This window comes from Streptomyces sp. NPDC002176 (genome assembly GCF_044903645.1).
Classification (GTDB): domain Bacteria; phylum Actinomycetota; class Actinomycetes; order Streptomycetales; family Streptomycetaceae; genus Streptomyces.
Genome location: NZ_JBJDQW010000003.1, coordinates 675,765 through 729,694 on the forward strand (window position 1 = coordinate 675,765; position 53,930 = coordinate 729,694).

Annotated in this window: 56 protein-coding genes and 2 pseudogenes (2 of these 58 cut by a window edge); 24 read left to right on the forward strand and 34 right to left on the reverse strand. The window is 72.0% G+C overall.

Annotated elements, in window-relative coordinates; all coding sequences use genetic code 11:
• The 3 genes and pseudogenes from ACI2LY_RS16890 to ACI2LY_RS16900 all read left to right on the forward strand — a co-directional run.
• Nucleotides 1–657 (forward strand): annotated as a pseudogene (locus ACI2LY_RS16890) (MFS transporter); it begins 778 nt to the left of the window's first position.
• A 72-nt stretch (nt 658–729) separates the two neighbouring features.
• Nucleotides 730–954, forward strand: a complete 225-nt coding sequence (locus tag ACI2LY_RS16895) for a hypothetical protein (RefSeq protein ID WP_404707804.1) — start codon at nt 730–732, stop codon at nt 952–954.
• 62 nt (nt 955–1,016) lie between these two features.
• Complete coding sequence (locus ACI2LY_RS16900; RefSeq protein ID WP_404708162.1) at nt 1,017–2,168, forward strand: serine hydrolase domain-containing protein; 1,152 nt, start codon at nt 1,017–1,019, stop codon at nt 2,166–2,168.
• A 93-nt stretch (nt 2,169–2,261) separates the two neighbouring features.
• On the opposite strand, the gene ACI2LY_RS16905 is transcribed toward ACI2LY_RS16900, so the two are convergent.
• From ACI2LY_RS16905 to ACI2LY_RS16915, 3 genes are all read right to left on the reverse strand, one after another.
• A complete protein-coding gene (locus ACI2LY_RS16905; RefSeq protein ID WP_404707805.1) occupies nt 2,262–2,858 on the reverse strand; it encodes a TetR family transcriptional regulator in 597 nt (198 codons plus the stop codon).
• 39 nt (nt 2,859–2,897) lie between these two features.
• Entirely contained in the window at nt 2,898–3,908 is a 1,011-nt protein-coding gene (locus tag ACI2LY_RS16910) for an aldo/keto reductase (RefSeq protein ID WP_404707806.1), read from the reverse strand.
• Between the two features lie 147 nt (nt 3,909–4,055).
• Complete coding sequence (locus ACI2LY_RS16915) at nt 4,056–5,438, reverse strand: glycine--tRNA ligase (RefSeq protein ID WP_018545240.1); 1,383 nt, start codon at nt 5,436–5,438, stop codon at nt 4,056–4,058.
• 229 nt (nt 5,439–5,667) lie between these two features.
• Here ACI2LY_RS16915 and ACI2LY_RS16920 point away from each other — a divergent pair, with 229 nt between their 5' ends.
• From ACI2LY_RS16920 to ACI2LY_RS16935, 4 genes are all read left to right on the forward strand, one after another.
• Complete coding sequence (locus ACI2LY_RS16920; RefSeq protein WP_404707807.1) at nt 5,668–6,639, forward strand: metal ABC transporter substrate-binding protein; 972 nt, start codon at nt 5,668–5,670, stop codon at nt 6,637–6,639.
• Nucleotides 6,636–7,415: a metal ABC transporter ATP-binding protein gene (locus tag ACI2LY_RS16925; protein WP_404707808.1), complete on the forward strand. Its 780-nt coding sequence runs from the start codon at nt 6,636–6,638 to the stop codon at nt 7,413–7,415. The genes ACI2LY_RS16920 and ACI2LY_RS16925 overlap by 4 nt, the downstream gene beginning before the upstream one ends.
• Nucleotides 7,415–8,308, forward strand: coding sequence for a metal ABC transporter permease (locus ACI2LY_RS16930; RefSeq protein ID WP_404707809.1), 894 nt, complete (start codon nt 7,415–7,417; stop codon nt 8,306–8,308). Before ACI2LY_RS16925 ends, ACI2LY_RS16930 begins: the two co-directional genes overlap by 1 nt.
• Before the next feature lie 141 nt (nt 8,309–8,449).
• A complete protein-coding gene (locus ACI2LY_RS16935; protein WP_388993380.1) occupies nt 8,450–8,866 on the forward strand; it encodes a Fur family transcriptional regulator in 417 nt (138 codons plus the stop codon).
• Between the two features lie 74 nt (nt 8,867–8,940).
• Here the strand turns inward: ACI2LY_RS16935 and ACI2LY_RS16940 are convergent, their stop codons facing one another.
• The gene (locus ACI2LY_RS16940; RefSeq protein WP_404707810.1) at nt 8,941–9,789 is read right to left on the reverse strand and encodes an isoprenyl transferase; all 849 of its coding nucleotides are present in this window, start codon (nt 9,787–9,789) and stop codon (nt 8,941–8,943) included.
• A 42-nt stretch (nt 9,790–9,831) separates the two neighbouring features.
• Nucleotides 9,832–10,578, reverse strand: coding sequence for a DNA repair protein RecO (recO, locus tag ACI2LY_RS16945; protein WP_030814776.1), 747 nt, complete (start codon nt 10,576–10,578; stop codon nt 9,832–9,834).
• Nucleotides 10,579–10,733: 155 nt separating this feature from the next.
• Between recO and ACI2LY_RS16950 the strand changes: the two genes are divergently transcribed.
• Entirely contained in the window at nt 10,734–13,202 is a 2,469-nt protein-coding gene (locus ACI2LY_RS16950; protein ID WP_404707811.1) for an N-acetylmuramoyl-L-alanine amidase, read from the forward strand.
• An 81-nt stretch (nt 13,203–13,283) separates the two neighbouring features.
• Here ACI2LY_RS16950 and ACI2LY_RS16955 read toward each other — a convergent pair whose 3' ends face one another.
• Complete coding sequence (locus ACI2LY_RS16955; RefSeq protein WP_388993390.1) at nt 13,284–13,508, reverse strand: hypothetical protein; 225 nt, start codon at nt 13,506–13,508, stop codon at nt 13,284–13,286.
• On the reverse strand, nt 13,505–13,654 hold the full coding sequence (locus ACI2LY_RS16960; protein WP_388993393.1) for a hypothetical protein: 150 nt from the start codon (nt 13,652–13,654) through the stop codon (nt 13,505–13,507). Before ACI2LY_RS16960 ends, ACI2LY_RS16955 begins: the two co-directional genes overlap by 4 nt.
• 179 nt (nt 13,655–13,833) lie before the next feature.
• On the opposite strand from ACI2LY_RS16960, the gene ACI2LY_RS16965 reads away from it, so the two are divergent.
• The 5 genes and pseudogenes from ACI2LY_RS16965 (at nt 13,834) to ACI2LY_RS16985 (ending at nt 15,574) form a co-directional block, all read left to right on the forward strand.
• A complete protein-coding gene (locus tag ACI2LY_RS16965) occupies nt 13,834–14,667 on the forward strand; it encodes a Scr1 family TA system antitoxin-like transcriptional regulator (protein ID WP_404707812.1) in 834 nt (277 codons plus the stop codon).
• Nucleotides 14,649–14,870 (forward strand): DUF397 domain-containing protein, encoded by a 222-nt coding sequence (locus tag ACI2LY_RS16970; RefSeq protein ID WP_404707813.1) that lies wholly within the window; start codon nt 14,649–14,651, stop codon nt 14,868–14,870. The genes ACI2LY_RS16965 and ACI2LY_RS16970 overlap by 19 nt, the downstream gene beginning before the upstream one ends.
• Complete coding sequence (locus ACI2LY_RS16975; protein ID WP_404707814.1) at nt 14,852–15,034, forward strand: DUF397 domain-containing protein; 183 nt, start codon at nt 14,852–14,854, stop codon at nt 15,032–15,034. The genes ACI2LY_RS16970 and ACI2LY_RS16975 overlap by 19 nt, the downstream gene beginning before the upstream one ends.
• A pseudogene (locus tag ACI2LY_RS16980) lies at nt 15,015–15,363 on the forward strand (GNAT family N-acetyltransferase). The gene ACI2LY_RS16975 and the pseudogene ACI2LY_RS16980 overlap by 20 nt, the downstream one beginning before the upstream one ends.
• Nucleotides 15,338–15,574, forward strand: coding sequence for a hypothetical protein (locus tag ACI2LY_RS16985; RefSeq protein WP_404707815.1), 237 nt, complete (start codon nt 15,338–15,340; stop codon nt 15,572–15,574). Before ACI2LY_RS16980 ends, ACI2LY_RS16985 begins: the two are co-directional and overlap by 26 nt.
• Here the strand turns inward: ACI2LY_RS16985 and ACI2LY_RS16990 are convergent.
• The 3 genes from ACI2LY_RS16990 to ACI2LY_RS17000 form a co-directional block, all read right to left on the reverse strand.
• Nucleotides 15,571–16,578, reverse strand: a complete 1,008-nt coding sequence (locus tag ACI2LY_RS16990) for a questin oxidase family protein (RefSeq protein WP_404707816.1) — start codon at nt 16,576–16,578, stop codon at nt 15,571–15,573. The genes ACI2LY_RS16985 and ACI2LY_RS16990 overlap by 4 nt on opposite strands.
• Before the next feature lie 61 nt (nt 16,579–16,639).
• Nucleotides 16,640–17,386, reverse strand: coding sequence for a YqjF family protein (locus ACI2LY_RS16995; protein ID WP_404707817.1), 747 nt, complete (start codon nt 17,384–17,386; stop codon nt 16,640–16,642).
• Nucleotides 17,383–18,078, reverse strand: a complete 696-nt coding sequence (locus ACI2LY_RS17000; RefSeq protein ID WP_404707818.1) for an SDR family NAD(P)-dependent oxidoreductase — start codon at nt 18,076–18,078, stop codon at nt 17,383–17,385. Before ACI2LY_RS17000 ends, ACI2LY_RS16995 begins: the two co-directional genes overlap by 4 nt.
• Before the next feature lie 107 nt (nt 18,079–18,185).
• Here ACI2LY_RS17000 and ACI2LY_RS17005 point away from each other — a divergent pair, with 107 nt between their 5' ends.
• Nucleotides 18,186–18,611, forward strand: a complete 426-nt coding sequence (locus ACI2LY_RS17005; RefSeq protein ID WP_404707819.1) for a GNAT family N-acetyltransferase — start codon at nt 18,186–18,188, stop codon at nt 18,609–18,611.
• A 65-nt stretch (nt 18,612–18,676) separates the two neighbouring features.
• Here the strand turns inward: ACI2LY_RS17005 and ACI2LY_RS17010 are convergent, their stop codons facing one another.
• Nucleotides 18,677–19,270: a TetR/AcrR family transcriptional regulator gene (locus ACI2LY_RS17010; protein WP_404707820.1), complete on the reverse strand. Its 594-nt coding sequence runs from the start codon at nt 19,268–19,270 to the stop codon at nt 18,677–18,679.
• A gap of 129 nt (nt 19,271–19,399) precedes the next feature.
• On the opposite strand from ACI2LY_RS17010, the gene ACI2LY_RS17015 reads away from it, so the two are divergent.
• Nucleotides 19,400–19,990, forward strand: coding sequence for a hypothetical protein (locus ACI2LY_RS17015; RefSeq protein WP_404707821.1), 591 nt, complete (start codon nt 19,400–19,402; stop codon nt 19,988–19,990).
• 14 nt (nt 19,991–20,004) lie between these two features.
• On the opposite strand, the gene ACI2LY_RS17020 is transcribed toward ACI2LY_RS17015, so the two are convergent.
• Both ACI2LY_RS17020 and leuA read right to left on the reverse strand, forming a co-directional pair.
• A complete protein-coding gene (locus ACI2LY_RS17020) occupies nt 20,005–20,649 on the reverse strand; it encodes a TerB family tellurite resistance protein (RefSeq protein WP_388993417.1) in 645 nt (214 codons plus the stop codon).
• A gap of 179 nt (nt 20,650–20,828) precedes the next feature.
• Entirely contained in the window at nt 20,829–22,550 is a 1,722-nt protein-coding gene (gene leuA, locus ACI2LY_RS17025; RefSeq protein ID WP_404707822.1) for a 2-isopropylmalate synthase, read from the reverse strand.
• Between the two features lie 326 nt (nt 22,551–22,876).
• On the opposite strand from leuA, the gene ACI2LY_RS17030 reads away from it, so the two are divergent.
• Nucleotides 22,877–23,947 carry a M4 family metallopeptidase gene (locus tag ACI2LY_RS17030; protein WP_404707823.1) on the forward strand — a complete coding sequence of 357 codons (1,071 nt, stop codon included), beginning with the start codon at nt 22,877–22,879 and terminating at the stop codon, nt 23,945–23,947.
• Nucleotides 23,948–23,971: 24 nt separating this feature from the next.
• Nucleotides 23,972–24,238, forward strand: a complete 267-nt coding sequence (locus tag ACI2LY_RS17035) for a protealysin inhibitor emfourin (RefSeq protein WP_388993426.1) — start codon at nt 23,972–23,974, stop codon at nt 24,236–24,238.
• Here the strand turns inward: ACI2LY_RS17035 and ACI2LY_RS17040 are convergent.
• Nucleotides 24,235–24,996, reverse strand: coding sequence for an SDR family oxidoreductase (locus tag ACI2LY_RS17040; protein ID WP_404707824.1), 762 nt, complete (start codon nt 24,994–24,996; stop codon nt 24,235–24,237). The two genes, ACI2LY_RS17035 and ACI2LY_RS17040, sit on opposite strands and share 4 nt — an antisense overlap.
• A gap of 112 nt (nt 24,997–25,108) precedes the next feature.
• On the opposite strand from ACI2LY_RS17040, the gene ACI2LY_RS17045 reads away from it, so the two are divergent.
• Together ACI2LY_RS17045 and ACI2LY_RS17050 are read left to right on the forward strand one after the other, a co-directional pair.
• Complete coding sequence (locus tag ACI2LY_RS17045; protein WP_404708163.1) at nt 25,109–25,972, forward strand: sigma-70 family RNA polymerase sigma factor; 864 nt, start codon at nt 25,109–25,111, stop codon at nt 25,970–25,972.
• Nucleotides 25,973–26,017: 45 nt separating this feature from the next.
• Complete coding sequence (locus ACI2LY_RS17050; RefSeq protein WP_404707825.1) at nt 26,018–27,334, forward strand: GH1 family beta-glucosidase; 1,317 nt, start codon at nt 26,018–26,020, stop codon at nt 27,332–27,334.
• Between the two features lie 4 nt (nt 27,335–27,338).
• On the opposite strand, the gene era is transcribed toward ACI2LY_RS17050, so the two are convergent.
• Nucleotides 27,339–28,292, reverse strand: coding sequence for a GTPase Era (gene era / locus ACI2LY_RS17055; protein WP_404707826.1), 954 nt, complete (start codon nt 28,290–28,292; stop codon nt 27,339–27,341).
• A gap of 180 nt (nt 28,293–28,472) precedes the next feature.
• Between era and ACI2LY_RS17060 the strand changes: the two genes are divergently transcribed.
• Both ACI2LY_RS17060 and ACI2LY_RS17065 read left to right on the forward strand, forming a co-directional pair.
• The gene (locus tag ACI2LY_RS17060; protein ID WP_404707827.1) at nt 28,473–29,759 is read left to right on the forward strand and encodes an ammonium transporter; all 1,287 of its coding nucleotides are present in this window, start codon (nt 28,473–28,475) and stop codon (nt 29,757–29,759) included.
• Nucleotides 29,756–30,094, forward strand: coding sequence for a P-II family nitrogen regulator (locus ACI2LY_RS17065; protein WP_393598482.1), 339 nt, complete (start codon nt 29,756–29,758; stop codon nt 30,092–30,094). The genes ACI2LY_RS17060 and ACI2LY_RS17065 overlap by 4 nt, the downstream gene beginning before the upstream one ends.
• A gap of 21 nt (nt 30,095–30,115) precedes the next feature.
• On the opposite strand, the gene ACI2LY_RS17070 is transcribed toward ACI2LY_RS17065, so the two are convergent.
• Both ACI2LY_RS17070 and ACI2LY_RS17075 read right to left on the reverse strand, forming a co-directional pair.
• The gene (locus ACI2LY_RS17070) at nt 30,116–30,466 is read right to left on the reverse strand and encodes a cytidine deaminase (protein WP_404707828.1); all 351 of its coding nucleotides are present in this window, start codon (nt 30,464–30,466) and stop codon (nt 30,116–30,118) included.
• Nucleotides 30,463–31,278: a helix-turn-helix transcriptional regulator gene (locus ACI2LY_RS17075; RefSeq protein ID WP_404708164.1), complete on the reverse strand. Its 816-nt coding sequence runs from the start codon at nt 31,276–31,278 to the stop codon at nt 30,463–30,465. The genes ACI2LY_RS17070 and ACI2LY_RS17075 overlap by 4 nt, the downstream gene beginning before the upstream one ends.
• A 172-nt stretch (nt 31,279–31,450) precedes the next feature.
• Between ACI2LY_RS17075 and ACI2LY_RS17080 the strand changes: the two genes are divergently transcribed.
• Nucleotides 31,451–32,866 carry an MFS transporter gene (locus ACI2LY_RS17080; RefSeq protein ID WP_404707829.1) on the forward strand — a complete coding sequence of 472 codons (1,416 nt, stop codon included), beginning with the start codon at nt 31,451–31,453 and terminating at the stop codon, nt 32,864–32,866.
• Between the two features lie 2 nt (nt 32,867–32,868).
• Here the strand turns inward: ACI2LY_RS17080 and ACI2LY_RS17085 are convergent, their stop codons facing one another.
• The 8 genes from ACI2LY_RS17085 to ACI2LY_RS17120 form a co-directional block, all read right to left on the reverse strand.
• Entirely contained in the window at nt 32,869–33,888 is a 1,020-nt protein-coding gene (locus tag ACI2LY_RS17085) for a S66 peptidase family protein (protein WP_404707830.1), read from the reverse strand.
• A gap of 44 nt (nt 33,889–33,932) precedes the next feature.
• On the reverse strand, nt 33,933–34,292 hold the full coding sequence (locus tag ACI2LY_RS17090; RefSeq protein ID WP_404707831.1) for an MmcQ/YjbR family DNA-binding protein: 360 nt from the start codon (nt 34,290–34,292) through the stop codon (nt 33,933–33,935).
• Nucleotides 34,289–35,587 (reverse strand): hemolysin family protein, encoded by a 1,299-nt coding sequence (locus tag ACI2LY_RS17095; RefSeq protein ID WP_404707832.1) that lies wholly within the window; start codon nt 35,585–35,587, stop codon nt 34,289–34,291. Before ACI2LY_RS17095 ends, ACI2LY_RS17090 begins: the two co-directional genes overlap by 4 nt.
• Nucleotides 35,588–35,600: 13 nt before the next feature.
• A complete protein-coding gene (gene ybeY / locus ACI2LY_RS17100) occupies nt 35,601–36,098 on the reverse strand; it encodes an rRNA maturation RNase YbeY (protein ID WP_030814839.1) in 498 nt (165 codons plus the stop codon).
• Nucleotides 36,099–36,110: 12 nt separating this feature from the next.
• A complete protein-coding gene (locus ACI2LY_RS17105) occupies nt 36,111–37,163 on the reverse strand; it encodes a PhoH family protein (RefSeq protein ID WP_404707833.1) in 1,053 nt (350 codons plus the stop codon).
• Nucleotides 37,164–37,464: 301 nt separating this feature from the next.
• The gene (locus ACI2LY_RS17110) at nt 37,465–38,616 is read right to left on the reverse strand and encodes a carbohydrate kinase family protein (protein WP_404707834.1); all 1,152 of its coding nucleotides are present in this window, start codon (nt 38,614–38,616) and stop codon (nt 37,465–37,467) included.
• A 120-nt stretch (nt 38,617–38,736) separates the two neighbouring features.
• Nucleotides 38,737–40,017, reverse strand: a complete 1,281-nt coding sequence (locus ACI2LY_RS17115) for a glucarate dehydratase family protein (protein ID WP_404707835.1) — start codon at nt 40,015–40,017, stop codon at nt 38,737–38,739.
• A complete protein-coding gene (locus ACI2LY_RS17120) occupies nt 40,014–40,964 on the reverse strand; it encodes a 5-dehydro-4-deoxyglucarate dehydratase (RefSeq protein ID WP_404707836.1) in 951 nt (316 codons plus the stop codon). The genes ACI2LY_RS17115 and ACI2LY_RS17120 overlap by 4 nt, the downstream gene beginning before the upstream one ends.
• A 587-nt stretch (nt 40,965–41,551) precedes the next feature.
• On the opposite strand from ACI2LY_RS17120, the gene ACI2LY_RS17125 reads away from it, so the two are divergent.
• Nucleotides 41,552–42,868, forward strand: coding sequence for an MFS transporter (locus ACI2LY_RS17125; protein ID WP_404707837.1), 1,317 nt, complete (start codon nt 41,552–41,554; stop codon nt 42,866–42,868).
• Here ACI2LY_RS17125 and ACI2LY_RS17130 read toward each other — a convergent pair whose 3' ends face one another.
• The 9 genes from ACI2LY_RS17130 to hrcA all read right to left on the reverse strand — a co-directional run bounded on the left by ACI2LY_RS17130 (nt 42,869) and on the right by hrcA (nt 53,218).
• Nucleotides 42,869–43,873, reverse strand: coding sequence for an adenosine deaminase (locus ACI2LY_RS17130; protein ID WP_404707838.1), 1,005 nt, complete (start codon nt 43,871–43,873; stop codon nt 42,869–42,871).
• A gap of 29 nt (nt 43,874–43,902) precedes the next feature.
• The gene (locus ACI2LY_RS17135) at nt 43,903–44,808 is read right to left on the reverse strand and encodes a ribonuclease Z (protein WP_404707839.1); all 906 of its coding nucleotides are present in this window, start codon (nt 44,806–44,808) and stop codon (nt 43,903–43,905) included.
• Nucleotides 44,809–44,813: 5 nt separating this feature from the next.
• Complete coding sequence (locus ACI2LY_RS17140; RefSeq protein ID WP_388993477.1) at nt 44,814–45,167, reverse strand: histidine triad nucleotide-binding protein; 354 nt, start codon at nt 45,165–45,167, stop codon at nt 44,814–44,816.
• A gap of 96 nt (nt 45,168–45,263) precedes the next feature.
• Complete coding sequence (locus ACI2LY_RS17145) at nt 45,264–48,413, reverse strand: S41 family peptidase (protein WP_404708165.1); 3,150 nt, start codon at nt 48,411–48,413, stop codon at nt 45,264–45,266.
• A gap of 122 nt (nt 48,414–48,535) precedes the next feature.
• On the reverse strand, nt 48,536–49,063 hold the full coding sequence (locus ACI2LY_RS17150; RefSeq protein ID WP_404707840.1) for a hypothetical protein: 528 nt from the start codon (nt 49,061–49,063) through the stop codon (nt 48,536–48,538).
• 78 nt (nt 49,064–49,141) lie between these two features.
• Nucleotides 49,142–49,888, reverse strand: a complete 747-nt coding sequence (locus ACI2LY_RS17155) for a 16S rRNA (uracil(1498)-N(3))-methyltransferase (protein WP_404707841.1) — start codon at nt 49,886–49,888, stop codon at nt 49,142–49,144.
• Nucleotides 49,885–50,985 carry a nitronate monooxygenase gene (locus ACI2LY_RS17160; protein WP_404707842.1) on the reverse strand — a complete coding sequence of 367 codons (1,101 nt, stop codon included), beginning with the start codon at nt 50,983–50,985 and terminating at the stop codon, nt 49,885–49,887. The genes ACI2LY_RS17155 and ACI2LY_RS17160 overlap by 4 nt, the downstream gene beginning before the upstream one ends.
• A 76-nt stretch (nt 50,986–51,061) precedes the next feature.
• Nucleotides 51,062–52,201 (reverse strand): molecular chaperone DnaJ, encoded by a 1,140-nt coding sequence (dnaJ, locus tag ACI2LY_RS17165; protein ID WP_388993490.1) that lies wholly within the window; start codon nt 52,199–52,201, stop codon nt 51,062–51,064.
• Nucleotides 52,202–53,218 (reverse strand): heat-inducible transcriptional repressor HrcA, encoded by a 1,017-nt coding sequence (hrcA, locus tag ACI2LY_RS17170; RefSeq protein WP_086695084.1) that lies wholly within the window; start codon nt 53,216–53,218, stop codon nt 52,202–52,204.
• Between the two features lie 158 nt (nt 53,219–53,376).
• Between hrcA and ACI2LY_RS17175 the strand changes: the two genes are divergently transcribed.
• Nucleotides 53,377–53,930 carry the 5' portion of an MBL fold metallo-hydrolase gene (locus ACI2LY_RS17175; RefSeq protein ID WP_404707843.1) on the forward strand. 169 nt of this gene lie beyond the right edge of the window, so the window shows 554 of its 723 coding nt (coding positions 1–554); the start codon lies at nt 53,377–53,379; its stop codon lies off the right edge, out of view.

Below are 53,930 nucleotides of genomic sequence, written 5' to 3' on the forward strand. Positions count from 1 at the left end.
GGACGGTGGAGCGGCGCCTGGACCGGCTGGGCCGCACCCCGCTCCTGCCCCCGAGTCTGTTCGCCACCCTGTCGCTGCGACGGGGGCTGCTGATCGTGGTGCCGTTCTGCCTGGGATTCAGTGGGTTCATGTTCGTCATCGCGCTGAGCCTCCAACAGGGCGCGGGTCTGGGTCCGGTACGTGCGGGTCTGGCGCTGGCGCCGATGGCGGTCTCCTTCCTCCTCGTCTCGCTGGCGGGGCCCCGGCTGATCGCCCGCTTCGGAACGCGGGTGGTGGGCGCCGGGGCCGTGCTCCAGGGCGTGGGCGTGCTGCTGATCGTGCTGGCCGTGTGGCGGGACTGGCCGGACCTGGGTCTGGGCACCCTGCTGCCGGGCGCGGCCGTCGCCGGAGCCGGTCAGGCGCTCCAGCTCCCCAATCTGCTGCGGATCGTGCTCTCCGAGGTCCCGGCCGCCCGTGCCGGGGTGGGCAGCGGGGTACTGGCGACGACCCAGCAGGCGTCGTTCGCCCTGGGCGTGGCCACCCTCGGCGCCCTCTTCCTCACCCTGGTCCCGCACCTCGGTATGCGGGACGCCCTGCTGATCGCCCTGTTCACCCAGCTCACGGCGATCCTCGCCACCGGCCTGGCTGAGCCTGCGCCTGCCGCGTGAGGTGGGTTGAGCCGGACCCGTGTGAGAGTTCCCACCCGGAGTTCCGCCCCTCGCCCCGCCCCGCGTGCCGCACACTCCGGGCATGACCGACAGCAGAATCGGCACCAGCGTGCGCCGGTGGGACCGGCACGGCCGGGAACACGTCGTACGGGTGGTGCGGGCCGGACTCCAGCGGACCTTCGGCTGCGGCACCTGCGGCTGGCGCCGGGGTACCCGGCACCTGCCCTGGACGCCGACGGACGAGCACCCGGCGACGGAGCATCTGGCCGATGCCCATCAGGCGACGCTGGACCCGGCCCGGCGATGAATCCACGGCGCCGTGGGAGTCGTAACCCCATGACGACCCGCGCCGACCGGAAGGCCAGCCCCATGACCGCACTGCACGAGACCCTGCGCCGGTACGTGGACGACGGGAGCCTGCCCGGCGCGGTCGGCCTCGTCGCCCACGGGGACGACGTCGAGGCCGTGGCCGTCGGACACACGGACACCGGGCGGACCGTGCCACTGGAGCGGGACTCGCTGTTCCGGCTCGCCTCGATCACCAAGCCGGTGACCGCCGCCGCGCTGATGATGCTCGTCGACGAGGGGCTGGTCGGGCTGGACGACCCGGTGGCCCGGTGGCTGCCCGAGCTGGCCGCGCCGATGGTGGTGCGGACGCCCGAGTCGCCGGTGGACGACCTGGTACCGGCCGAGCGGCCCATCACCGTGGAGCACGTGCTCAGTTCACGGTGCGGGTGGGGGTTCCCGCCGGACTTCTCGCTGCCCGCCGTGGCCCCGCTGTTCGAGCTCCAGGGCGGCGGGTTCGCCCCGCAGGCGGTGCCCGCCCTGGACGAGCTGCTGGCCGAACTCGCCAAGGTGCCGCTCCTCCACCAGCCCGGTGAAGCCTGGCTCTACAACACCTCCTCCGATCTTCAAGGCGCCCTGATCGCACGGGCGACGGGCCGGACACTGCCGGACTTCCTGGCCGAGCGGATCTTCGAGCCACTCGGTATGAAGGACACGGGCTTCTCTGTGCCGGAACGGGACCTGCACCGGCTGCCGACGGCCTACCAGCCCGCTCCCGACGGCACCCTGAACGTGGCCGAGACCTTCGACGGCGGCTGGGACCGGCTCCCTGCCTTTCCCTCCGGCGCAGGCGGCCTGGTCTCCACCGCCGACGACTACCTGGCCTTCGCCCGGATGCTGCTGGCGGGCGGTGAAGCGGCCGGTGAGGGCGGTGGCCGCAGGCTGCTCTCGCCGGAGTCCGTCGCCCGGATGACCAGCGACCAGCTCACCCCGGCCCAGCGGAAGGGCAGTCCGCTCTTCCTGGAGGGTCAGGGCTGGGGATACGGCGGCTCGGTCGACATCGACCGCACCGAACCGTGGAACGTGCCCGGCCGCTACGGCTGGGTCGGCGGCACCGGCACCGCGGCCCATCTGGTCCCCGCCACCGGCAAGGTGACCGTGCTGCTCACCCAGGTGGCAATGACCGGTCCGACCCCACCCGCGGTGATGCGGGACTTCTGGCGGGTCACGGCCTGACGGGAACCACGACCCAACACGGATCAGCACGGCTGACGCTGGTCACGACCCGACTCGGGTCACGCCTCGACTCTGGTCACGGCCCAACGAGGCTCACGGCCTGGCGGGTGCGCCCAGCCCACGTATCAGCAGGTCCACGATCACCTTGAAATCCTCCTCGATACCGGGCTGCTGCCATTCGCGTGCGTAACAGGGGTCGTGGAAACGGGCCGTGGCCTGGAAGACCGCGCGGGCCTCGGTGGCCGGGTCCGCGGCACGGAAGGTACCGGACTCGGTCCCGGCCTCGATGATCCGGGCGAGCTGGGCGGTGAGGTCGGTGATGTGCTCGCCGACCGTCACCCCGCTCTCCTCGGCCAGCACGCTGTAGGTGGCGAACAGTTCGGGATCGTCACCCGCCTTGTGCCGCTTGGCCTCGAACAGGGTGGCGAGCCAGTCCCGCAGCCGCCGCTCGACCGGGGTCTCCTCACCGGCGATGACCGCGAGCCGCTCCGAGGTGCGGTCCAGCCAGCGCTTGGTGACCGCCTCGCGCAGCGCCGCCTTGGTGCGGAAGTGGCGGTAGACGCTGCCGTGGCTGACGCCAAGAGCGCGGGCCACGTCGACCACGGTGGCCTTGGCCGGGCCGTGGCGGCGCAGCACCTCCTCGGTCGCTTCGAGGATGCGCTCGGCGGTCAGGGTCTCGGTCGCTGCCATGCCTAGACCGTACCCGGCGCGCCGGTCACCCGTTCCGGCTCATCGCTCGCTGTCCAGCATGGCCATCTGCGCGGGCGCGTACCGCTCACCGGCGGCCGCGTCGGCCGGGACGGCCTCCTCGATGGCGGCGAGGTCGGCCGGGTCCAGGGTGATGTCCAGGGCGCCCAGTGCCTCGGACAGCCGCTCGCGGGTGCGGGAGCCGATGACCGGCACGATGTCGGAGCCCTGGGCGAGGACCCAGGCGATGGCGATCTGGGCGACCGTGGCCCCCTTCTGTTCCGCGATCTTGCGGAGGGAGTCGACCAGGCTCAGGTTGTGCCGGAAGTTGTCGCCCTGGAAGCGGGGCGAGAAGGCGCGGAAGTCGGTGGCGGCGAAGTCGCGGTCGGCGGAGATGTGGTTGGAGAGCAGGCCGCGGGAGAGCACGCCGTACGCGGTGACGCCGATGCCCAGCTCGCGCAGGGTGGGGAGGATCTCCCGCTCGATGCCGCGCGAGATCAGCGCGTACTCGATCTGGAGGTCGGAGATCGGGGCGGTGGCGGCGGCGCGGCGGATGGTGTCGGGGCCGACCTCGCTGAGGCCGATGTGTTTCACCCATCCCTTCTCCACCAGTTCCGCGACGGCGCCGACCGTCTCCTCGATGGGGACGTCCGGGTCGAGGCGGGAGGGGCGGTAGATGTCGATGTGGTCCACGCCGAGGCGCTGGAGGGAGTAGGCGGCGAAGGTCTTCACCGCCGCGGGGCGGCCGTCGAAGCCCAGCCAGGCGCCGTCCGGGTCGCGCAGGGCGCCGAACTTCACGCTCAGCACCGCGTTGTCGCGGAGGTGGGCCGGGGCGGTGCGCAGGGCCTCGCCGACCAGCATTTCGTTGTGGCCCATGGCGTAGAAGTCGCCGGTGTCGAGGAGGGTGACGCCTGCTTCCAGAGCGGCGTGCACCGTGCGGACTGCCTCCGGGCGGTCCGCTTCTCCATACATACCCGACATGCCCATGCAGCCGAGGCCGAGGGCGGACACCTGGGGTCCGGTGGTTCCGAGATTTCGCGTGGGAATCGTCATGCGTCCAGCCTGGCACGTGGACTGACAGAATTCAATATCTGTCAGCTGTTACTTGTCAGCGGATTCCGGGTAGACCCCGTCCGAACACGAAAAAGCCCACCCTCCGACCCGGGGGACCGGGCAGGAAGGTGGGCGGAAATGCGAAGGTCAGGCGCCGATCAGACGGGCGGCGAGGTAGCCCTCGATCTGGTCGAGGGAGACCCGCTCCTGCTTCATGGTGTCGCGCTCGCGCACGGTCACGGCGTTGTCCTCGAGCGTGTCGAAGTCGACGGTCACGCAGAAGGGGGTACCGATCTCGTCCTGACGGCGGTAGCGGCGGCCGATGGCACCGGCGTCGTCGAAGTCGATGTTCCAGTTCTGGCGCAGCGCCTGAGCGAGACCCTTGGCCTTCGGGGACAGCTCGGGGTTGCGGGAGAGCGGGAGCACCGCGACCTTGACCGGCGCGAGGCGGTGGTCGAGGCGCAGCACGACGCGCTTCTCCATCTTGCCCTTGGCGTTGGGCGCCTCGTCCTCGGTGTAGGCGTCGAGGAGGAAGGCCAGCATGGTGCGGCCGACACCGGCGGCGGGCTCGATGACGTAGGGGGTCCAGCGCTCGCCGGCCTCCTGGTCGAAGTAGGAGAGGTCCTGGCCGGACGCCTTGGCGTGAGCGCCGAGGTCGTAGTCCGTGCGGTTGGCGACACCCTCCAGCTCGCCCCACTCCGAGCCGCCGAACGAGAAGCGGTACTCGATGTCGGCGGTGCGCTTGGAGTAGTGGGAGAGCTTCTCCTTCGGGTGCTCGAACCAGCGCATGTTCTCCTCGCGCAGGCCGAGGCCCGTGTACCAGTTCCAGCGCTGCTGCATCCAGTACTCCTGCCACTCCTCGTCCTCGCCCGGCTTGACGAAGAACTCCATCTCCATCTGCTCGAACTCGCGGGTCCGGAAGATGAAGTTGCCGGGCGTGATCTCGTTGCGGAAGGACTTGCCCATCTGGGCGATGCCGAAGGGCGGCTTGCGGCGCGAAGTGGTCTGCACCTGGGCGAAGTTGGTGAAGATGCCCTGGGCGGTCTCGGGACGCAGGTAGGCGACGGAGCCGGAGTCCTGGGTCGGGCCGAGGTGGGTGGAGAGCAGACCGGAGAACTGCTTGGGCTCGGTGAAGGTGCCCTTGTTGCCGCAGTTCGGGCAGTTGAGGTCGGCCAGGCCGTTCGCCGGAGCGTGGCCCTTCTTCTCCTCGTACGCCTCTTCCAGGTGGTCCGCGCGGAACCGCTTGTGGCACGAGGTGCACTCGGTCAGCGGGTCCGTGAAGGTGGCGACGTGACCGGAGGCGACCCAGACCTCGGGGGCCAGGATGACGGACGAGTCGATGCCGACCACGTCCTCGCGGGACGTCACCATGTAGCGCCACCACTGACGCTTGATGTTCTCCTTGAGCTCGACACCCAGCGGTCCGTAGTCCCAGGCGGCACGCTGTCCGCCGTAGATCTCACTGCAGGGGAAAACGAAGCCACGGCGCTTGCTCAGGCTGACGATGGTGTCGATCTTGTCGGCGGCCACGGTGCTCTCTTCATTACGACGACGGGCGTTGAAGCGAGATGCTTCCAGCGAATGATTCAGGTTACCGGCGCATGCTCCCCCTCGGCCAAATCGGCCCCCGCCGACCCCCCTCCCGAAGCCCCCGAAGCCCGCCCGAACCCTTACCAAGCCGACCCGGAGAATCCGTGTCGTGAGCTCCGGCCGTCGAGCTTGTTGACAATCGTTTCCAACATTGTTGAAAATGACTGTCATGAACGTACGACGACGCCTCATATCCGGGTCCGCGATAGCGGCCGTCACCGCGCTGGGCCTGGGCACGCTGTCCGCCTGCTCGGACAGCAGCGCCGCATCGGGGAACACGGGCAAGTTCGACGTCGTCGCCTCGTTCTATCCGATGGCCTTCCTCGCCGAGCGGATCGGCGGCGACCACGTGCACGTGACCACACTGACCTCGCCGGGTCAGGAGCCGCACGACCTGGAGATCAGCCCTCGGCAGATCGGGGGCATGGAGAGCTCCGACGCCGTCCTCTACCTGAAGGGGCTCCAGCCCTCGGTGGACGAGGCGGTGGAGCAGTCGCCGGTGAAGACGAAGATCGACGCGGCCACGCTGACCACCCTGGAGAAGCACGGAACCGAGGTCGGCGGCCACGCGGCCGGGCACGAGGAGGAGCACGCGGGCCACGACCACGAGAGCGAGAACGGCAAGGACCCGCACATCTGGCTCGACCCGGTGCGGTACGCCGAGGTCGCCCAGGGTGTCGGCCGGGCCTTCGAGAAGGCCGACCCGGACCACGCGGCGGACTACAAGAGGAACACCGCGGCCCTGGTGAAGCAGCTGGACGAGCTGAACACCGACTTCAAGGACGGCCTGGCGCACACCCGCTCCAAGGTCTTCATCACGACCCACGCCGCCTTCGGTTACCTCGCCGAGCGCTACGGCCTCACCGAGGAGGCGATCAGCGGGCTCAACCCCGAGTCCGAGCCGAGCGCGGCCCGGGTGCGGGACCTCCAGCGGCTGGCCAAGGCGGACGGGGTCTCCACCGTGTTCTACGAGACGCTGGTCAGCGACAAGACCGCGAAGACGGTCGCCGGGGACGCGGGCCTGAGGACCGACGTGCTCGACCCGATCGAGGGCATCACGAAGAAGTCGCGCGGCCAGGACTACCTCGCCGTCCAGCGGGCCAACCTCAAGGCCCTCCAGAGTGCCCTGGGGGCCAAGTGACCACCGAAGAGCGGGAATCGGCGCCTGTACTCACCCTGCGGGACGTACGGGCCGAGCTGGGCGGGCGGCCGGTGCTGCGCGGCATCGACCTGACCGTCCGGCCCGGTGAGGTCGTCGCGCTGCTCGGCGCCAACGGCTCGGGCAAGTCCACGGCCGTGCGCACCGCCATCGGGCAGGTGTCCGCCACCTCCGGCGCCGTCGAGCTGTTCGGTACGCCGCTGCGCTCCTTCCGCGACTGGGCCCGCGTCGGCTACGTCCCCCAGCGCACCTCCGCCGCCGGGGGCGTACCGGCCACCGTCTCCGAGATCGTGTCCTCCGGCCGGTTGGCCCGCAGCCGCTTCGGGCGCTTCCGCAAAGCGGACCGGGAGGCCGTGGGACGCGCCCTGGAGCTGGTCGGCATGGCGGACCGCGCCAAGGACTCGGTGACCGCGCTCTCCGGGGGCCAGCACCAGCGGGTGCTGATCGCCCGCGCGCTGGTCTCCGAGCCCGAGTTGTTGATCATGGACGAGCCGATGGCCGGTGTCGACCTGGCCAGCCAGGAGGTGCTGGCGTCGACCCTGCGCGAGCAGGTCGCCGCCGGGGCCACCGTCCTGCTGGTGCTGCACGAACTGGGCCCGCTGGAGCCGTTGATCGACCGCGCGGTCGTCCTGCGCGACGGCTGTGTGCTGCACGACGGGCCGCCGCCGAAGGCCGTCGGCCAGCACGCCCTGCCCGGCCACGACCACGTGCACCCGCACGAGGGCGCCGAACCGATCCGTACGGGACTGCTGAGCTGATGGACTTCCTGAACTACGCCTTCATGCAGCGGGCACTGCTCGCGGCCGTCCTGGTCGGCGTCATCGCCCCGGCGATCGGCATCTACCTCGTCCAGCGCCGCCAGCCCCTCATGGGCGACGGCATCGGGCACGTGGCGATGACCGGCGTCGGCCTCGGCTTCCTGCTGAACTCCTCGCCGGTGTGGATGGCGACCCTCGTCTCGGTGGCGGGCTCCGTACTGATGGAGCTGATCCGCTGGTATGGCAGGACGCGCGGCGACATAGCCCTCGCCATGCTCTTCTACGGCGGCATGGCGGGCGGTGTGCTCTTCGTGAACCTCGCGCCCGGCGGCTCCAACGCCAACCTCACCTCGTATCTCTTCGGCTCGCTGTCCACCGTGGCGCCGTCCGACGTGACCGCGATCATCGTGCTGGGGGCGTGTGTGGTCGCCGTGACGCTGGGGCTGCGGCGGCAGTTGTTCGCGGTCAGCCAGGACGAGGAGTTCGCGCGGGTCACCGGGCTGCCGGTGCGGGCGCTGAACCTGCTCGTCGCGGTCACCGCGGCCGTCACCGTCACCGTGGCGATGCGGGTCGTCGGGCTGATCCTCGTCTCGGCGCTCATGGTCGTTCCCGTGGCCGCCGCGCAGCAGCTCACCCGCAGCTTCGCGGCGACGTTCGCCATATCGGTCGCGCTCGGGGTGACGGTGTCGATCGGCGGCACGATCACGTCGTTCTACGAGGACGTTCCGCCGGGCGCGACGATCGTCCTGCTGACCATCGCCGCGTTCGCCGTCATGACCGCGCTCGCCACTCCCCTGGCGCGCCGCCGAGCCCGCGCGGCCCGGCCCGCCGGAGATCCGGTGGAGTGCGCGATCCCGGCCACGCGGGCGGCGGGGGACGAGGTCGGCGTCTGACCCCGGGGGCGCCGCCCTGGCCCCGGCCGGGTGCACGCCCCCCCCGTCAGGAACCCGCCGGAGCCGCTTCCGCGTCTGACCGACCGGGGTCCGGGCTGGCACAATGGCCCGGTCAGAGGCGCAGACATGAGGAGGCACCGGGTGACGACCGCTGGACCGCCCGTGAAGGGCCGCGCGACCAAGCAGCGCGCGGCGGTGGCGGCGGCCCTCGACGAGGTCGACGAGTTCCGCAGCGCGCAGGATCTCCACGACATGCTCAAGCACAAGGGCGACTCGGTCGGGCTCACCACCGTCTACCGCACCCTCCAGTCCCTCGCCGAGGCCGGTGAGGTCGACGTGCTGCGCACCTCGGACGGCGAGTCGGTCTACCGCCGCTGCTCGACCGGCGAACACCACCACCACCTGGTCTGCCGCACCTGCGGCAAGGCGGTGGAGGTGGAAGGTCCGGCTGTGGAGAAGTGGGCCGAGGCCATCGCCTCGGAACACGGCTTCGTCAACGTGGCCCACACGGTGGAGATCTTCGGTACCTGCGCGGACTGCGCGGAAGCCAACGGCTGACCCGGAGCGTATGAAGAAGAACGCCCCCGCCGGTCCGGCGGGGGCGTTCTCGTACCCGGTCACGCTCGGGGCGGCTACGCCTCGGGGTTGCCCCTCATAGCCGCCTCCATAGCCAGCAGCTCCTCATTGGGCACCGCTCCCCCGAAGCGCCGGTCGCGGGAGGCGAATTCGACGCAGGCTCGCCACAAGTCGCGCCGGTCGAAGTCGGGCCAGAGGACGTCCTGGAAGACCATTTCCGCGTAGGCGCTCTGCCACAGCAGGTAGTTGGAGGTGCGCTGTTCGCCGGAGGGGCGGAGGAAGAGGTCGACGTCGGGCATGTCGGGGTAATACAGGTACTTCTGGATGGTCTTCTCGGTGACCTTGGCGGGGTCGAGGCGCCCGGCGCGCACGTCCTCGGCGATGGCCTGGGCCGCGTCGGCGATCTCGGCGCGGCCGCCGTAGTTCATGCAGAAGTACAGGGTGAGGAGGTCGTTGTCCTTGGTCTGCTCCTGCGCGACCTGGAGTTCCTTGGCGACCGACTTCCACAGCTTGGGCATGCGGCCCACCCACCGCACCCGGATGCCCAGCGCGTCGAGCTGGTCGCGGGACTTGCGGATGAAGTCGCGGTTGAAGTTCATGAGGAAGCGGACCTCGTCGGGCGACCGCTTCCAGTTCTCGGTGGAGAAGGCGTAGAGGGAGATGTTGCGGACGCCCGCCTCGATCGCCCCCTGGAGCACGTCGAGCACCTGCTCGGCGCCCACCTTGTGCCCCTCCGTGCGCGGCAGCCCCCGCTCCTTCGCCCAGCGGCCGTTGCCGTCCATGACGATCGCCACGTGCTCGGGGACCAGCTCACCGGGAAGCTTCGGCGCGCGGGCGCCGGACGGGTGCGGTTCCGGTGCCTGGTACTCCCGGCGCCGGCCCCCCAGAAATCCGCGTACGACCATGCTTCTCGTCTCCTCAGCCGTGCTTGCTGCTTGTTTCGCTGCTTACTTCTCTACGTACCGCAGGGAGCGCAGACCCCGCTCCAGGTGCCAGTGCAGGTAGGCGGACACCAGGCCGCTCCCCTCGCGGACGTGCCGCGCCTCGGCCGCGTCCGCGGTCTCCCAGTCTCCCGTAAGCAGCGCGCCCAGCAGCATCAGGGTCTGCGGTGAGGGGACCACGCTGCCCGGCACCCGGCAGTCGACGCACACCGAGCCGCCCGAGGCGACCGAGAAGAACCGGTTCGGCCCCGGCATCCCGCAGCGCGCGCAGTCCCCGAAGGTCGGCGCGTAGCCGTTGACGGCGAGGGAGCGGAGCAGGAAGGCGTCGAGGACGAGGTTGGAGGCGTGCTCACCGCGCGCGAGGGTGCGCAGGCCGCCGACCAGGAGCAGGTACTGCTGTACGGCGGGCTCGCCCTCGTGGTCGGTGAAGCGCTCGGCCGTCTCCAGCATGGCGGTCCCGGCGGTGTAGCGGGAGTAGTCGGTGACGATGCCGCCGCCGTACGGGGCGATCGTCTCGCTCTGGGTGCACAGCGGCAGCCCGCGCCCGACCAGCTCGCTCCCCCGCGCGAAGAACTGCACGTCGACGTGGGAGAACGGCTCCAGCCGGGCCCCGAACTTCGACTTCGTGCGCCGTACGCCGCGCGCCACCGCCCGCACCCGGCCGTGGCCACGGGTGAGCAGGGTGATGATCCGGTCCGCCTCGCCCAGCTTCTGGGTGCGCAGCACGATGCCGTCGTCGCGGAACAGACTCATGCCGTCCATTCTCGCCCACGCCCGGACCCGGGAAGCCGGGTCTCCGCTTATCCGCCCCCGGCTGTGACCGGCCCCACGCCCGGCTCTACGATCCGCTGGACGTGACGCGAGTGTGCGCACGGGCCGCCCGCGGGCGGCAAGGGGAGAGGCTGGACATGAGAACAGAGGCTGGCGGCGCGCGGGCGCCGCGGGGGAGACGGGCCAAGATATGGCTCGCGGCCGGGACCGTGCTGGTGGCGGGGACGGGCGCGGTCGTCGCCGTCCGTGCCACGTCGGGCACCGACACCGCGGCGGACGGGCCGCACGTGGTGCACACCTCGGTGAACTCGCTGGACCTGACCGGCTCGTCGGGCGAGCGCGCGCTCGCGGCCCGCTCGACCAAGGCGTTCCGGATGCTGGCGGTGAGCTGGCAGGACCCGAGCGTCCGGCTCGACGGGACGGTACGGGTACGCACCCGGTCGTCGGACACGGGCCAGTGGTCCGCGTGGCAGGCGCTGGGCGCCGGGGACGCGCAGCCGGACCCGGCCGAGCGCGACCGGGCCGGAGTGCGCGGCGGCACCGCCCCGCTGTGGGCCGGACCCTCCGACGGCGTGCAGGTGAAGGCGGACGGCAAGGCGCTCCCCAAGGGGCTGACCGTCGACCTGGTGGACCCCGGCAAGGGTGACTCCACCGCTCCCGCGATGGACCCGGCGGCCTACGCGATGCCCGGCGACGGCGAGGAGACGCCGACGGACCAGCCGACCGACCCCGACACCTCCACCCCGGAGCAGACCCCGTCGGACGACCCGGGCGAGACCACGCCCGCACCCCCCGCCCCCTCCGACTCCGCGACGGACACGCCGCCCGAGACCACGACCACGCCCCCGCCCACCCCGACCGTCGAGCCCTCGCAGAGCACGACGGCCGCGACGAGCGCCCCGGCGTCGCCCACCGCCCCGACCTCGACGGCCCCGCCGCCCAGCGCGCCCGGCTACCTTCCGTCGCTGTCGGCCGCGTACCCCTCCTGCGCGAGCGCGTCCGCCGTGCCGCAGACGATGCCCAGCCCGCTGCCCGCGCAGCCCCCGACGACGAAGGTGCCCGCTCCCCCGGTCGTCACCCGGGCGGGCTGGGGTGCGGACGAGTGCGCCCGTGACACCGGTTACCCGGACTACGGCCACACGGTGAAGGCGGTGTTCGTCCACCACACCGACACCACCAACACCTACTCCTGCGCCGACTCCCCCTCGATCGTGCGCAGCCTGTACGCCCTGCACCTGCACCAGGGCTGGCGCGACCTCGGCTACAACTTCCTGGTCGACAAGTGCGGCACGATCTTCGAGGGCCGGTTCGGCGGCATGGCCATGCCGGTGATCGGCGCGCAGACCTACGGGTTCAACACCGACTCGATGGGCATCGCCGCGATCGGCACGTTCACCGACCTCACCGGCGGTGACTCCAAGGCGAGCACCATCCCCGGTGCCACCCCGACCACGGCCATGGTGACCGCGATCTCCCGGATCGCCGCGTGGAAGCTCGGCATGTCCGGCGTCAGCCCGACCGGTACCAGCGTCCTCACCGAGGGCTCCAAGGACAGCTCCGGCTTCACGTTCGGCAAGGCGTACACCCTGAACGCCGTCTCCGGGCACCGCAACGGCTTCGCCACCGACTGCCCCGGCAACCAGCTGTACGCGAAGCTCGCCACCATCCGCTCCTACGCGGCCGGTCCCCCGGCCGGGGTCGGCGTCACCAGCGTGGACACCCCGTCCGGCGCGGTGCGCTCGGGCACCGGGTACGTCACCGGCACCACGGCCACCGTGCGCTGGACCACGTCCACGCCCACCGCGCTGCTCTCCGGCGCGGAGGTCCTCGTGGACGGCACCTCCGTGGCGAAGCTCGCGGGCACGGCCACCTCGGCAGCCGTCAAGCTGACCTCGGGCCGTCACACGGTCCAGGTGCGGGCGACCCACGTCTCGGGCACGACCGCCACCTCGGCGGCGGTCACGGTGACCGCCGACACCACGCGGCCCACCTACCCGACCGCGCCGACCGCGCAGTTGGGCAAGGGCACGGTCAACACGGCGGGCGTCCCGGTGACGGTGAACTGGAAGGCGGCCGACGACAACGGGCTGCGCTCCCAGGCCGCCACCTCGCCCACCGCGACGGCGCTGACGGCCACCTCGACGAGCTGGTCCACCACCGCCAAGTCGGCGACGGCCACCAAGTTCGGCCTGATCGCCACCGACCTGGCAGGCAACACCGCGACCGCGTCGGTCACCGGTACCGCCACCCTGGTCCAGGAGAGTTCCGCCAAGGCCACCGGCACCTGGACCAAGCGGTCCAGCAGCAGCTACCTCGGCGGCTACTCCTCCAGCTCCGGCACCAAGGGCGCCTCGCTGACCTGGACCTTCAAGGGCCGCTCGGTGGCGTGGATCGCCTCGCGCGCCAGCACCTCGGGCGCGGTCCAGATCTACGTCGACGGCACCCTGCAGACCACCGTCGACCTGAAGTCGGCCACCACGGCCTACCGCCAGGCGATGTGGACCAAGTCCTGGAGCAGCGCGGCCCAGCACACCCTGAAGATCGTGGTCGTCGGCACGTCGGGTCGTCCGACGGTCACCACCGACGGCATCGCGGTCCTCAACTGACCTGATCCCGCGCGGGCGAGCGGCCTTCTCCGGACTCCGGTCCGGGGAAGGCCGCTTTCCCTTGGGCGGGGTACCCCGCCGTCACGGCACCTCGCCTCTGCTGCGCGCGTTCGCATACGCCGTCGCCGCGCTGATCCGCTCCGCGGGGGTCGCCTCCCGCACCCGGTCCGGCGACACGTCCCACTCCCGGCCGCCACCGAGCGGTCTCAGCTGTACGTACGGCCCCTGGTGTCCCATGACCACGCCCACTCTGTTCGTGCCGGTGTCCAAGGCGTACGAGCCCAGCGGCGGCCCTACGGCACTCATCGCAGGGCCGCGGCGAGCAGCGCGGCCGTCTCCACGGAGCACCGCCCCAACTCCACCAACGGGATCGGGGCCTCGCAGGCCAACGAGATGGGATCGAGCCCGAGCGACGGCAATTTGATCCCGGCCTTCTCCAATGCGGTCCGCAATTCCTCGAGGGTTCGCTCCGCTGCCTCGACCCGGTCCGCTGAATCCTGTGTGTTCACTGTCCGCATCACTTCCCTTCCGTCACGTTCTTCACGCTTCGTGTCCTAACGGTGACGCTGCACAACTAGACTCGGAAGGGGTCTGAGCCCTACAAGCGCATGGCAGTACAAGGGGGTTGGCAGTGGCCAACGGTTCACGTCAGGCGGTCTGGGAGTTCTTCGGAACGGAACTGAAGCGTCGCCGCGAGAAGGCGGGGTTCAGTCAGGCGGGGCTGGGGGCGGCGGTTTTCGTCTCCGGCGGGTACATCGGCCAGTTCGAGCTGGCGATCAGGAAGCCGCAACTGGATGTGGCCCAGCGGATCGACCGAGTACTGCAAACCGACGGTATTTTCGAGCGGCTGTGCAGAAAGCTGATCGACGACCCCAGGTATGCGGATTACTTCGCGCAGGTGGTGGAGCTGGAGCGCCTCGCCACGCTGATCTGCGAGTTCGCTCCCACGGTGGTTCCGGGGCTGCTCCAGACGAAGGAGTACGCGCGCGCGGTCACCATCGCGGCCAACCCCTTCAAAACCGACGAGTACGTGGACGAGATCGTCACCGCCCGGTTGGAGCGCTCGCTGATCCTCAGCGACGCTACAAGGCCCGAGTATTGGGTGGCGCTGCATGAGAATGTGCTGCGCATCCCCGTGGGCGGACCGCTCGCCATGGCGGGCCAACTGGACTACATCGCAGGGATGATGCGGGACCGCACGGCCATGGTGACGGTACTGCCCCACACGACGGGTGCACACGCCGCCATGAACGGTGACCTCAGGCTCATGGAGTTCGAGGACGCGCCCCCGGTCGCCTATACAGAGACCTCGTTTTCCGGGACGCTGGTGGACGTTCCGGCCGTGGTGAAGCGAGCCCAACGCGCATACGATCTTCTCAGGGTCGCCACGCTGTCGCCGGAGGTGTCCCTGACCCTGATCGAATCGGCGGCGGAGGACTTCAGACGATGCGCCAGTACGACCTGACCAACGCCCACTGGTCCAAGAGCAGCTACAGCAACGGAGAGGGCGGCAACTGCGTCGAGGTCGCCAACGGAGTCCCCGGTGTCGTCCCAGTACGGGACAGCAAGGTCCAGCGCGGCCCCGTACTCTTCGTCGGCGCCTCCGCGTGGACCCACTTCATCAACTCGACTGGAGCGGAGACCCCCCGATGCGAGAGCACGATCTGACCAACGTCCATTGGCGTAAGAGCACATACAGCAACGGCGCGGGCGGTAGCTGCGTCGAAGTCGCCGACGGCATCCTCGTACGGGACAGCAAGGTCGAGGACAGCCCCGTACTCCGCCTCGGCGACTCCGCCTGGGCCGACTTCCTTGACGCCATCCGGCGCTGACATCCGCACCCCACGGCTCGACCTGCTACCCCTGCGGGTCGAGCACGCCGAGGAGATGGCCGGGGTGCTGGCCGACCCCGCCCTGCACCGCTTCATCGGCGGGATCTCGTACACCCCGGACGCGCTCGAACTGGGTAATCCGGCTGCGCGTGGTGGGCACGCCCTGGCAGGGGCGGGGCATCGCCAAGGAGGCGGCCGTGGCGAGGGCGGCGGGTCTCGCGCCCACCCCGGAACGCCAAGCCGGTGAGATCCGCTGGGAGTGTGCGGGCCAAGCCGGGGGCACTGGAGGCTCAGGGAGGGAACATGACGCGACGACCCAAGTCCCGTGAAGAACCGGCCTGGACGAAGCCCGGATCTCAATGGGCCTTCTGGCTGTTCCTGTCGATGCTGGTCCTCAACTTCGCCGTATTGGTCATGCGGGTCCTAGCGGGTGCGGGAGTAGACCGGATCGGCTCCTCCCTCGGCCTCTGCATCCTCTTCACCTGGTTCCTCGTGGCGAACCGAACTGCGCGGCGAAAGCGGTCGACGCCCACGCACTAGACCAGTGGATCACTCAGCTCGATCGCCCGCAGCACCGCCGCGAAGGCACGCTCGTCGCCGATGTCCAGCGCGGTGTCCGTCAGTTTGATGACGTGCTCGTCGCCGTGGGCGAGGGCTCGTTCGGAGAGTTCCTCGGGGGCGAGGGGGCCGGACGGGGCGTAGGGGACGGGCTCGTCGGGGGCGTACATCGCCGTGACCGCCGCCGAGGCCGTCCAGGCGGCGCGCAGACTCGGGGCCCACAGGTCTCTCGGGAGCGCGGGCAGGGTGCGGAGTACCGCGTTGGGGGCCGTCGCCGCGTGCACCAGCATGGTCGGCTCGCCGTGGGCGTGGGTGGCGTAGCGGTGGGTGGCGGCCCGGACGAGGTCGGTGAGGCGGCGGTGGGCCTCGGCCGGGTCGGTGACGTCCGCCGCCCAGACGGGCAGGCTCGTGACGCGGTCCAGCCGGGCGGGGAAGCCGCCGTCCCGTACGGCGATGGGACGTACCGCGTCCAGCGCGGCGGCGGCGCTGTCGGCGCCGGGCAGCGGGGTGAGACCGGCGACGGGGCGGTGCCGGGCGGCCCAGTAACCGAGCCCGTGCGCAAGCTCGTTGATCCGTGGCGCGGTCTCCCCCGCGAGCAGCGTCCGTACCGCGTGCCCGACCCGGATCACCGGATGCGTGGAGCCGCCGTACATGCCGGGCAGCAGCCGGGGCCACCACTCGGCCAGCACCTGCCGCCAGCCGCGCTCGCCCACCTCGCCCTGGAGGTACCCGATCCAGTCGGCGACCCGCCGCGAATCCCCCAGCGCTGCGGCCCAGTTGGCGTCGGTCACCCGCTCCACCCCGGTCGGGAACTCCTCCAGCTTGCGCGCGTACAGGTCGACCCACCGGTGCACGCCCGCCGCCTGCCCCCGCGCGGCCAACGCCTCCACGGCCATGGGCGCGTGATTGGTGAGCCGCCCCATCCGCTCCGGCCCGGCCCCGTGCAACCGCTCCAACGCCTCGTCCAGAACTCCGCTCTCGTCCATGCCGGGGACGGTAGAGCGGTGCGCGGGGGCGGCGTAACGGCCGTAAGACCTAGGCCGGGACCTAGGGCTGCCGGAGTGGTGGGCCGAAGCGGACGGGGACGCCGGGTGCGTAGAGCACGCTGGCGGGGTCGCCGGGCGGGGTGGAGAGCCCGGCCGCCGCGACGGCGGTTTCGTCGTACGAGGTCAGCTCGCACCGGCTGAACGTCCACCGGGGGTGGGTGTTCGGCAAGTAGTAAGTGCGGCCCCGGAGTTGAGCATGGAGTCCCCATCGGCAGGTGAGGAACTCCTCCAGGGCGTTCGCCTCGTACGGCGCGGGGAGGATCTCGGCCCGGACGCGCGCGCCCGCTCCGGAACCGTCGCGCCGGAGGCTGTCGTAGGAGATCCCGGTGCCGGTGCGGCGGGTGTGGATGCGGGCCCAGCGGTAGGGCAGGCCGAATGCCGCCCGGGCCGTCAGCACGGGGAGCAGGCGGTCGCAGTCCAGGGAGCGGAACACCACTCCGCGCCGCCCGAGGGCGTCCCTGCTGTACAGGCGGACGTTCACCTCGCCGAAGCTGCCCAGGTAGGGAAGCGCGGGCCCCCGGCCGAGGGCCAGGTCGTCCATGCGGAAGAAGACGAGGCCGACGTAGGTGCGGCCCAGGTGGAGGTCGGGGTACGTGCCCGGCGGCAGCAGGCGCGCCACCTCGTCGGGGTCGGCGGCCCAGTGCAGGAAGACCAGTTCGCGCCACCACTGCCGGAACAGGACGTGCGACAGGGGGCGTGGCGGCAGGGGCGTGACGTCCTCCACGTGGACGGAAGTGCCTGCCGTCACGACGTGACCCGCTTCGCCCCGACGCCGTCCACGACACGCGCGTCCGTACGCATGCCTTCCACGATGGCCTCGACGGCCTCCGCCACCGTGATGCCCGGTGGCAGGGCCGGAGCGGTGCCGGTCACCGCGCGCCCCGCGAAGCCGGACTCGACGTGGGGCAGGCAGATCTCCAGCACCCCCACCCCGGCGCGCCGCAGCTCCCGGCGAGCCGCCGTCAGCCAGGTGGCCAGGGCGGCCTTCGCCGCCGCGTAGTCCGCCATGCCGGCCGGTACCGAACGGGCGACGGTCCCCGTGACGGCGGCGAGCAGGCCGCCCGAGGACACGTGGGTCGCCGCGGAACGCAGGATCGCCATGGGCGCCAGCGCGTTCACCGCCATCACGTGCTCCGCGACCGCCTCGCCGATCTCACCGACCGGCCCGAACGCGGCGACCCCCACGCAGACGACCACGGCGTCGAGCCCGCCCAGTTCCCGTGCCGCCCAGGCGGCCGTGCCCTCGGCGCCATCGAGGTCCCAAGCATCGAAGGTCCGGGAGGGGCCGGGACCGCACCGCTCGCGCACCTCGGCGAGCCGTCCCGCGTCCCGCCCCGCGAGCGCGGTCACCGCCCCGAGCCCGGCCAGCCGCTCGGCCAGCGCCGACCCGATGTCACCGGTCGCCCCGGCGACCAGAATGCGTGCGCCCCGGATCTCCACACCGCGCCTCCCGTCCCACGTCTTGGAAGGACTTCGCCCGGTGACGGCCGGACGGATGCGGCGGGGCGGCGTTGCGTTCCTCCTGCCCGATCCGTAGCGTGTAGTAGGTGAAACAGGATATTGACTATTACGAGGTACGGGCCGACGTGCCCTCCGTGGAGACCTATCTCCGACTGCGTTCCGAATCGGGGCTGAGCGCCAAGACGCCCGAGGCCGCGCGCATCGGCCTGCCGAACTCATGGCACGCCGTGACCGTCTTCCGCGAGGGGCGGCCGGTCGGGATGGGGCGCGTCATCGGGGACGGCGGCTGCTTCTTCCAGATCGTCGACATCTGCGTCCTGCCCGAGCACCAGGGCCAGGGGCTGGGCAAACGCATCATGGCCGAGCTGGTGGAGGAGCTGGAGCGCCGGGCGCCGCAGGGCACGTACGCGTCCCTGATCGCCGACGGGGACGCGCGGTTCCTGTACGAGAAGTTCGGCTTCGAGCCGACGGCACCCGCCTCCGTGGGCATGCACCGCTTCTTCCACCGGTGACCACCTGGGCAGTTCCCCGCGGAGCGCCCCCGCAGGACCGCCGCTGAACCCCGGCGGCGGACCGCTCAGGCGGCCGGTGCCGGGCTCGTGTTCAGGATGCCCTCGACGCCGTCCAGGAACGTCGCGCAGATCAGGGTCGGGTCGAAGAGGCACCCGGCTGCCATGGCGCCGTCCCGCAGCATGACGAAGTGGCGGCCGGTCACGTCGGCGGGAGAGCAGCCGGCTTCTTCCATGAGCTGCGTGGCGGTTTCCAGGAACCATTGCCGGTGGGCCAGTACGGCCTGATGGACGGGGTGCGCGGGGTCGGGATACTCGGCCGCCGCGTTCAGGAAGGCGCAACCACGGAAGCCCGGGGACCGGATGCCCTCGGCGATGAACCTGCCCACGGCCCGGACCGTCCCGGCCGCCAGAAGGCCCTGGGCCCGGATGGCGTCCACCTGTCCCCGGATGCCGTGATCAGCCTGCTGGAGGTAGGCGAGGATCAGCTCGTCCTTGCCCTTGAAGTGCCGGTACAGGGTGGCGCGGGTCACCTGGGCCTCCGCGATGATCCGGTCGACCCCTACGGAGTGAATCCCCTCCGCGTAGAAGATCCGGGTCGCCGTGTCGAGCAGCCGCGCCCGGGCCTCGGACGTGCTCTTGCCTGCTGTGCCCGTGCTCATGGCGGCCACGGTAGCAGGCGAGCGAGGGAGAACGTTCGGTCTTGACAGGTGAGGGAGGAGGTCCCTTGAATGGAGGAGGGAGACCGAACGTTCTCCCTCCTCTTCGATTCCCTGCGGAAAGGGCATCTCATGGACTCGTCCATCACCGCCCCTGCTCCCTCCCGGACCGACACCGCGACGCTGCGCCGCCTGTACGTCCTGCGCTTCGCGTTCGCCGCAGTGTGGGCCGTCCTGGTCTTCGCCACGGCCCGCACGCTGAGCCCCCTCAGCGCGACACTGCTGGTGCTGTACCCCCTGTTCGACGTGGCGTGCGCGGTCGTCGACCTCAGGTCCGCCAAGGCCGACCAGGGCCCGGTGCGCGGTCTCTACGCGAACGCCGCGCTCAGCACCCTCACCGCCGCGGGACTCGTCGCCGCGGCCGCGTCAGGCATCCCCGCGGTCCTGCGCGTCTGGGGCGCGTGGGCGGTCGTCGCCGGTGCCGTCCAACTGGTCGTCGGCGCCCTGCGACGCCGACGCGGCCTGGCAGGGCAGTGGCCCATGATCCTCAGCGGGACCATCTCCACCTTCGCCGGAGCCTCCTTCGTCGCCCAGGCCGCCGAGGCGAACGCCTCCTTGGGCTCGCTGGCGGGGTACGCCTTCCTGGGCGGGGTCTTCTTCCTGATCTCCGCACTCCGCCTGGGGCGGCCCGGCAGGACCGACCGAGTCCCCTCACACACCTAGGGCGTTGGAAACGGTCAGGACGGCATCCGCGCCGTCGTCAGCACCCGCTCCACCACCTCGGACGGGAGCAGCAGTGCCTCGCCCGCGACGGTGAGGGCGGTGTGTTCGGTGGGGGTGTAGGGGCCGTCCGCGAGGGCGATGAGGGCGGCGTCCAGGAGGAGGGACTCGCGGCCCGGTGCGGCCAGGTGGGGGGCGAGGGCGGTCAGGGGGGTGCGGGGGTCGCCGCCGTCGAGGGTCATGGCGAGACGTTCCGCCGCGTCCTCCTCGCAGCCCGCCGCCCGCACGGTCTCGGCCGCCGCCTCCAGCGCGGCCCGCGAGCCCGTGCCCCCGGCCACCAGCACCGAGACGGCCACCGCGTGGACCGCGTCGCGCAGCAGGACGGAGAGGCGGCGGGTGGTGGGGTGGTCGAGGGTGTCGACGCCGAAGCGGTGCAGGCAGGAGGCGCACTCCACGACCGGCTCGGTCACCCCGCGCGCGAGAACGGGCACCCCGAGCACGGTGAGGCGCTCGCGGCCGGTGAGGCGCTGGTAGTTGCGGTCGCCGCCGCAGCCGGGGCAGAAGAACTCCCCGTCGCCCTGGGGCGTCCAGGCGGTGCGGGAGCCCAGGATGCGCCGGACGAACCCGGTGGCTCGGCCGTCTCGTCCCCGTACTGGCAGCACGTCGCACCTCCGCACGTCACCACGCGGCAACGTCGCCGCGCTGGCGTGATGTTAGCCACATCACGGAGCCCGAGTCAGCACCCTGGGCGAGACCGGTCCGTGACCTGCGGCGTTCCGCGGCCGGAAGACGACGGTGCCCCGACCGCCGTACACAGCGGCCGGGGCACCGAAGGGCGGGGTCAGCGGGTCGCGCGGTTCACCGCGGAGACGACCGCCTTCAGCGAGGCACGCGTCGTGTTCGCGTCGATACCGATGCCCCACAGCACCTTGTCGCCGATCGCGCACTCGATGTAGGAGGCGGCCTGCGCGGACGCGCCCTCGCTCATCGTGTGCTCCTGGTAGTCCAGCAGGCGTACGTCGACGCCGACCGACTGGAGCGCGTCGAAGAAGGCCGAGATCGGACCGTTGCCCGTACCGGTCAGTACCGTGTCCACGCCGTCCACCGTCGCCTCGACGGTCAGCGTGTCGACGCCGTCGGTGTCGGTGGTCGACTGACCGGCGCGGACCTGGACGCGGCCCCAGGGGTTCTCCGGGTTCGGCAGGTACTCGTCCTGGAAGGCCGCCCAGATGTCGCGCGGGGTGATCTCGCCGCCCTCGGCGTCCGTCCGCGCCTGGATGATCTTCGAGAACTCGATCTGCATCCGGCGCGGCAGTTCCAGCTTGTGGTCGTTCTTCAGGACGTACGACACACCGCCCTTGCCGGACTGCGAGTTGACCCGGATCACGGCCTCATAGGAGCGGCCGACGTCCTTGGGGTCGATGGGCAGGTACGGCACCGCCCACTCCAGCTCGCCCACGGCGACACCCTGGGCGGCCGCGTCGGCCTCCATCGCGTCGAAGCCCTTCTTGATGGCGTCCTGGTGGGAGCCGGAGAAGGACGTGTAGACCAGGTCGCCCACGTACGGGTGGCGCGGGTGGACCTCCATCTGGTTGCAGTACTCCCACACCCGGCGGATCTCGTCGATGTCGGAGAAGTCGATCTGCGGGTCGACGCCCTGCGAGAACAGGTTCACGCCCAGGGTGACCAGGTCGACGTTGCCGGTGCGCTCGCCCTGCCCGAACAGGCAGCCCTCGACGCGGTCGGCCCCGGCCATCAGGGCCAGTTCGGCGGCGGCTACGGCGGTGCCCCGGTCGTTGTGCGGGTGCACGGACAGGACGACGTGCTCGCGGCGGGAGAGGTTGCGGTGCATCCACTCGAACCGGTCGGCGTGCGTGGACGGGGTCGAACGCTCCACCGTGGCGGGCAGGTTGAGGATGATCTCGCGGCCGGGACCGGGCTGGTAGACGTCCATCACCGCCTCGCAGACCTCCAGGGCGAAGTCCAGCTCGGTGTCGGTGAAGATCTCCGGGCTGTACTGGTACCCGAATTCGGTCTCCGGACCCAGCAGCTTCTCCGCGTACTCCACGACCAGCCGGGTGCCGTCGACGGCGATCTGCTTGATGTCCTCCTTGGAGCCCCGGAAGACCACCCGGCGGAAGACGGGCGCGGTGGCGTTGTACAGGTGGACGGTGGCGCGGCGGGCGCCCTTCAGGGACTCCACGGTCCGCTCGATCAGGTCCTCGCGGGCCTGGGTGAGGACGGAGATCGTCACGTCCTCGGGGATCGCGCCCTCTTCCTCGATGATGGAGCGCACGAAGTCGAAGTCGGTCTGGCCGGAGGCGGGGAAGCCGACCTCGATCTCCTTGTAGCCCATCTTGACCAGCTGGTCGAACATCCGGCGCTTGCGCTCGGGGGACATCGGGTCGATCAGCGCCTGGTTGCCGTCGCGCAGGTCGGTGGAGAGCCAGCGGGGGGCCGCGGTGACACGCTGGCCGGGCCAGGTGCGGTCGGGGATGTCGACCTGGTCGTACTGGCCGTAGCGCTGGAACGGCATGTGGCTGGGCTGCTGGCGGTTCGCCATGATCGCGTGGGCTCCTCGGAAAGTCCTTGGGACGGCCGACGACGCAACGCCAATAGCACCGCGGGGAGGGAGTCGGCCTTGCTTACAGGCCCTCGCCGCGGCAGCTAAGGAGAAGCAGCCCGAAACGCATGATGCTCCGCAGCCTAGCCGAGGCCCGCCGGGCACGCCGGGGCGTATCAGCATGCGGAACCGGGACGGGTGACGCGGGCCCGTGGTGAGGGTCCATACCACTCAGTGACGCGGAGTGACGAGAGATATCACCGTATTTCATCAATCACGGTTACAGCTAGTGACTTTGACATCGCTCGGTGCGACCATTTATTGGTATGACGACCAACGGGGGCCATGAGCCCGTCTTCTGCACGATCGTGCCGCCGCACCTCCTCGACAAGCTCGCGCGCGACTCCGACCCGGCGCTGTCGGGCCCGGCCCGCCGCTCCCTGGAGCGGGACGCGTTCGAGCGCACCCGCCGTCGGCTGACCACCGTGATCGGCGCGCAGGCCGCTGCCGCCGCCGCGCCCGCCGACGGGGACCAGCCGGACCGCACCATCTTCGACGCCGAGCACACCCAGAACCTCCCCGGCAAGAAGGTCCGCGAAGAGGGCTCCGAGCCGGGCTCCGACGCCACGGTCAACCGGGCCTACGCGGGCCTGGGCGCCACCTTCGAGCTGTATCTGAAGGTGTACGGCCGCCGCTCCATCGACGGCGAGGGCCTCCCGCTCCAGGCCACGGTCCACTTCGACAAGGACTACGACAACGCCTTCTGGAACGGCGAACAGATGGTGTTCGGCGACGGGGACGGCGAGATCTTCCTCGACTTCACCATCCCGGTCGACGTCATCGGCCACGAACTCACCCACGGCGTCACGCAGTACACCGCGAACCTGGCCTACTTCGGCCAGTCCGGCGCGCTCAACGAGTCGCTGTCCGACGTGTTCGGCTCGCTGATCAAGCAGTACACGCTCCGCCAGACCGCCGCCGACGCGGACTGGCTGATCGGCGCGGGCCTCCTCGCCCCCCGCGTCCAGGGCCAGGCCCTGCGCTCGATGAAGGCACCGGGCACCGCGTACGACGACGACGTGCTCGGCAAGGACCCCCAGCCCGCCGACATGCAGCACTACGTCCACACCGGCCGGGACAACGGCGGCGTGCACATCAACTCCGGCATCCCGAACCACGCCTTCTACATCGCGGCCACCGCGATCGGCGGCTACGCCTGGGAGAAGACGGGGCAGATCTGGTACGACGTGCTGACCGGCGGCAAGCTCAAGGAGGACGCCCAGTTCGCCGACTTCGCCACCCTGACCGTGAAGGCCGCCCGCGAGCGGTTCGGCGCGGGCGGCGAACTCCAGGCCGTGGAGAAGGCGTGGGAGGAAGTGGGGGTGCAGACGCTGTAGGCGCCGGTGCCGGACACTGGGGCCATGCGTATCCAAGTACGGCGCACGGGCGGCTTCGCGGGCATCGAGCGGCAGGCCGAGGTGGACACCTCGGATCGCGCGGACGCCCCGGAGTGGCGCACCCTGGCCGACCGCGCCCTGGCCGCCGCGCCGGACACCCCGGTACCGGGTGTCCCGGACGGCTTCCACTACGAGATCACGGTGGACGGCCACACCGTCCACGCGGCCGACCCCCGGCTGACCGAGGCCCAGCGGGAGCTGGTGTCAAGGGTGTTGAAGGAGGGTGCCTAGGCAGGCTGTTCGGCGAGGAACTCCTCCCAGGTGCGCTTGCCGGTGTCCGCGCCGGTGAGCGTCAGGTTGTCGCCCGCGCGGTAGGCACGGCCCGCCTTGCCGGGGATGCGGACCGGCAGCATCGGGCGGCGCCTGCCGTGCGCCTGGAGGTAGCTCCGGCCCAGCTCGTCGAGGCCGTACACCCGGGGTCCGGCGAGGTCGGGGACGAGTCCGGCCGGGGTGCCGAGGGTGAGGTCGGTGAGGCGGGCGGCCACGTCGCGGGAGTCGACCGGCTGGAGGCGCAGTCCGCCCGGTACCGGGAAGACGGGCAGCTTGGCCATCGACTGGACCATCTTCAGGGTGAGTTCATGGAACTGGGCCGCCCGCAGCGTGGTCCACGGCAGCCCGGAATCCGCGATGGCCTGCTCGGCGGCCAGCTTCGACCTGAGCCAGGCGAGCGGTACGCGGTCGGCGCCGATGACGGAGATGTACACCAGGTGCCGGACCCCGGCTTCTCGCGCGGCGCGGACCAGGTTGCCGGTGGCGGTGTCGTCGCCCTTGGGGCCGCCCGCGAGGTGGAGCACGGTGCCGATGCCGTCCAGGGCGGCATCGAGTCCGGTGCCGGTGCGGAGGTCGACGCTCACCTGGTCCGGGCCGTCCCCGCCCGTGCGGCTGAGGACGCGTACCTCGCGGCCCGCCTCCCGCAGCAGGGGGACGACATGGCGGCCGAGCGTGCCGGTGCCACCGGTGACCAGGACGGCTGAGGTGCTGGAGGTCATGACTGCTCCCAGTTTCACGGGAACCGGAAAGCTTGCGTCCGGGTCCCCTCGGCGGGTGTTCTACCTCCGTGACACCACGCGCGGAGGGAATGTGACACCGGTGGGCGACGCCATGTGGTCGGCGGAGATGTTCGAGGGGCACCGGGCGCGGCTGCGGGCGGTGGCGTACCGGATGCTGGGCTCGGCGAGCGAGGCCGACGACGCCGTGCAGGAGACCTGGCTGCGGGCCGACCGGGCGGGTGCCGACGGGGTGGAGAACATCGCCGGGTGGCTGACCACCATCGTCGGGCGGGTGTGCCTGAACCTGCTGCGCACCCGTGAGCGTCGGCGCGAGGACCCGCTGGAGTCCCGGCCAGCCGATCCGGTCACCGACGCTGTCCCGGAGGACGAGACGGTGCTGGCCGACTCCGTCGGGGTGGCGCTGCTGGTGGTGCTGGACCGGCTCTCCCCGGCGGAGCGGCTGGCGTTCGTGCTGCACGACCTGTTCGCGGTGCCGTTCGACGAGATCGCCCCGCTGCTGGAGCATTCCCCGGCCGCCGTAAGGCAGTTGGCGAGCCGGGCCCGGCGCCGGGTCAGGGGCGACGGACCGCCGCCGGAGGGCGATCCGGTCCGGCGGCGCCGTGCGGTGGAGGCGTTCCTCGCGGCCACGCGGGGCGGGGACTTCGACGCGCTGGTGGGTCTGCTCCACCCGGACGTGGTGCTGCACGCCGACCGGTTCGTGGTCCCGACCCCGGAGCCGATCACCGCCCGGGGTTCCGGCATGGTCGCGCGGGGCGCGATGGCGGCCACCGGCCGGGCGCTGTTCACCGGCGTCGCCCTGCTGGACGGCTCGGTGGGTCTGGTCATGGCCCCGCACGGCCGCCCGGCCCTGGTCCTCGCCTTCACCTTCGCGGACGACGGCCGGATCACCGGGATCGAGGTCGTCGCGGACCGGGAGCGGCTGGCCGCACTCGAGATCGCGCCCCTGGAGGACTGACGGGGGCGTTGACGCGGCGGGGGCCGGGTGCGGATGATCCGGCCCATGGTGACGGACGCGCACGGCCCTCTCCCCCGCTTCCCCGACGGCTTCCTGTGGGGGGTGTCGACCTCCGCGCACCAGATCGAGGGCGCCGCCGACCTGCGCGAACCCTCCGTGTGGGACGTGTTCACCGCCGAGCCCGGCCGGGTGAAGGACGGCTCGACGGCCGCCGTGGCCTGCGACCACTACCACCGCTACCCGGAGGACGTGGCCCTGCTGGCCGACCTCGGCGTGGACGCGTACCGATTCTCCATCTCCTGGCCGCGGGTGAACTCCCCCGGCGGCCTGGACTTCTACGACCGGCTGGTGGACGCGCTGTGCGAGGCGGGGGTCCAGCCGGTGCCGACGCTGTTCCACTGGGATCTGCCGACCGGGCTCGACTGGCTGGACCGGGACACCGCGTACCGGTTCGCGGACCACGTCTCCCGTGTCGCGGACCGGCTCGGGGACCGCGTACCGCGCTGGATCACCCTCAACGAGCCCGCCGAACACACCCTGTTGGGCCACGCCCTCGGCACCCACGCCCCCGGCCGCGCGCTCCTCTTCGACGCGCTCCCGGCCGCCCACCACCAACTCCTCGCGCACGGCTTGGCGGTACGGGCACTGCGCGCGGCCGGGGTCACGGGCATCGGCATCGCCAACTCCCACTCCCCCGTGGAGCCCGCCTCAGCCGACCCGGCGGACGTGGAGGCGGCCGTCTTCTACGACCTGCTCCTCAACCGCCTCTTCGCCGAACCCGTCCTGCTGGGCGAATACCCGGACGGCACGGCCGCGTTGATGCCCGAGGGCGCCGAGGACGACCTGCGGATCATCGCGGAACCGCTGGACTGGTACGGGATCAACTACTACGCCCCGGCGCGAGTGGGCGCCCCGCAGGAGAAGCCCACCGAGTTCGACGGCGTGCCCCTGCCCGCCGAACTCCCCTTCTCCCTGCGGGAGTTCGAGGGCGTCCCGGTGACCGACTTCGGCTGGCCGGTCGTCCCCGAGGCCCTGACCGGCCTGCTCACCTGCCTCCGGGACCGCTACGGCGACCGGCTCCCGCCCCTCGTCATCACCGAGAACGGCTGCTCCTACGAGGGGCTCGACGACCAGGACCGCATCGCCTACCTGGACGGCCATGTCCGCGCCGTGCACGCCGCGCTCACCGAAGGGGTCGACGTGCGCGGCTACTTCGTGTGGTCCCTCCTGGACAACTTCGAGTGGGCCGAGGGCTACGCCCGCCGCTTCGGCCTGGTGGACGTGGACTTCGCCACGCTGCGACGCACCCCGAAGGCGTCGTACCGCTGGTACCAGGAGCTGCTGCGGGCGCAGCGGGGCTGAGGGCTCAGAAGCCCAGCTTGCGGAGCTGCTTCGGGTCGCGTTGCCAGTCCTTGGCGACCTTCACGTGGAGGTCGAGGAAGACGGGCGTGCCGAGCAGGGCCTCGATCTGCTTGCGGGACTTGATGCCGACGTCCTTCAGCCGCTTGCCCTTGGGGCCGATGATGATGCCCTTCTGGCTGGGCCGCTCGATGTAGACGTTGGCGTGGATGTCGAGCAGGGGCCTGTCGGCCGGACGGTCCTCGCGCGGGAGCATCTCCTCGACGACCACGGCGATGGAGTGCGGCAGCTCGTCGCGCACGCCCTCCAGCGCGGCCTCCCGGATCAGCTCCGCGATCATGACCTGCTCGGGCTCGTCGGTGAGGTCGCCCTCGGGGTAGAGCGGCGGGCTCTCGGGGAGCAGCGGCACGATCAGGTCGGCCAGCAGGCTCACCTGCTTGTCGCCGACCGCCGACACCGGCACGATCTCGGCCCACTCGAAGCCCAGCTCCTTGCCGAGCTGGTCGATGGCGATGAGCTGCTCGGCGAGGGCCTTGGAGTCGACCAGGTCGGTCTTGGTGACGATGGCGATCTTGGGGGTCTTCTTGATCCCGGCCAGTTCCTTGGCGATGAAGCGGTCGCCGGGGCCGATCTTCTCGTTCGCCGGGAGGCAGAAGCCGATCACGTCGACCTCGGCCCACGTGGTGCGCACCACGTCGTTCAGCCGCTCGCCGAGCAGGGTGCGCGGCTTGTGGAGGCCCGGGGTGTCCACCAGGATCAGCTGGGCGTCGTCCCGGTGCACGATGCCGCGCACCGTGTGCCGGGTGGTCTGCGGCTGGTCGGCGGTGATGGCCACCTTCTGCCCGACCAGAGCGTTCGTGAGGGTGGACTTGCCCGCGTTGGGACGGCCCACGAAGCACGCGAAGCCTGCGCGGTGGGCGTTCTCGCCCGACCGCTCGGATGACTGGGTACGAACGCTCATGCCGACCATTCTCCCTGATCCTCCGGCCCGCGCCGCACCGGCGTCCGCCGCGCCCCCGCCACCAGCGCCTCCGGTCACCCGAGTGGGCCGAAACACCCTGGAAACGCCCCTGTAGGCGACCGGAAACGCACGCCCGTGAACCTCTGACGAGCCCGCTCCCCCGGACCGCTGGAGACGCCCGTGACCCTCGCCGCCGCGCACGCAGACACCGGCGACACCGCCTGGCTGCTCGCCGCCACCGCCCTGGTGCTGCTGATGACACCGGGTCTGGCCCTGTTCTACGGCGGCATGGTCCGCGCGAAGAGCGTCCTCAACATGCTGATGATGAGCTTCGTGTCCATCGCCCTGGTCACGGTGGTGTGGCTGGCGGCCGGCTACTCCCTCGCCTTCACCGACGACCTCGGCGGCGGTCTGCTGGGCGGGCTGGAGCACGCCGGGATGGCCGGGGTCGGCCCGACCGCGCTGCACGGCACGGTGCCGACGCTGCTCTTCGCCACCTTCCAGCTCACCTTCGCGATCATCACGGCGGCCCTGATCAGCGGCGCGGTGGCGGACCGCACCCGGTTCGGGGCGTGGCTGGTGCTGGTGCCGGTGTGGACGCTGCTCGTATACGTTCCGGTCACGCACTGGGTGTGGGGACCGGGCGGGTGGATCGGCGCGAAACTGGGTGCGCTGGACTTCGCGGGCGGTCTGCCGGTCGAGATCACGTCCGGCGCCTCGGGACTCGCCCTGTGCCTGGTGCTCGGACCCCGGCTGGGCTTCAAGAAGGACTCCATGCGCCCGCACAGCCTCCCCCTGGTCATGCTCGGCACCGGGCTGCTGTGGTTCGGCTGGTTCGGCTTCAACGCGGGCTCCGCGCTCGGCGCGAACGGCCTCGCCGCGGCCGCCTTCCTCAACACCCTGGCCGCCGGGTGCACCGGTCTGCTGGGCTGGCTGCTGGTCGAGCAGAAGCGGGACGGCCACCCCACCACGCTCGGCGCCGCCTCCGGCGCGGTCGCGGGCCTGGTCGCCATCACCCCGTCCTGCGGCACGGTCTCGCTGCTGGGCGGGCTGGTCGTCGGGCTGGCGGCGGGTGTCGTCTGCTCGTACGCGGTGGGCTGGAAGTTCAAGCTGAACTTCGACGACTCCCTCGATGTCGTCGGCGTGCACCTGGTCGGCGGGGTGATCGGCACCCTGCTGATCGGCCTGTTCGCGGACAAGGCGATGACCGGCGGCGCGGAGGGGCTGTTCCACGGCGGCGGACTCGGGCTGCTGGGCCGCCAGCTCGTCGCGGTCCTCGCGGTCGCCGGGTACGCCTTCACGGTGACGTACGGGCTCGGCAAGCTGCTGGACCGCACGATGGGGCTGCGCGCGAGCGAGGAGGAGGAGCGCACCGGTCTGGACCTTACGGTGCACGCCGAGACGGCCTACGATCACGGGGTCCTGGGCCATGGCGCCCCCGTCCGGAAAGCCGAGAGCCCCCTATGAAGCTCATCACCGCCGTCGTGAAGCCGTACCGTCTGGACGAGGTGAAGTCCGCCCTCCGCGACCTCGGCATCGACGGCCTCACCGTCACCGAGGCCAGCGGCTACGGCCGCCAGCGCGGCCACACCGAGGTGTACCGGGGCGCGGAGTACGTGGTCGACCTCGTCCCCAAGGTCCGCCTGGAGCTGGTCGTCGAGGACGCGGTGGCCGAGCAGGCGATCGACACCATCGTCCAGGCCGCCCACACCGGCAAGATCGGTGACGGCAAGGTGTGGTCCGTACCGGTGGAGACGGTGGTGCGGGTGCGGACGGGGGAACGGGGACCGGACGCGTTGTGACCGGCCCCCGGACCGTCGCCGTCAGTCGGTCGTGACGGTCGACTTGACGACACCGTCGGCCCCGGCGAGCAGCACCGGTGTGCCCGCTCCCCCGAGGTCGGCGACCGCGGCCAGGTCCTCCGCCGAAAGACCCTCCGCCTCGCTCACCACGGCCGCCGCCTCCAGGGACTCGGCGCCGGAGGCCACCGCCATGGCGACGGCCGTGCGCAGGGCGCTCAGCTGGAGCGAGGGCAGCGACACCGCCCCGGCCACGTAGGTGCGGCCCGTGGAGTCCCGTACGGCGGCCCCCTCCGGGACGCCGTTGCGGGCCCGCACCGACCGTGCCAGGGTCACGATCTTCCGGTCCTCAGGATCAAGCTCGTTCTCGCTCATGCCCCGAGCATACGAACCCCGTCGTCCGCCCCCGCCAGCCACTCCAGCTTCGCCGAGGTGTCCGCCTCCGGCAGCGGGGTATGCAGGACGATCAGCAGGTCGGGCCGGGCGGGCACCTGCATCGCCGTGGACTCCACCACCAGCAGCCCGGCCCGCGGATGCGTCAGCTCCTTGCGGATCTGCCCCTGGTCCTCGATGTCCCGCTCGGCCCACAGCGCGTTGAACTCCGGGCTCAGGGCACTCACTTCGGCCAGCACCGCCTGGAACCCCTCGTCCTCCGGGTGCGCGGCGCAGGCGGCCCGGAACTGCGCGACGACCGTACGCGCGTTGGTCTCCCAGCTCAGCGTGCGGCTCCGGAACAGCGGGTCGGCGAAGAAGTCGACCAGGCAGTTCCGGGTGGTGGGCCCCTGCCCCATGCCGAACACCGCGGTGGCCACCGCGTTGTACATCACGCAGTTGTAGTAGCGGTCCATGATGTGCGCCGGGTAGGGCATCCAGGTGTCGATCAGCCGCCGCAGTCCGTCGCACATGTCCCGGCGGGCGGAGACGAGTTCGGGCGCGGGCGGGTTGAGTCCGGCCAGCACGTACAGGTGCCGCACCTCGGCGTCGCTCAGCCGCAGCACCCGCGAGACCGCGTCGAGCACCTGCGGGGAGACGGAGATGTCCCGCCCCTGCTCCAGCCACTGGTACCAGGAGGCGCCCACCCCGGCCAACACCGCGACCTCCTCGCGGCGCAGTCCCGGCGTACGGCGCCGGGGGCCGCCGAAGGGCAGTCCGGCCTCCTGCGGGGTGATCCGGGCGCGCCGGGTCATCAGGAACTCCCGGAGCTCACTGCGCCGTTCACTTCTCGGCGTGCTCGCCGTGCTCGCCGTGCTCGCCGTCGCAGCCACGTCCCGCTCCCCCTCGTCGCCGTGTCTGGTGGTGCCACCACCACCATAAGTTCCGACTCCCCACGTTTCTTCCGGGCATCGGAAGCTCTTTGCCATGGCGATCGACACCCCAGCCCCCGTAACTCCCCCCGCTGACAAGCCAGTCCGTCCCGCCCGGCTCTCGGCGCGCGACCGGCTCGTCCTGTTCGTGCTGTGCGCGGCCCAGTTCATGGTCGCCCTCGACTTCTCGGTGCTGAACGTGGCGCTGCCCGAGCTGGGCACCGGCCTCGGCATGAGCCGTTCGGCGCTCCAGTGGGCGGTCACCGCGTTCGCGCTGCCGTCCGGCGGCTTCCTGCTGCTCTTCGGCCGCGTCGGCGACCTCTACGGCCGCCGCAAGCTGTTCCTGACCGGTCTCGCCCTGTTCGGCGCGGCCTCCGTGCTGGCGGCCCTGGCCTGGGACCCGGCGTCCTTCCTCACCGGCCGCGCCCTCCAGGGGCTCGGCGCGGCGGCGATCGTGCCGACCGGCATGTCCCTGCTGACGACCACCTTCCCCGAGGGCCCGGCGCGGGACCGCGCGCTCGGCATCTCCGGCACGCTGCTGTCGCTGGGCTTCACCATCGGCATGGTCGCGGGCGGCGTGCTGACCGACACCTTCGGCTGGCGCTCCACGATGGCGCTGCTGGCCGTGTTCGCACTGATCGTGCTGCCGCTGGCGCCGGGCCTGCTGCCCGAGTCCCGCACCCCGGACCGCCCCCGGCTGGACGTGCCCGGCGCGGTCACCGTCACCCTCGGTCTGCTGTCCCTGATCTACGCGCTGTCCACCGCCGCCGACCGGGGCTTCGGCCACCCGGACGTGCTGGCCGCCCTGGTGGCGGGGCTCGCGCTGCTGACCGCGTTCACCGTGATCGAGTCCCGTACGGCCCAGCCGCTGGTCTCGCTGCCGATGCTGCGCCGCCGGACGGTGGCGTGGGGCAACCTGGGCGGACTGGTGACGTTCTCGATGATGTCGACCGTGGTGTTCGTGCTGACCCTGTACCTCCAGGAGGTGCTGCGACTGTCGGCGTTCCGCACCGGACTGGTCTTCGGTGTGCAGGGCGTGCTGTCGGCCGTGGCGGGCGTCTTCGCCCCGAGGGTGATCGGCCGGTTCGGCGCCCGCCGCGTCCTGGTCGGCTCGCTGACCGGCCAGGGACTTCTGGTCGCCGCCCTGCTGCCGCTGAGCACCCAGGGCTGGTCGGTGTGGCTCGCCACGGTGGCCGTGTCCCTGGCCAGCATGTGCCACCTCGGCGCGATCATCTCGTACGGCCTCACCGTCACCTCCGGTGTCCCGGACGGCGAACAGGGGCTGGCGACCGGGCTGGTGACCTCCACCCAGCAGGTCGGCCTCACGGTCGGGGTGCCCCTGCTGGGCGTGCTGGCCACCACCTCCGGCGACCTGCTGGCCGGTGTCCACACGGTGATCGCGCTGGACGCGGTCGTCGTGCTCGGCGCGGCCGCCCTGATCGCCCTCGGGCTGCGTCCCGTCAGGGCGTGACCTCAGTCCAGGGTCTGGGTGATCGCGCCGCGCGCGGCCGTGTGCTCCACGCGGCCGCGCGCGCCGTTGACCAGCGGCAGATACGGGGCGACATGCCCGCACTCCACGTCGGCGACGATCGGCACGCCCAGCGGGCCGAGCGCGTCGAGCACCGCCTCGTGCTGGGTCAGGGTCGGGCTGTCCGGGGCCTTGGTGCGGCCGACCAGGATCGCGGCGGCCCGGTCGAAGAACCCGGCGAGCCGCATCCCGTGCAGGTTCCGGCAGATGCTGAACGCGCTGTCCTCGCAGGCTTCCACGTAGACGAGCAGCGGCTCACCGGGGGCGAGGGCGGCGGTGTCCAGATACGGCGTCCCGGCGAGGTTGGCCAGGATCTCGACGCAGCCGCCGATCAGCCGCCCGGTGACGTCCACGTCCCCGGTGCCGTCCAGCCGGGTCCAGGTGCCCTCGGTGTCCAGCCTCAGATCACGGACCTCGGGGTTCCCGGCGAAGTCGTCCCAGCCGCCGGAGCGGTACCGGCCGGGCGGGGTCTGCGTGAACGGCTCGCCCTGGGGCGCCTCGACGATGTCCAGCCAGGACAGCAGGCCCCCGGGTGTCCCGTAGGGGGTGTCCATCAGGTTGTTGCCGTGCACGGTGGGCAGCCCGGACAGCAGGGTCAGGGGCGCGAGCAGGCCCGAGACGTCGGAGTAGCCGACGACCCAGGTGGGCTCGGCCCGGCCGATCTCCGCGAAGTCCAGCAGCGGCAGCAGGTCGATGCCGGTCTCGCCGCCCCACGGGGGCACCACGGCCCGGATCTCCGGGTCGGTGAGCATCGCGGTGAGTTCGGCGGCCCGTTCGGCGGCCGGGGCGCTGAGGTGGCTGGAGCCGTCCATGCACCGGCCGACCGTCACCTCGTACCCGCGCTCCTTCAGGTCGCGCACGGCCACGTCGAGTCGGCCGCGCAGGGCGTCCGGGACCCCGCTGGAGGGCGAGGTCACGCCGATACGGTCTCCGGGGCGCAGGGGGCGCGGGTAGCGAGGCGTCATGCGGCGGATTCTGACACGGGGTCATCGCCGTCCCGTAGGGGTTTTCAGGGGCGGTCGAGCTTCAGCCGTTCGGCCTTCGGGAGGCCCGCGACGACGAGGTCGTAGGAGTCCTCGACCAGTTCCTTGACCAGGGCGTCGGGCAGATCGGAGTCCACCGTGACGGTGTTCCAGTGCCGCTTGTTCATGTGATAGCCGGGGACGATGAGGCCCTCGTGGTCGGCGCGGAGGCGCGGGGCGTCCTCCGGGTCGCACTTGAGGTTGACCGTCAGGGGCCGCGCGTCCAGCGCCGCGAGGGCGAACATCTTGCCCAGCACCTTGAAGACCGAGGTGTCCGGGTTGAAGGGGAACTCCTCCGTCACCGCGTTGAAGGACAGGCACAGGGCGCGCAGCTCCTGGGGCTTCATTCCCTGCTCTCCTCCCGCGCCGGGACCCCGGCGGGCTCGACCAGTACCGTCACGATCTTGTTCCGGCGTCCGGCGGCGGCCTCGGCGGTCAGCTTCAGCCGTCGCTCGTCGGGGAGTTCGACCTCGGCGCTCGCCCCGGCGATGGGCACGCGGCCCAGTGCCTTCGCGAGCAGTCCGCCGACGGTCTCCACGTCCTCGTCGTCGTACTCCTCCAGCCCGTACAGCTCGCCGAGGTCGGTGATGTCCAGGCGGGCGGTGACCCGGTGGCGGCCCTCGCCGAGGTCCTCCACGGGCGGGAGTTCCCGGTCGTACTCGTCGGTGATCTCGCCGACGATCTCCTCCAGGATGTCCTCGATGGTGACGATGCCCGCGGTGCCGCCGTACTCGTCGATGCCGACGGCGACGTGGTTGCGTTCCTTCTGCATCTCGCGCAGCAGGTCGCCCGCGTTCTTGGTGTCGGGGACGAAGACGGCAGGGCGCATCGCGGTGGAGACGAGGTCGTTCTCGGCGTCCCGGTTGATGTGCGTCTTGCGGACCAGGTCCTTCAGATACACGATGCCGACGATGTCGTCCTCGCTCTCCCCGGTGACCGGGATACGGGAGAACCCGGAGCGCAGGGCGAGGGTGAGGGCCTGCCGGATGGTCTTGTACCGCTCGATGACGACCAGGTCGGTGCGCGGCACCATCACCTCGCGGACCAGGGTGTCGCCCAGCTCGAAGACGGAGTGCACCATGCGGCGCTCCTCGTCGGCGATCAGCGACTCCTGCTCGGCGAGGTCGACCATCGCGCGCAGCTCCGCCTCGGAGGCGAACGGGCCGCGCCGGAAGCCCTTGCCGGGGGTGAGCGCGTTGCCGATGAGGATCAGCAGCGAGGGCACCGGGCCCATCACGCGGGCCAGCGGCAGCAGCACGTAGGCGGCCGCGGTGGCCGTGCTGAGCGGGTGCTGACGGCCGATGGTGCGCGGTGAGACGCCGACGGCGACGTACGACACCAGGACCATCACGGCGATGGCGACCAGCAGGGCCTGCCAGGTGGCGTCGAAGGCGCGCAGGCAGCCGTAGGTGACGAGGGCGGCGGCGGCCATCTCGCAGGCGACGCGGAGCAGCAGCGCCACGTTGAGATAGCGGGTGGGGTCGGCGGCGATCTGCGCCAGCTTGCCGCTGCCGCGGCGGCCGGACTTGACGGCCTCCTCGGCGCGGAAGCTGGAGACGCGGGCGATGCCCGCCTCGGCGCAGGCGGCGAGCCAGGCCACGACGATCAGCGCGACCGCGCCGATCACGATCTGCGGACTCAAGTGTCGACCCCTCTTACGAGACGGTCGGCGCCGGGGACGGCCCGGTCAGCCCGCGCTCGGCCCGCCAGCCGTCGACGATGGCGGCCTGGAGGCCGAACATCTCGGCCTTCTCGTCCGGCTCCTCGTGGTCGTAGCCGAGGAGGTGCAGCACGCCGTGGACGGTGAGCAGCTGGAGCTCCTCGTCCATGGAGTGCTGGGTCGGCGCGTCCTTGCCCTGCTGGGCGGCGACCTCCGGGCACAGGACGATGTCGCCGAGGAGGCCCTGCGGGGGCTCCTCGTCGTCCTTGCCCGGCGGGCGCAGCTCGTCCATCGGGAACGACATGACGTCCGTGGGTCCTGGCAGGTCCATCCACTGGATGTGCAGCTGCTCCATGGCATCGGCGTCCACGACGATCACCGACAGTTCGGAGAGCGGGTGGATGCGCATCCGGGCGAGCGCGTAGCGGGCGATGTCGAGCACCGCCTGCTCGTCCACCTCGGTGCCGGATTCGTTGTTGACGTCGATCGACATGGTCGTGCTGGTCTACTTCCCCTTGGAGCCCTTGGCACCGGTTCGGCCCGTGCCCTGGTGGCTGTCGTACTTCTCGTACGCGTCGACGATACGGCCCACCAGCTTGTGCCGGACGACGTCCTGGGACGTCAGCCGGGAGAAGTGGACGTCCTCGACACCCTCCAGGATCTCCTGCACCTGCCGCAGCCCGCTCTTGGTGCCGCCGGGCAGGTCGACCTGGGTGACGTCACCGGTGATGACGATCTTCGAGTCGAAGCCGAGCCGGGTCAGGAACATCTTCATCTGCTCGGGGCTCGTGTTCTGGGCCTCGTCCAGGATGATGAAGGCGTCGTTCAAGGTGCGGCCACGCATGTACGCCAGCGGGGCGACCTCGATCGTGCCCGCTGCCATCAGGCGGGGGATCGAGTCGGGGTCGAGCATGTCGTGCAGGGCGTCGTAGAGCGGGCGCAGGTACGGGTCGATCTTCTCGTACAGGGTGCCGGGGAGGAAGCCGAGGCGTTCGCCGGCCTCGACCGCCGGGCGGGTCAGGATGATGCGGTTGACCTGCTTGGACTGCAGCGCCTGTACGGCCTTCGCCATGGCCAGGTAGGTCTTGCCGGTACCGGCGGGGCCGATGCCGAAGACGATGGTGTGCTTGTCGATGGCGTCGACGTAGCGCTTCTGGTTGAGAGTCTTGGGGCGGATCGTGCGGCCGCGCGAGGAGAGGATGTTCTGCGTCAGCACCTCGGCCGGGGTCTCGGGGCCGTCGCTCGTGCCCTCTTCGCTCGCCTTGAGCATGGCGATCGAGCGTTCCACTGCGTCCTCCGTCATCGGCTGCCCGGTGCGGAGCACCAGCATCATCTCGTCGAACACGCGCTGGATCAGGGCGACTTCCGCCGGGTCGCCGACCGCGCTGATCTCGTTGCCCCGGACATGGATGTCGGCCGCCGGGAAAGCCTTCTCGATCACGCGCAGGAGGGAGTCGCCGGAGCCCAGCACGGTCACCATGGGGTGCTGTGCGGGAATGCTGATCCGTGCTCTCGCCTGGTCCTGTGCGGAGGTGTGAGCTGTCGGTGTCTGAGTCATGGGCCGGCGCTGATGGCCTGCGTGTCCTCCTGATCACGGCCGCCCCCCTTACGGCGGCCTCGCACGTCCAGAGTACGCCGGGGGGCCGTCAACACCGCAGCGGTTTTCGCCCGTGCGGGTGGCTGCGCCGCGTGGGTGGGCACCCGGCCTCCGGCCGGGTCCAGTGTTCCCACCCGCACCACCCGTGCGACTTTCGTCGTCGGGTGCGGGTGGCCCCTGTGGGGCGGACTCGCCGTCGGCGGGTGCGGGATCTCTGCCGGGAGGGGCCCGTCTCGCTTGCGGCTCTCCGCCGGGAATGGGCTCAGGTCGTGCGGCCGAAGCCGATGGTGGGGACTGCTCGGCGTAGGGGCCAGGGGCGGTCGAGGTGGGTGGGGACGAGGGTGTCGAGGAAGGCGTAGCGGCGTAGGGCGGCGGGGTTCTGGGTGTCCAGGGACTGGACGCGGCGCCACCAGGCGCCGATCTCGGACCAGCCGGGGGCGGAGAGGGAGCCGCCGAACTCCTGGACGGAGAGGGCGGCGGTGAGACCGGCGAGGGCGAGGCGGTCGGCGAGGGGCCAGCCCGCGAGGGTGCCGGTGACGAACCCGGCCACGAAGACGTCCCCGGCGCCGGTGGGGTCGAGGGCCTCCACCGCGATGGCGGGCACCTCGGCGGTCTCGCCGGTGCGCCGGTCCACCGCGTAGGCGCCCTCCGCGCCGAGGGTGACGACCGCGACGGGTACGTGCTCGGTGAGGGCGTGCGCGGCCGCCTTGGGGCAGGTGGAGCCGGTGTAGCGCATCGCCTCCTCCGCGTTGGGCAGGAACGCCTCGCAGTGCTCCAGGTCGGCGAGTCCGGCGAGGTCCCAGGCGCCGGTGTCGTCCCAGCCGACGTCGGCGAAGATCCGGGTGCCTTCGCGGGCGGCCTGGGCGATCCAGGGGGCGCGGCGGCCGGGGGTGAGGGAGGCGACGGCGGCACGCGCGGGCGACGGGCAGTCGGGCGCGGGCTCCTCGGGGGGCGGCTCGTGCCCGTGGGAGATCATCGTCCGCTCCCCCTCGTACGCCATGGAGACGGTGACCGGCGAGTGCCAGCCGGGCACCGTGCGCGAGGGGGTGAGGTCGATGCCCTCGCCCTGGGCCAGCGCGTCCCAGCAGTACTCCCCGTAGTGGTCGTCCCCGAAGGCCGCCGCCAGCGAGGTGCGCAGGCCGAGGCGGGCCAGGGCGGCGGCCATGTTGGCGACGCCGCCGGGGCTGGAGCCCATGCCGCGCGCCCAGGACTCGGTGCCGCGTACGGGGGCGGTGTCCAGGCCGGTGAAGACGATGTCGAGGAAGACGGTGCCGGTGAGGTAGACGTCCCAGGGCGGGTCGCCGGGGGCGCGCAGCGCGGCCAGCGGGTCGATCTGGGCCTGGTGGCGCGCTGTCTGCGTGAGGTGCTCCGGGTCGCCTCCGGTTTCCTCTCCGGCGATCGCGTGGGACGGCATCTGTGCGGGCTCCCTGACGTGGTACGGATCTGGCCAGTGTGCACCACCGACCGGCCGGTGACCGAGGGTTCGGCGGCCGGAATCCGATGGTTCCAGGGGGCTCGCGGGAGTGCGCGGGGGTTACCAGCGGGGCATCACCGGGGTCTGCCAGGCGGGGTCCGCGTGGCGCATCGCGGCGCTGTCGTCCCGGTCGCGCAGGGCGGCGTCGGCGGTCAGCCAGCGGTGGTGGAGGCGGGCGAGGGCGTCCCGGTCGAGGTCGACGCCGAGGCCGGGGCGGTCGGAGACGGTGACGTGCCCGGCGGTGAAGGGCACGCGCTCGGTGAGCACGTCCTCGCCCTGCCAGGGGTAGTGGGAGTCGCAGGCGTGGTGGAGGTCGGGCACGGTGGCCGCGACCTGGGTCATCGCGGCGAGGCTGATGCCGAGGTGGGTGTTGGAGTGCATGGACACCCCGACACCGAAGGCGGCGCAGATCGCGGCGAGGTGCCGGGTGTTGCGCAGCCCGCCCCAGTAGTGGTGGTCGGAGAGCACCACCTGCACGGCGTCGCGGGTGAACGCCTCCTTGATCTCGCCGAACGTGGTGACGCACATGTTGGTCGCGAGCGGCACCCCGGTCAGCGCGGCGACCTCGGCCATGGCGTCGGTGCCGAGTACCGGGTCCTCCAGGTACTCCAGCAGGTCGGCGAGTTCCGCGGCCACCTTCAGCGCGGTCGGCACCGACCAGGCCCCGTTGGGGTCGAGCCGCAGCGGCCGTCCGGGGAACGCCTCGGCGAGGGCGCGTACGGCCGCGACCTCCTCCTCCGGCGGGAAGACGCCGCCCTTGAGCTTGAAGGAGGTGAACCCGTGCCGCTCCGACAGCGCGCGGGCCTGCGCGACCACTCCGGCCGGGTCGAGCGCGGCACCCCACTCGTCCGGGTCCGACCCGGGATGCGCGGCCCACTTGTAGAAGAGGTAGGCGCTGTACTCGACGGAGTCCCGCAGCTTCCCGCCCAGCAGCGCGTGCACGGGGAGCCCGAGCGCCCGGCCCTGGGCGTCCAGGCAGGCCACCTCGAAGGCGGAGAGCACGGACAGCCGGAGCTTGTCGGCGCTCTGCACCCCGCGCAGCCCGCCCGCGTCGACGGCGCCCCTGACCCGGCTCTCGTCCACGGCGAGGTCGAGGGAGAACAGCGCGTTCACATCCGTGACCGAGTGTCCGGTGAGCCGGGCGGCCAGCGGGCGGGCCAGTTCCAGGTACTTGGTGTCGCCGTAGGTCTCCCCGAGCCCGGTGGCCCCGCCCGCCGTGGCCACCTCCACGATCAGCCGGGGGGTGTACGGCTGGTGCACGCCCTGGGTGTTGAGCAGCGGCGGGTCGGCCACCAGGACCGGGGTCAGCCGTACCTCGGTGATGGTCAGGTCCGGGGTCACAGGGCGGCTCCCACGAGGTCGAGTCCGGTGGCGAGGAGATCCTTCAGCGCGGCGAGGTCGGCGGCTCCGGGGTCGATCAGGGGCGCCCGTACGGGTCCGACGCGCGCGCCTCTGAGCCGGGCGGCGGCCTTGACCAGGGAGACGGCGTATCCGGGTGTCCGGTCGCGGAGTTCGACGAAGGGGACGTAGAAGCCGCGCAGCAGCCGGTCGGCCGTGTCGTCGTCCCCGGCGCGCAGGGCGGTGCGGAAGGCGTCGGCGATCTCGGGGGCGAAGGCGTGCACGGCGGAGGAGTAGGCGGGGACGCCGACGGCGGTGTAGGCGCGGGCCTGGACCTCGGCGGTGGCGGCGCCGTTGAAGAACAGGAAGCCCTCGGGGGCGGCGAGGGTGAGCCGCTGGAGCCGGTCGAGGTCGCTGTGGCCGTCCTTGAGTCCGATGACGTTCGGGATGCTCGCGAGGCGCCGCAACGAGTCCACGGTGTAGGCGACTTGGTCCCGCTGGTAGGCGATGAGCGGGAGCCCGGTGCGGGCGGCGAGGTGTTCGAGCTGGGCGACGAGTCCGTCCTGCGGGGCGGCGACCAGGTAGTGCGGCAGCACCAGCAGGGCGTCGACCCCGGCCTCCTCCGCGATGCGGGCGAAGCGGGCGGCCTGCGCCCAGCCGTAGCCGGTACCGGCGACGACCGGCACCTGCCCGGCCGCCTCCTCGACGGCGATGGTGACGACCTGGCGGTACTCGTCCTCGTCCAGGGAGAAGAACTCCCCGGTGCCGCAGGCGGGGAAGAGGGCGCCGGGACCGGCGGCGAGGCGGTCGGCCACATGCGCGCGGCAGCCCTCGGGGTCGAGGGTGCCGTCCTCGTGGAAGGCGGTGAGCGGGAAGGAGAGCACACCCCGCGCCATCCCCTCCCGCAGCCGCCGGGCCACGTCCTGCGGAGCGCCGCTCACCCGCACCATCTCCTCTTGTGAATGCCGTCCACGTATGAGAACTGAGGCTAGGTACCGGTACCGGGGCCGTCAATGGGGCGGGGTGCGGGTGGCGTCCGGGTGGCGTCCGGGTGGCGTCCGGGGACGGTTCGAGCGGACGGAGGGAGCGACAGGGCGCGCGCTGAAGCGGGGCGGCGCGGAGCGGGGGCGCGCAGCAAAGAGCCCCACCCCGCTCGGAAACGGGATGGGGCTCTGTTCGGAGCGCCGGGCAGGCCTTGCACCTGCATTTCCCCGCAGGAAGCGGGGCGTCTTTCCTTGGACCACCAACGCACTGTCCGCCACCGGGAGTTACGGCGACCGCGACGTGAACAACCATAGCGCATCCCGGAGTTCTGTGCGATCACCGTCCGGGCGTTCGAGCGCGAAATCAACGGTGTCTACCCGCCTCGGCGGAGATCAAACGTGATAGTGATCTGAATCACGTCGGCCGAACTTCTGCTGCAAACCGCGTGCTTGATACAACTTGCTCGCGCGCTCCCGTCGGACAGACGGCCGTCGCCCCTCCCCCTCTTTCACTCCTCGTCGAGCTGTCGCTCACGCCTGCCCTGGGAACGCCCGTGTTCGCCCCCCGCTCCATCCCCTGGCCCCTCGTCGCCCTCTTCACGGCCGGGTACCTCGCCTCGTATCTCCTGCCGACCACGGTCGGCCGTCTCGACAGCGCGCTGCCGCTGTCCGCCACCCAGGCCGGGGCCATCGGCAGTGCCCTGCTGCTGAGTTCGGCGTCGGCCGGGTTCACGCTGGCCGCCCGGGTGGACCGGTTCGGCGCCCGTGCGCTCGCCCGGCTGGGGCTCACCCTGGCCGTGCTCGGCTACGGCTCGGCCGCCCTCACCGACTCGGTCCCCGCCGTGGTGCTGGGCGCGGTCGTCGGCGGGTTCGGCTCCGGCACGATGACGGCGGTCGCCGCCAGCGGGATCGCCGCGGGGCGCGATCCGCACCGGGCCACCACGTCCGGGCTGCTCGTGGTCTCCGCCCTGGCGGGCGCCCTCTATCTGACGATCCCGCGCCTCGGGCCCGGCCACGGTCTGCCGCTCGGCGCGGTCGCGCTGACCGCGCTCGCGGTGTGGCCGTTCACCGGCCGCCTGCCCGCCCGCACCGCCCCGGCGGCCGGTTCCGCCGTCATACGCCGGCCGCTCCCCCACCGCCGGTCCGGGCTGCTGCTGGCCGCGACGATGCCCTGCTGGTCGCTGGCGCAGAACGCGCTGTGGGGCGTCAGCGGACGTATCGGCCTGGGGCAGGCGCACCTCACCGAGATCACGGTCGGCGTGGTGTTCGCGGTCGCGCTGGGCGCCGGACTGCTGGGCGTGGTCGGCGCGGGCGCCCTCGGCCCCCGCCTCGGCCGCGCGCTGCCGATCGGGCTCGGTACGGCGCTGATCGCGGGCTGCATCGCGCTCAGCGCCTCGGCCACCGACCTGCCGTCCTTCGCGCTGGGCGAGATCGCGTGGAACCTCTGCTACCCGGTGGTGCTGTCCTACGTGATCAGCCTGGCCGCCGCTCTCGACACCCGGGGCCGCTGGGCGGTGCTGGTCGGCTCGGCCGCGTCGCTGGGCACGGCCGCCGGTCCGCTGACCGGCAGCCTGCTGTCGGCCCACGCGGGCTTCGCGGCGATGGGCGAGATCCTGGCGGTGCTCCTGCTGCTGGCGGCCGTCCCGATGTCCGCGGTCGCCCTGCGGACGGCACCTCGCCGCCTGCGGGTGGTGGAGATCTCCCTGCGCCAGGTGCCGGTGCCGGTGCCGGAGCTGGCCATCACGGACGTGGCCGCCAAGGTCACGCCGGTCACGGTCGGGGGTGTCACCGTCCGGGACCTGGCCGCCAAGGGCATCCCGGCCGTGCACATCCCCCTCACCGACACCCCGGCCGCGACCATCCCGGCGTGACTACGCCTGCCTGCCCGGGAACTCGTACGCCTCGACCTCCGCCAGGTACCGCGCCCGGCGGGGCTCGTCGTCCTCCAGGAAGGAGGCGAGGAAGGAGTTGCGGGCCAGCTCGCGCATCCGGTCCTCGGAGAGACCGAGGGTGTCGCGGACGGCGTGGAAGTTGTCGCCCACGTAGCCGCCGAAGTAGGCGGGGTCGTCGGAGTTCACCGTGCACATCAGCCCCGCCTCCAGCATCGCCGGGAGCGGGTGGTCGGCCAGCGTGTCGACCGTGCGCAGGCGGACGTTGGACAGCGGGCACAGGGTCAGCGGAATGCGGTCCCGGACCAGCCGCTCGACCAGCTCCGGGTCCTCCATGGACCGCAGCCCGTGGTCGACCCGCTCCACCCCGAGCAGGTCGAGGGCCTGGACGACGTACTCCGGCGGCCCCTCCTCACCGGCGTGCGCCACGCGGCGCAGGCCGAGCGCGGCGGCGGCGTCGTAGACCTCGCGGAACTTCTCCGGCGGGTTGCCCACCTCGGCGGAGTCCAGGCCGACCCCGGTGATCCGGTCCAGGTACGGCTTGGCCGCGTCCAGCGTGGCGAGGGCCGACTCGGCGGACTCGTCCCGCAGGAAGCACATGATCAGCTTGGTGGAGACGCCATGGGTCTCCTCGCTGCGGCCCAGCGCCCGCCACAGCCCCTCGATCACGGTCCCCATCTCCACCCCGCGCGCGAGGTGGGCCTGCGGGTCGAAGAAGATCTCCGCGTGCCGCACCCCCTGCGCGGCGGCACGGGCGAGGTAGGCGTCGGCCAGCTCCTCGAAGTCCCGCTCGGTGCGCAGGACGGCCATCAGCTCGTAGTACAGGTTCAGGAAGGACTGGAGGTCCTCGAACCGGTACGCCTCGCGCAGGGCCTCGGTGTCGGCGTAGGAAAGCTCGACGCCATTGCGCTCGGCCAGTCGGAACGCAAGCTCCGGCTCCAGCGTGCCTTCGATGTGCAGGTGCAGTTCAGCTTTGGGGAGGGGCATCGAAATATCGTACGCCCGCCTCCGCGCGCTCAGCCGCGCTTGGGCAGCGGCACGCGGTCCAGGTCGCGGGCGACCGTCAGCTCGCCCTCGAAGCCTGTCGCGCGGGCCTGCCGCTCGAACTCGGTCGGGTCGGAGTAGCGCTGGCTGAAGTGGGTGAGGACGAGGTGCCGTACCCCGGCGTCGCGGGCCACGGTCGCGGCCTGTCCGGCCGTCAGGTGGCCGTGGTCCTCGGCGAGCGTCGCGTCCTCGTCCAGGAAGGTGGACTCGATGACGAGCAGGTCGCAGCCGTCGGCGAGGGTCCGCACCCCGGGGCACAGCCGGGTGTCCATGACGAACGCGAACCGCTGCCCGCGCCGTGTCTCGCTGACCTCCTCCAGCGCGACCCCGCCGAGCGAGCCCTCCCGCTGGATACGGCCCACGTCGGGGCCCGCGATGCCGTGCGCGGCGAGCCGGTCGGGCAGCATGCGCAGCCGGTCGGGCTCGATCAGCCGGTAGCCGTAGGACTCCACCGGATGGGACAGCCGGTGCGCCTCCAGCGTGTAGGAGGGGGTGGTGGCGAGGGGGCCGTCCGTGTCGACGGGCGCCTCGGCCAGGTCGACCGTCTCCCGGTAGGCGGTGGCGTACCGGAGCCGGTCGAAGAAGCGCTGCCCGGAGCGCGGGTAGTGCGCGGTGATCTCGTGCGGCACCCGGTCCAGGTTGATCCGCTGGATCACCCCGGCCAGGCCCAGGCTGTGGTCGCCGTGGAAGTGGGTGACGCAGATCCGGTTCAGGTCGTGCGCGGCGACCCCGGCGCGCAGCATCTGCCGCTGGGTGCCCTCGCCGGGATCGAAGAGGATGCCCTCGCCGTCCCAGCGCAGCAGATAGCCGTTGTGGTTGCGGTGCCGGGTCGGGACCTGGCTCGCGGTGCCGAGGACCACCAGTTCACGTGCCGACATGTGAGTTATCCGGGGGGCCAGTTCAGGCCGCGGCCGCCGAGGACGTGCGCGTGGGCGTGCCAGACGGTCTGCCCGGCGCCGCTGCCGGTGTTGAAGACGGTGCGGTAGCTCTCCAGCTGTTCGCCTTCGGCTACTCCACGGGTCTCCGCGAGGACGTCGGCTGCGAGCTGCGGGGCTTCTGCGGCGAGTTCCGCGGCGTTCTTGTAGTGGGCCTTGGGGATCACCAGGATGTGGGTGGGAGCCTGGGGGTTGATGTCCCGGAAGGCGAGGGTGGTGTCGGTTTCCCGGACCACGTCGGCGGGGATCTTGCCCGCGATGATGTTGCAGAAGAGGCAGTCTTCTTGGGGTTCGCCTGCCATTTCGCTGCGCTCGCTTTCGCCGGTGATCTTTGCCTTCGGCATCCTAGTCGTTCGGGTGCGGGTCCGTTGTGGCTGATCGCGCAGTTCCCCGCGCCCCTAAGAGGTTGGCAAAGTGGGCGGGGTTTTTGCCGGCTGTCTCTCCAGTGCTTCCAGGGCCAGCCTTATCGCTTCGTTCAGTTGGGGGTCCTCGGCCCTTGCCCAGTCCTGGGGGCGCGTCGGGATTTCCACGTCCGGGTCCACTCCGTGGTTCTCCACGTCCCAGCCCGCGCCCTCCATCCAGAAGGCGTACTTGGGCTGGGTGATGACGGTGCCGTCGACGAGGCTGTAGCGGCTGTCGATGCCGATCACGCCGCCCCAGGTGCGGGTGCCGACCACGGGGCCGATGCCGAGGGCGCGGATGGCGGCGTTGACGATGTCGCCGTCGGAGCCGGAGAACTCGTCGGCGACGGCGACGACGGGACCTCGGGGGGCGTCCTGGGGGTAGCTCACGGGGCTCATGCCCCGGGGGAGGTCCCAGCCGACGATGCGGCGGGCGAGCTTCTCCACCACGAGCTGGGAGGTGAAGCCGCCGCGGTTCTCGCGGACGTCCACGACCAGGCCCTCGCGGGCGACCTCCACGCGCAGGTCACGGTGGATCTGTGCCCAGCCGGGGGCCTGCATGTCGGGGACGTGGAGGTAGCCGAGGCGGCCGCCGGAGCGTTCGTGGACGTGGGCGCGGCGGCCCGCGACCCAGGCGTGGTAGCGCAGCGGCTCCTCGTCGGCCAGGGGTACGACGACGGCGTGCCGGGGTTCGCCGCCGCCCGCGGGGGCGACGGTCAGCTCGACGGGTTTCCCGGCCGTGCCGAGGAGCAGCGGGCCGGGCCCGGTGACCCGGTCGACGGGGCGGCCGCCGACGGCGAGGAGGGTGTCACCGGGGCGTACGGCGACACCGGGCGCGGCGAGCGGGGAGCGGGCCTCCGGGTCGGAGGTCTCCGAGGGCAGCACCCGGTCGACGCGCCAACTGCCGTCGTCGTGGCGGGCGATGTCGGCGCCCAGCAGCCCTTGCGGGGTGCTGCCGCCCCAGCCGCCGGGCGGGACCACATAGGCGTGGGAGGTGCCGAGTTCGCCGTGCACCTCCCAGAGGAGGTCCACGAGGTCGTCGTGGGTGGCGAGGCGGCCGAGGACGGGGCGGTAGCGCTCCAGGACGCCGTCCCAGTCGACGCCGCCCATGTCGGGGCGCCAGAAGTTGTCCCGCATGATCCGGCCGGTCTCGTCGTACATCTGGTGCCATTCGGCGACCGGGTCGACGGTGTGCCGGACGCGGCCGAGGTCGACCTTGACGCGGGAGTCGCCGTCCTCGTCGTCCGGGGCGCGGCGGTCGGCGGGTACGACGCGGAGTCTGCCGTCGCTCCACAGCAGGACGCGGCGGCCGTCGCCACTGACCTCGAAGTGGTCGGTGTCGGCGGCCAGTTGCTCCAGCCGGTGCTGGGCGAGGTCGTAGCGCTCCAGCTCGGTCTTGGGGTCGGGGGCGTCGGGGGTGGCGCGGGAGGCGCCGAGGACGCCGCGCACCGGGTGGCGCAGCCAGAGCATGCCGTCCTTGGCCGCGCGCAGGTTGCCGTACCGGGCGGCCTCGACGGGGAAGGGCACGATGCGGTCGGCCAGGCCGTCGAGGTCGACGCGGGTGGCGGGGGCGCCCTCGGCACCGGGGGTCTCGTCCCGGTCGGGGGTGCCGAAGGGGCGGCCGTGGCGCTGGGGGCCGAAGGGGGAGGGTGTGGTGGCGGCGAGGGTGATGAGGTGCGGGCGGACGCCCTCCACGAAGGCGAGATCGAAGACGTGCTGGTCGAAGACGGGGTCGAAGGCCCGGTTGGAGAGGAAGGCGAGGTGGCGGCCGTCCAGGGTGAAGACGGGATCGTAGTCGGCGAAGCGCAGCGGGGTGGCCTCGGTGACGGTGAGGTCGGTGGTGGCCGCGAGCCGGATCTGGGAGAGCGGGCCGGGGCCGGGGTGGGTCCAGGCGAGCCAGCCGGAGTCGGGTGAGAAGGCCAGGCCGTGCGGGTCGCCGTCGCCGCTGCGGTCGACCTCGCGGATCTCGCCGGTCTCCCGCTCGACGAGCAGCAGCCTGCCGTCGTGGGAGGCGACGGCGGCGCGGGTGCCGTCCGGGGACATGGCGAGTTCGAGGACGCGGCCGAGCTGTCCGGCGGCGAGCCTGCGCGGCGCGGTGCCGGGGGCGAGACCGGTGGCGGGCGCGAACTCCAGCGCGTCGTCGCCCTCGGCGTCGGTCACCCACACCACCCATTCCTCGCCGCCCGCGCGGAAGGTGCGCGGCAGCCGGGCCCGTACGCCGGGCTCCGCGGCGAGGGCGCGGGCCGGTCCGGCGCGGTGGGTGACCCAGTGCACGGTGCCGCGCACGGCGACCGCGCTGCCGCGCCCGGTGTGGTCGGGGGTGGCGGAGTCCAGCCAGCGGGCGGCGTCCAGGACGAAGGGCTGGAGGTCGGTACGGGGGCCGCCGAGCCGGATGCCGGGGCGGCGGGGTTCGGCGCCGTCGAGGTCGTCCAGCACCCAGAGCTGTCCGGCGGCGACGTAGACGACACGGGTGCCGTCGCTCGCGGCGTGCCGGGCGTAGAACCCGCCGAGCGGGGTGTGGCGGCGCAGGTCGGAGCCGTCGGCGAGGGAGGAGTACAGGGCGCCGGTGCCCTCGTGGTCGGAGAGGAACGCGAGGCGGTCGCCGACCCAGGACGGGTACTCGATGTTGCCGTCCAGCTCCTCGTGCAGCCGGACGAACTCGCCCTCGCCGTCCCGGTCGATCCACAGCTTGCCCGCGGTGCCGCCCCGGTACCGCTTCCAGGCGGAGGCGTCGCGGTTCATCGAGGCGGACAGCAGCACGGTGTGCGGGCCGTGGGCGACGGCGCCCACCGGGCCGTACGGGAGGGTGGCCGCCGGGCCGCCGTCGAGCGGGACGGCGCGGGCCCAGCTGTGGCGGGTGCTGTGCCGTCCGGCCGCGCTGATCGCCAGCACCTCGCCGTCGGGGGTCCAGCCGCGGACCTGGGTGCGGCTACTGCCCCAGTGGGTGAGGCGCCGGGAGGGTCCGCCGTCGACGGGGGCGGTGTGCACCTCGGGGGCGCCGTCGCGGGTGGAGGTCCAGGCGAGGGCGGTGCCGTCCGGGGAGATACGGGGGTGGTTCACGGGCACGTTGTCGGCACTGACCCGCCAGGCCCGGCCGCCGTCCAGCGGGGCGACCCAGACGTCGTCCTCGGCGGTGAAGGTGATCAAGTCGCCCCGCACATGCGGGAAGCGGAGATACGAGGCGGCGTTTTCCGTGGCAGCACCCTGAGTCACGCGGTCACCCTACGCGCGAACGTCCGCCCACGGACCCGGAATTGATCACTCCCGCGCTACTTGCCCTCGACGGGCCTGCACGAGGGGTCGTTCTCGCACCACAGGGTGCGGGTGACGGTGACGGTCACCGTGGGATTGGGCTGGCCGGGCGGCCGGTACGTGGCGGGCGGAGTATAGGAGGGTGCCGCATCGCAGTTGCCGAGCCCACTGACCCGGAAGACCTGCCGTCCACCGACCTTGGCGACGAGATTCCCGCGCACACACGCCCCGTTCACCGCGCGGGTCACCTTGCCCGTGACGGTGATGTCCCGCCCGTCCTTGGTCTTCCCCTGGCAGTCCACGGTGACCACGGTGGATTCGCTCGGCGTCCCACCGGCCGACGAGCCGCCGTCCTGCCGCCCGGTACAGGTCAGCCAACTCACGTCCACATCACGCCTCTTCAGCGCGTCGGTCGCCGTCGAGTCGGTGGTGTACGCGACCGATGCCGCCCCCAGCTCGCCCGGCTGACATCCCGTCACCGTACCGATGACAAGCGCCACGAGCCCACCGGCGGCCAGCACCCGAATCCCACTCGAAGCCCCCATACACCCCAGCGTCCCACCGCCGCCCCCACGGCGGAAGGCCGCATACGGCCAGTCACCCGAACGTGCGGCGCGGGCCTTTCAGGACCAGCGCCCCGTGCGACCCAGCAGGAGGGCGGTCGCGGCCGTACCGGCGGTGGAGGTGCGCAGCACGGACGGCCCGAGCACGCAGGCGCGGGCGCCCGCCTTCTCGAAGAGCGCCAACTCGTCGCGGGAGACGCCGCCTTCGGGACCGACGACGAGCACGATCTCGCCCTCGGCGGGGAGTTCGGCGGTGGCCAGCGGGACGGACTCGTGGTCGAAGTCGGAGTGCAGCACGGCGGCGAAGTCGGCTTGCGCGAGAAGTGCCGCCACCTGCTTGGTCGTTGCCGTGTCCGCGACCTCGGGGAAGCGGACCCGGCGGGACTGCTTGCCCGCCTCGCGGGCGGTGGAGCGCCACTTGCCGAGCGCCTTCAGCCCCCGCTCGCCCTTCCACTGGGTGATGCAGCGCGACGCCTGCCAGGGCACGATCCGGTCGACCCCGGTCTCGGTCATGGTCTCCACGGCGAGTTCGCCCCGGTCGCCCTTGGGCAGCGCCTGTACGACGGTGATGCGGGGCCGGGGCTCCGGCTCCTCGCGCACCTCGGGCAGCTCGACGATCAGCCGGTCCTTGCCCTCGGTGCCGGTGACCCGGCACAGCGCGTAGCGTCCGGCGCCGTCGGTGAGGACGACCTCCTCACCGGGTTCGAGCCGCTTCACGGAGACGGCGTGCCGTCCCTCGGGGCCGTCGAGTACGTATCGGGTGCCGTCCGCGCGGAAGTGCTCGACGACGAAGACGGGCGCGGTCATCGCGCGTCTCCTCCTTGGGCTCTGATGGGTCGGTACCGCCGCCCCGACTCGCCCCGTACGAGGTTGAGTTCGGCGGCGAGGGTGCGGACGAGTTCGGCCGCGGGCAGCGGCCGGGCCAGCCGGTGGCCCTGGCCCGCCCAGAGCGACATGCCCTGGGCGTCCCCGGCGGCGGTGGCGGCCTTGCGCAGCGGCGCGGTCAGGTGGTGCACGTCGGGGTAGGCGGCGGGCGCGTACGGTCCGTGCTCGCGCAGGAAGCGGTTGGTCAGGGCGCGCGCCGGGCGTCCGGAGAAGGCGCGGGTCAGCTCGGTGCGCGGGAACACCGGGTCGGTCAGCGCCCGCTTGTGGGCGTCGGGGGCGCCGGACTCGGGGGTGGCGAGGAACGCGGTGCCCAGCTGGGCGGCGGTGGCCCCGGCGGCGAGGACGGCGGCGATCTGGGCGCCCCGCATGATGCCTCCGGCGGCGACGACCGGGATCTCGACGGCCCGCGCGACCTGGGTGACCAGGGACAGCAGGCCGAGTCCGGTGCCGTCGTTCTCCGCGAGGTCGCGGTGGGTGCCCTGGTGGCCGCCCGCCTCGATGCCCTGCGCGATCACCGCGTCCGCCCCGGCCCGCTCCACCGCGCGGGCCTCCTCGACGGTGGTGGCGGTGACCAGGGTGACGGTCCCGGCGCGGCGCAGCGCGGCCAGCGCCTCCGGGTCGGGCACGCCGAAGTGGAAGGAGACGGCGGCGACGGGATCGTCCAGCAGGACGGCGAGCTTGGCGTCGTAGCCGTCGTCGCGGCCGCCGTCCGGGTCGCCGGTCCCGGTCTCGTACCAGGCGGCCTCACCGGCCAGTTGCTGCGCGTACAGCTCGACCGCGCCGGACTCGGCGTGGGCGGGCTGGGGCAGGAAGAGGTTGACGCCGAAGGGACGGCTGGTCAGCCCGCGCAGGCGCTTGATCTCGCGGTACATGCCGTCGGCGGTCTTGTATCCGGCGGCGAGGAAGCCGAGCCCTCCGGCCTCGGAGACGGCGGCGGCCAGTTCCGGCACGGCGACACCGCCCGCCATCGGGGCCTGCACGATCGGGTGCACGACGAGATCGGCCAGTGCGGAGGACATGCCCGCATGGTGTCATGTCCGCCTGACAAGTCCGAATCCGGCCCGAGCGAGGGGGCGCACGCGGCGCCCCCCGCCCTCAGCGTCCGTTGAACGCGTCCTTCAGCCGGGAGAACAGCCCCTGCTGGCCGGGCTGGAACTGGCCCGTGGGCCGCTCCTCGCCGCGCAGCTTGGACAGCTCCCGCAGCACCCGCTCCTGCTCGGCGTCGAGCTTGGTCGGGGTGGTGACCTCGACGTGCACGATGAGGTCGCCCCGGCCGCCGCCGCGCAGATGCGTGACGCCCCGGCCGTGCAGCGGGATCGACTGGCCGGACTGGGTGCCGGGCCGGATGTCGACCTCCTCCATGCCGTCCAGCGTCTCCAGCGGCACCTTGGTGCCGAGGGCCGCGGCCGTCATCGGGAGGGTGACCGTGCAGTGCAGGTCGTCGCCGCGCCGCTGGAAGGTGGAGTGCGGCAGCTCGTGGATCTCCACGTACAGGTCACCGGCGGGGCCGCCGCCGGGGCCGACCTCGCCCTCGCCCGCGAGCTGGATGCGGGTGCCGTTGTCGACACCGGCGGGGATCTTCACGGTCAGGGTGCGCCGGGAGCGGACCCGGCCGTCGCCCGCGCACTCGGGGCACGGGGTCGGGACCACGGTGCCGAAGCCCTGGCACTGGGGGCAGGGGCGGGAGGTCATGACCTGGCCCAGGAAGGACCGGGTGACCTGGGAGACCTCGCCACGGCCGCGGCACATGTCACAGGTCTGCGCGGTGGTGCCGGGGGCGGCGCCCTCGCCGCTGCAGGTGTTGCAGACGACCGCGGTGTCGACCTGGATGTCCTTGGTCGTGCCGAAGGCCGCCTCGTCCAGCTCGACCTCGATCCGGATCATCGCGTCCTGGCCGCGCCGGGTGCGCGAGCGCGGGCCGCGCTGCGACGCCGTACCGAAGAACGCGTCCATGATGTCGGAGAAGTTGCCAAAGCCACCGGCCCCGAAACCGCCCGCGCCACCGGCGCCGCCCGCCTGCGAGAGGGGGTCGCCGCCGAGGTCGTAGACCTGCTTCTTCTGCGGGTCCGACAACACCTCGTAGGCGGCGTTGATCTCCTTGAACCGCTCCTGGGTCTTCGGATCGGGATTGACGTCCGGATGCAGCTCGCGCGCGAGCCTGCGGAACGCCTTCTTGATCTCATCCTGCGACGCGTCGCGGCGCACGCCGAGAACGGCGTAGTAATCCGTGGCCACTTACGACTCCGCCAGGATCTGTCCGACGTACCGTGCCACTGCGCGTACCGCTCCCATCGTTCCCGGGTAGTCCATGCGGGTCGGTCCGACCACGCCGAGCTTGGCAACCGCCTCGCCGCCCGAACCGTAGCCGACCGACACGACGGACGTGGAGTTGAGTCCCTCGTGGGCGTTCTCGTGCCCGATACGCACGGTCACGCCCGGATCTTTGGCCTCGCCGAGGAGCTTGAGGAGCACGACCTGCTCCTCGAGGGCCTCCAGCACGGGCCGGATCACCAGGGGGAAGTCATGTCCGAAACGGGTGAGATTGGCGGTGCCGCCGATCATCAGCCGTTCCTCGTTCTCCTCGACGAGTGTCTCCAGCAGAGTGGAGAGCACTGTGGAGACCGTACCGCGATCCTCCGCCTCGAAGGCATCGGGGAGGTCCTCGACCAGACGCGGTACGTCGCTGAACCGGCGTCCGGCCACCTTGCTGTTGAGCCGCGCCCGCAGATCCGCGAGCGGTCCCTCGCCGAACGGGGCGGGGCAGTCGACCATCCGCTGCTCGACCCGGCCGGTGTCGGTGATCAGGACGAGCATCACGCGGGCGGGGGCGAGTGAGAGCAGTTCCACATGCCGGACCGTGGACCGGGTCAGCGAGGGGTACTGCACGACGGCGACCTGCCGGGTGAGCTGCGCGAGCAGCCGGACCGTGCGGGCCACGACGTCGTCGAGGTCGACCGCGCCCTCCAGGAAGTTCTGGATCGCGCGCCGCTCGGGCGCCGTCATCGGCTTCACACCGGCGAGCTTGTCGACGAAGAGCCGGTAGCCCTTGTCGGTGGGGATGCGCCCGGCGCTGGTGTGCGGCTGGGCGATGAACCCCTCCTCCTCCAGCGCGGCCATGTCGTTGCGCACGGTGGCCGGGGAGACGCCGAGGCTGTGCCGTTCGGTGAGGGCCTTGGAGCCGACGGGCTCCTCGGTGCCGACGTAGTCCTGCACGATGGCGCGCAGTACCTGCAGCCTGCGTTCGCTCAGCATGCGCACCTCCATCACGTCGCCCCACGGCCCCTACGGTGTACCGCCTGGCACTCTGCGTGCGCGAGTGCCAGACTTCCCCGGCCAGTGTACGGCCGCGGGGTGCTCACCGGGCAAGGTCGGTGCCGTCCGCCCGGCTTGTCCAGAGCTAGCGTCCGGGTATGACGGTGACTTGGGAAGACCTCGGGTGGGAGCGGCTTGCCGAAGGGGTGGGCCGGTGCCGACTGCCGGGCTGGGACTGCACGGTGGGGCTGGTGGTGGGCTCGGGCACGGCACTGGTGGTGGACGCGGGGTCGAGCCTGGCCGAGGGGGCCGCGCTGCGGTCGGCGGTACGGACGCTGGCCGGGCGGGATGTGACTCATCTCGCGCTGACCCACCCGCACTTCGATCACGTCCTGGGCACCCCCGCCTTCGCCGGGGCGGAGGTCTACGGCGCGGTCGGGCTGGACATGGTGTCCGCGCACGAGCGGGAGGCGCTGCGCCGGGACGCGGTCGACCACGGGGTCCCGGCCGGGGAGGCGGAGGCCGCCGTACGCGCCCTGCTGCCGCCCGCGCACGCGGTGTCCGGCGAGTGGACGCTCGACCTCGGCGGCGGCCGCCAGGCGCTGCTGGCCAACGTCGGCCCCGGTCATACCGCCCACGATCTCGCGGTGCTGGTGCCCGGCTCCCCCGAGGTCGTCTTCTGCGGCGACCTGGTCGAGGAGTCCGGCGAACC

Bases quoted from the DNA above. Each gene is read 5' to 3' on its own strand.
- ACI2LY_RS17050 (WP_404707825.1), top strand. From the start codon at position 26,018: ATGGTGACGGACGCGCACGGCCCTCTCCCCCGCTTCCCCGACGGCTTC.
- leuA (WP_404707822.1), bottom strand. From the start codon at position 22,550: ATGGCGAACCGCCAGCAGCCCAGCCACATGCCGTTCCAGCGCTACGGC.
- era (WP_404707826.1), bottom strand. From the start codon at position 28,292: ATGAGCGTTCGTACCCAGTCATCCGAGCGGTCGGGCGAGAACGCCCAC.
- ACI2LY_RS17070 (WP_404707828.1), bottom strand. From the start codon at position 30,466: ATGAGCGAGAACGAGCTTGATCCTGAGGACCGGAAGATCGTGACCCTG.
- ACI2LY_RS16910 (WP_404707806.1), bottom strand. From the start codon at position 3,908: ATGACGATTCCCACGCGAAATCTCGGAACCACCGGACCCCAGGTGTCC.
- ACI2LY_RS16905 (WP_404707805.1), bottom strand. From the start codon at position 2,858: ATGGCAGCGACCGAGACCCTGACCGCCGAGCGCATCCTCGAAGCGACC.
- ACI2LY_RS17120 (WP_404707836.1), bottom strand. From the start codon at position 40,964: ATGGTGCGGGTGAGCGGCGCTCCGCAGGACGTGGCCCGGCGGCTGCGG.
- ACI2LY_RS16970 (WP_404707813.1), top strand. From the start codon at position 14,649: ATGCGCCAGTACGACCTGACCAACGCCCACTGGTCCAAGAGCAGCTAC.
- ACI2LY_RS16895 (WP_404707804.1), top strand. From the start codon at position 730: ATGACCGACAGCAGAATCGGCACCAGCGTGCGCCGGTGGGACCGGCAC.
- ybeY (WP_030814839.1), bottom strand. From the start codon at position 36,098: ATGTCGATCGACGTCAACAACGAATCCGGCACCGAGGTGGACGAGCAG.
- ACI2LY_RS17155 (WP_404707841.1), bottom strand. From the start codon at position 49,888: ATGACCGCGCCCGTCTTCGTCGTCGAGCACTTCCGCGCGGACGGCACC.
- recO (WP_030814776.1), bottom strand. From the start codon at position 10,578: ATGAGTCTGTTCCGCGACGACGGCATCGTGCTGCGCACCCAGAAGCTG.
- ACI2LY_RS17085 (WP_404707830.1), bottom strand. From the start codon at position 33,888: ATGACGCCTCGCTACCCGCGCCCCCTGCGCCCCGGAGACCGTATCGGC.
- ACI2LY_RS17160 (WP_404707842.1), bottom strand. From the start codon at position 50,985: ATGTCCTCCGCACTGGCCGATCTCGTCGTGCACCCGATCGTGCAGGCC.
- ACI2LY_RS17030 (WP_404707823.1), top strand. From the start codon at position 22,877: ATGACGACCAACGGGGGCCATGAGCCCGTCTTCTGCACGATCGTGCCG.
- ACI2LY_RS17110 (WP_404707834.1), bottom strand. From the start codon at position 38,616: ATGCCGTCCCACGCGATCGCCGGAGAGGAAACCGGAGGCGACCCGGAG.
- ACI2LY_RS17080 (WP_404707829.1), top strand. From the start codon at position 31,451: ATGGCGATCGACACCCCAGCCCCCGTAACTCCCCCCGCTGACAAGCCA.
- hrcA (WP_086695084.1), bottom strand. From the start codon at position 53,218: ATGCTGAGCGAACGCAGGCTGCAGGTACTGCGCGCCATCGTGCAGGAC.
- ACI2LY_RS16930 (WP_404707809.1), top strand. From the start codon at position 7,415: ATGGACTTCCTGAACTACGCCTTCATGCAGCGGGCACTGCTCGCGGCC.
- ACI2LY_RS16900 (WP_404708162.1), top strand. From the start codon at position 1,017: ATGACCGCACTGCACGAGACCCTGCGCCGGTACGTGGACGACGGGAGC.
- ACI2LY_RS17065 (WP_393598482.1), top strand. From the start codon at position 29,756: ATGAAGCTCATCACCGCCGTCGTGAAGCCGTACCGTCTGGACGAGGTG.
- ACI2LY_RS16975 (WP_404707814.1), top strand. From the start codon at position 14,852: ATGCGAGAGCACGATCTGACCAACGTCCATTGGCGTAAGAGCACATAC.
- ACI2LY_RS17035 (WP_388993426.1), top strand. From the start codon at position 23,972: ATGCGTATCCAAGTACGGCGCACGGGCGGCTTCGCGGGCATCGAGCGG.
- ACI2LY_RS16955 (WP_388993390.1), bottom strand. From the start codon at position 13,508: ATGAGTGCCGTAGGGCCGCCGCTGGGCTCGTACGCCTTGGACACCGGC.
- ACI2LY_RS16950 (WP_404707811.1), top strand. From the start codon at position 10,734: ATGAGAACAGAGGCTGGCGGCGCGCGGGCGCCGCGGGGGAGACGGGCC.
- ACI2LY_RS17075 (WP_404708164.1), bottom strand. From the start codon at position 31,278: ATGACCCGGCGCGCCCGGATCACCCCGCAGGAGGCCGGACTGCCCTTC.
- ACI2LY_RS17090 (WP_404707831.1), bottom strand. From the start codon at position 34,292: ATGAAGCCCCAGGAGCTGCGCGCCCTGTGCCTGTCCTTCAACGCGGTG.
- ACI2LY_RS17040 (WP_404707824.1), bottom strand. From the start codon at position 24,996: ATGACCTCCAGCACCTCAGCCGTCCTGGTCACCGGTGGCACCGGCACG.
- ACI2LY_RS17010 (WP_404707820.1), bottom strand. From the start codon at position 19,270: ATGAGCACGGGCACAGCAGGCAAGAGCACGTCCGAGGCCCGGGCGCGG.
- ACI2LY_RS16990 (WP_404707816.1), bottom strand. From the start codon at position 16,578: ATGGACGAGAGCGGAGTTCTGGACGAGGCGTTGGAGCGGTTGCACGGG.
- ACI2LY_RS17135 (WP_404707839.1), bottom strand. From the start codon at position 44,808: ATGTCGGCACGTGAACTGGTGGTCCTCGGCACCGCGAGCCAGGTCCCG.
- ACI2LY_RS17150 (WP_404707840.1), bottom strand. From the start codon at position 49,063: ATGGGGGCTTCGAGTGGGATTCGGGTGCTGGCCGCCGGTGGGCTCGTG.
- ACI2LY_RS16940 (WP_404707810.1), bottom strand. From the start codon at position 9,789: ATGGTCGTACGCGGATTTCTGGGGGGCCGGCGCCGGGAGTACCAGGCA.
- ACI2LY_RS17015 (WP_404707821.1), top strand. From the start codon at position 19,400: ATGGACTCGTCCATCACCGCCCCTGCTCCCTCCCGGACCGACACCGCG.
- ACI2LY_RS17105 (WP_404707833.1), bottom strand. From the start codon at position 37,163: ATGACTCAGACACCGACAGCTCACACCTCCGCACAGGACCAGGCGAGA.
- ACI2LY_RS16985 (WP_404707815.1), top strand. From the start codon at position 15,338: ATGACGCGACGACCCAAGTCCCGTGAAGAACCGGCCTGGACGAAGCCC.
- ACI2LY_RS16920 (WP_404707807.1), top strand. From the start codon at position 5,668: ATGAACGTACGACGACGCCTCATATCCGGGTCCGCGATAGCGGCCGTC.
- ACI2LY_RS17130 (WP_404707838.1), bottom strand. From the start codon at position 43,873: ATGCCCCTCCCCAAAGCTGAACTGCACCTGCACATCGAAGGCACGCTG.
- ACI2LY_RS17140 (WP_388993477.1), bottom strand. From the start codon at position 45,167: ATGGCAGGCGAACCCCAAGAAGACTGCCTCTTCTGCAACATCATCGCG.
- ACI2LY_RS17045 (WP_404708163.1), top strand. From the start codon at position 25,109: ATGTGGTCGGCGGAGATGTTCGAGGGGCACCGGGCGCGGCTGCGGGCG.